Source organism: Pseudoalteromonas sp. J010 (genome assembly GCF_003934235.1).
Taxonomy (GTDB): domain Bacteria; phylum Pseudomonadota; class Gammaproteobacteria; order Enterobacterales; family Alteromonadaceae; genus Pseudoalteromonas; species Pseudoalteromonas peptidolytica.
Genome location: NZ_RDBW01000037.1, coordinates 1 through 57,671 on the forward strand (window position 1 = coordinate 1; position 57,671 = coordinate 57,671).

Genomic DNA, 57,671 nt, shown 5'->3' on the forward strand with positions numbered 1-57,671 from the left:
CGAAGCGGTTAGCGCTTCATGGACGAATCAATGTGCACGGCCTAAAATTGGAAAACGGATGAGTAGCCCCGACTTTGAAGGGGATTAAGACTATTGGATATGAGTTCCTTGATTTTACTTATCTTGTCTGAGTAGCCACGACTTTGAAGGGGATTGAGACTCTTATTCTACATATATTGCCGTGTTTTAAATGTGTCACACCCCGCACACATAGGGGATTGAGACATAAATGTTAGGGTGATTGCGCTCGATATAGTCAAGTCACACCCCGCACACATAGGGGATTGAGACTAAAATGTCGGTCATGATACCTGCTAGTGTCTTAGTCACACCCCGCACACATAGGGGATTGAGACGTATTGGTTATGCGCGGCGCTTTACCACCATTGTCACACCCCGCACACATAGGTTGAAACCCGTCTCGAGACAAGCGAGTGCTCGCAGCTTGGCTAGGGTTGAAACTGAGGCCTTGGATGGCCGAAGCGGTTAGCGCTTCATGGACGAATCAATGTGCACGGCCTAAAATTGGAAAACGGAGTAGCCACGACTTTGAAGCATGTTAGTTCTGAGCTGTAATACATCCCTGTAGCAGGATTCCATCAGGCATCCATGCCTTCATCTCCTCAAGCTGCGAAACTGCGTTTCGGTTTTTTGTCGCTCTGTGCTTGCGATAACCCGTTGCTTTAAGCTGCGTTTTTGTACCTTGAATGGTGTTTTTAGCTGAATTTAAGCTGAATACTTTAAAGTGTCAGTAGCTGAGACCGCAGAGTGATGAATTTATTATGATTTTTGATTAATTTGACATCAAAAATGTCAGTAAGTCAGTGGTTTTAGGAACAGGCTGGAGGAGACCGACATTTTTACCCCCTCTAGCCCTTGCGTGACGCGGCCTCGATCGGCTATAGTCTGAGTTGCCTCGACTTTGAAGATTGAAACACGTCTCGAGACAAGCGAGTGCTCACAGCTTGGCTAGTGTTGAAACTGAGGCCTTGGACGGCCGAAGCTGTTAGCGCTTCATGGACGAATCAATGTGTACGTCCTAAAACTGGAAAGCGGATATGTATGCCTCGACTTTGAAGCATGTTAGTTCTGAGCTGCAATACATCCCTGTAGCTTGGTTCCATCAGGCGTCCATGCCTTCATCTCCTTAAGCTGCGAAACTGCGTTTCGGTCTTTCGTCGTCCATCTCGAGACAAGCGAGTGCTCGCAGCTTGGCTAGGGTTGAAACTGAGGCCTTGGATGGCCGAAGCGGTTAGCGCTTCATGGACGAATCAATGTGCACGGCCTAAAATTGGAAAGCGGATGAGTAGCCCCGACCTCAAAGCATGTTAATCCTGAGCTGTAATACATCCCTGTAGCAGGGTTCCATCAGGCATCCATGCCTTCATCTCCTCAAGCTGCGAAACTGCGTTTCGGTCTTTCGTCGTCCATCTCGAGACAAGCGAGTGCTCGCAGCTTGGCTAGGGTTGAAACTGAGGCCTTGGACGGYCGAAGCGGTTAGCGCTTCATGGACGAATCAATGTGCACGGGCTAAAATTGGAAAGCGGATGAGTAGCCCCGACTTTGAAGAGGATTAAGACAATGCAGTTCGCAAACTCCTGTCGCATGTAAAGTCTGAGTTGCCTCGACTTTGAAGATTGAAACACGTCTCGAGACAAGCGAGTGCTCGCAGCTTGGCTAGTGTTGAAACTGAGGCCTTGGACGGCCGAAGCGGTTAGCGCTTCATGGACGAATCAATGTGCACGGCCTAAAACTGGAAAGCGGGTGAGTAGCCCCGACTTTGAAGGGGATTGAGACTATTTTAATCTTGGTGTTGCGTAGGTAGTCTGCGGTCACACCCCGCACACATAGGGGATTGAGACCTCGTACTGCGAGACTTTGAGCTAAATAAACCCAGTCACACCCCGCACACATAGGTTGAAACCCGTCTCGAGACAAGCGAGTGCTCGCAGCTTGGCTAGGGTTGAAACTGAGGCCTTGGATGGCCGAAGCGGTTAGCGCTTCATGGACGAATCAATGTGCACGGCCTAAAATTGGAAAGCGGATGAGTAGCCCCGACTTTGAAGGGGATTGAGACCTATAGCGAATTAAACTGCGTAAGCTTTCATATATCTAAGTCACACCCCGCACATATAGGGGATTGAGACCAAGTGCCTTTTGTTGTCTACGCTGCTTTGCTTTTGTCACACCCCGCACACATAGGGGATTGAGACAGTTTTGGCAATCCAAGGTTAAAACACATATTTACGTCACACCCCGCACACATAGGGGATTGAGACTGACTGGAATGTTACTAGACCAACATTGGGATAGGTCACACCCCGCACACATAGGAGATTGAGACTACTCAGATATTAAATCCATCGTAACCATGGGAACCTGAGCTGCAATACGTCCCTGTAGCTGGGTTCCATCAGGGATCCATGCCTTCACCTCCTCAAGCCGCGAAACTGCGTTTCGGTTTTTTGTCGCTCAGAGCTTGCGATAATTCATTGCTTTAAAAAATTCACTTTCTTTTTCCTAAAATCCAATTACCCTATATTGAAACAGCCTAATAGGCTACTCATTACTCATACTTAGTTATGAAATTGGCGTTTAACGCAAAAGTTTACCTAAAGGTTTTGCGTGTAAAGCCGATTAATGTAGGGAAAATAATAACTTGTATTTTTGATGCACAGAATGATTTACATTCATTTATATTTTGTAGCAATTCACACGATGTTAAGCTTAACAATCAAAAGAACTTGTGCTCAAATGAAGTCGCTGCATTAAAAACAACATATAACAATAAGTTTGTGCATACTTTTCAGGGTTGATGAATGTCATTATTTCGCTTTGATGAGGATGAGGGCTACGTTTATTTGCTTTCTCATCCCGTAGAATCTGGTTTTCCGGCAAGTTCGTCTCAGTTGGTTGAGATGATTGAAGGCTCGCCGTATGCGGATTTTGAAATCATCCATGCCAATATTGGTCAACTATTTACTGCCAGTGAAACGCCAGAGCAAGATTCTTTGGTGGTGGCACGTGCCATTGATGCGTCAATATCTGTTCATATTGAAGAAGGGAATATGCTTGCGGAGGCAAAAATTACCACGGCAAAAGGTGGTAAGTTGGTCTGTATGAACAAAGCCAAGCAAGCATTAATACAAGCCGGTATTAAAAAAGGGGTGAGTGGTAAAGCACTTGATAACCTGCTTGGTCAACAACTTGAGTTACCTGCGGGGCATACCTACAAAGGCATAGTCGCCCACGGTCAACGTGCAAAAGATGGCAGTGATGCAAAGTTTGTGCGCCTGTGCATGACAGCGCAAGACAGAGTGCTCAGCCCGCAGCAATCAAGTGGTGGTAAAGTGGATATGCGCAACCTAGGCGCAATCATCACCGTTAAACCTGGTAGTCCATTGATGAAAAAAGTGCCTCCAACGGAAGGTGAGCCGGGATATACGGTATTTGGCGATGTGATTGAGCCAAAACCGGGGAAAGACGCGCCGCTGGAAGTGTCTGAAGGTACTAAACTCGACCCAAACGATAGCAACTTATTGATTGCAGACTCTAAAGGCGTGCCTGTGGCTATTCCCAGAGGGATGCGTGTAGATGACGTGCTGTGTTACGACAATATTGATGTAACAACAGGACATGTTGAATTTGATGGTAGCATTATTGTAAGTGGCGACATCAAAGATGGGATGCGAGTAAAGGCCTCGGGTGATATTACCGTCATAGGTTTTGTTGAGTCTGCGGTACTAGAAAGCAGCAGTGCGGTGACGGTAATGCTTGGGGCGATTGGCCGTAAGCGAACCGAAGGGGAGGCATTCTCATGTTCTATTCAAGCCAAGCGCAGTATCTCTTTGGGTTATGCGCAGTATTGCCAAATAGAAAGTGAGCATGACATTTTAATAGAGCGTCAAGCGCTGCATTGTGATCTGACATCAAAGCGGTTGATCAAGGTCGGTAAAGGCGATACCCCAAGAGGTAAACTAATTGGTGGCAATGTGTTTGATGCCATGCGAATTGAAACCGGTGAGTTAGGCGCGCCTTCTGGCACAAGAACGCGAATTTCATTGGCGCAAGATTGGGACAGCCTACATGATAAGCACCGTGAGCTGGTAGAACTTGAAAAGGTACTTGCTGCTAAGGTAATTGAAATCAAGCTGGCGATGAAGCGAGCGAAGGCGTCTTCTCAATCACCAAAACGTGATGCTTACTTGGCCAAGTTGCAACACAGTGAAAAGCAAATCAATAAGCACTATGGCCTTAACCAGCGCAACATTCGTTTAGTACAACAAAAAATACATCGACTTACGCGCTTAAGCCGCGTCACGGTGAACGAATTGATGCACCCAGGCACTGAAGTCAAAATAGCCAAAGACACTAAATTGTTTTCAAGAATATACCCGCCAAATTTTGTTAAATTACATGAAGGTAAGCTGATGCAGCAGTTTACCACCGCAAAAACCGCAGAAATTGCCTAAAAATATGCCAGCAACCTAGCTGGCATTTGAGTTTTTATACCAATTATCTTAATTAAGTGGTCTATTTTGAGGCGAGAAAATCTTGTCGATAACTAGGCAAAAATTTTGCTATTTAGTTGTTCTAAATGAGAAATTTTTAACGCCGTTAGCGTCAGATTGACTCCTTCAAATTGAGCAAGTATTAAGTTTAATTGGTATTACTGTTCTGTTTGGCCTTCTTCTTCAGGCTCTGGTAGCGGCCAACCACCTAATGCCTGCCATTTATTCACGATATAACAAAATAGCTCAGCGGTGCGTTCAGTATCATATAAAGCGCTGTGAGCTTGGCTATTGTCAAACTCGATCCCTGCGGTACGGCAAGCTTTGGCAAGGACAGTTTGTCCAAGCGCCAGTCCAGCAAGCGAAGTTGTGTCAAAGCTTACGAAAGGGTGAAAGGGTGTGCGTTTTATATTATTGCGCTCAATTGCGGCATTTAAAAAGCCATGGTCAAAAGCGGCATTGTGAGCTACAACAACAGAGCGTTGGCAGCCTGCGGCTTTTTGGGCTTTGCGAACGGCTTTACAGATTTCTTTGATAACTTCATCTTCAGCAACTGCGCCCCTAAGCGGAGAGAATGGATCGATACCATTAAACTCTATTGCTGATTGTTCAATATTAGCCCCTTCAAAAGGTGCGACATGAAAATGTACCGTCTGATCTAAACTTAATATGCCGTTATCATCCATTTTTAGCATACTGACTGCGATTTCTAGTAGGGCGTCAGTATCTTTATTAAAGCCTGCGGTTTCCACGTCGATAACTACAGGAAAGAAGCCGCGAAAGCGTTTTGAAAATAGCGTTTGCTCGGTATCAGACATAATCTTCTTGGTTTGTGAAATTGAGCGGCCTATTATACTGATACCTCGGCAAGATGCGAGCGACTTGCAAGGGTTCAAAGTGGTATATTTATTGCTTTTGATTTGTAGATAATGGTTTAGTATTGCGGTTCACACAAAATTGGCACACCGTAATGGCATACTAATGAGTGAATGTAGTGAGGTATTAAGTGATTAAGTTTTATAAATCAGCGAGTTGGATAAGCTTATCCCTGTGCGCCGTGACGCTTAATGCTGATGCTGCGATGCGGCAATATGCTGCCGAGGCAGACGCATCCCATTGGCAAGTTGACCAAACCAACCGCTTGAGCTGTGCGTTAAACCATGAAGTTCCGTTTTATGGTGAAGCGATTTTTTCCAGCCATGCCAGTAAAAATAAAGACTTAACGTTTAATCTTGATATGGTAGTGCGCCCTGAAAGTTACGACTTTGCTGGTCTTGAGTCGGTGCCGCCGTTGTGGCGAGCCGGTAAGCCTGCAAGAAGCATTGGGCAGATGAAGTTACTGAAAAAGTTTGATGGTGAGCTGGACAATGATGTGGCGTGGGAGCTGCTAAGTGAGTTAACAAAATCTTCTCGACAACGTTTGGATATGATAGGTGAGTACTTAAAGAACGATCCTAAAATTGAGCAAATTTATATTTCTGCATACAGTGATAGCTACGGCGGTAGAGACACCAATTTGCGACTGTCAAAAAGACGAGCGGAGGCGATAAAGTCTTATATGGCAAGCCTTGGGGTGGCAGAGGATAAGATTATGACAGATGGTTTTGGTGAAAAGCGTCATGTGGACACCAATGATAATGCCATTGGTCGTGGTAAAAACCGTCGGGTGGTTATTCAAATATCAAGGCCTTGATGGTTTTGGGGGAAGAGATCGCGACGTAAAGTCGCTCCTACACGGGATTGTGTGCACAGTACATATGACTTCCCGCTTTATATTGTTTCTGTATGAGCGTGCAGTGTGGTCGAGAAGAGATCGCGACGTAAAGTCGCTCCCACAAGGGGTTGTGTGCACAGCAAATATGCTTTCAGCTGTAGATTGTGTTTGTATGAGCGGGCTGTGTGGTCGAGAAGAGATCGCGCCGTAAAGTCGCTCCTACACGGGGTTGTGTGTGCAGTACATATGCTTCCAATTTTAGATTGTGTTTGTATGAGCGGGCTTTGTGGTCGAGAAGAGATCGCGACGTAAAGTCGCTCCTACACGGGTTGTTTCTACAGCATATATGCTTTCAGCTGTAGATTGTGTTTGTATGAGCGGACTGTGTGGTGGGGAAGAGATCGCGACGTAAAGTCGCTCCTACACGGGGTTGCTCTTCTATTTTCTGTACGGCCGCTGCATTTTTATTAACCTAGACTCCGGCTGAGTTTATAGCACCTTGTTGCAGCTTGCTGTGAGTGCGAGTGGATGGCTAAGCTGGTTATTGTAGGTGATAGCGATAGGTTGTGCGGTATTTATCTCATAGGCGAGTGTTAAGTCCAGCTCTACGCTTTTGCTTTGTCCCGCAGTAAGTGTCAAAAACTCGTTTGCCTCTGGCGTGAGGCGTTTGGCCATTGGGCCTTGATAATTGAGCTTTTTACCATTTTGCTCTACTACTAAAAATTGACTCCACCATCCTTCAAACGGGGTATGCCAAATAAGGAACTTAGCATCTTCGTTCCCTAAGTTGGTAAAGGTGAATTTGACCGGATAGCTCATGGTTGCGTCGTTACCTTTTGCGACACTACATTGAATGTTGCGCTGTGAATTCATACTTGCCTGCGGATCAGTGGTTGAAGTGGTGTCATTACAAGCTGCTAATAGCAAAGTGGCAGAAAATATTAATATGGGTTTCAACATAATTATTCTGAGCCTGTTGCCACGCCCAATCCTTTTTGTTTTCAATGTAATTGCTTTGCACTATGCTGAGCAATACGGTCAAATAACGAATAATACATATAGATGACTAAAAACAATAACAAAGAGTTCAATTCTTTTGCATCATTTTATCCTTATTATCTCTCTGAGCATAAAAATAAAATCTGTCGCAGGCTCCATTTTGTCGGTTCAACTGTGGTGCTAGTGCTGCTGTTCTATATCATTTTTTCGGCGCAGTGGTCGTTGCTTTGGTTGTTGCCTGTTGCGGGGTATGGTTTTGCTTGGATTGGTCACTTCTTTTTTGAAAAGAATAAACCCGCGACGTTCCAATATCCGTTATATAGCTTGATGGGAGACTGGGTTATGTATAAAGATATGATCTGCGCGAAGGTACCTTGGTAGGGAATATGAAGTAAACCAAATGAATATAAAACAAATGCTTATAGCGATGGGGTGTGCTTTTTTACTCAGCAGCTGTGAAACCATATCGGCAACAAGTGTGCGCAGCTTAGCAATGTTTAGCCCAGAAAATAGTCAGTGTTATAACAGACAGCGCCAGTCTAATTATTTTGCCGTTGATAGCCACCATCATTTTCAGCCGTTTCGCGGCGACGCTGTCCCTTTTAATAAATTGGTCAACTGGGCGGAGCGTGCTGGGGTGTTGTTTGTCAATGTGTATGGTATTGGCCAAATCTATACACGCAAATCAGGATGTGTTGGTGAGCGAGGGTGCTACACACATATCATCGCACCAAGTATTGAAAATGATATTAAAAATGCCAATAACTATGTAAAACATGGGGYAGATAAAGTACATCTAACCCTATCAATGGCCTTTGCTGATCTCCATAAACCAGACACGATACTGACCAATATGGCGCTGCTTGAAGAAGAGTTTGGTGATCTATTTCGTTGGATGGGAGAGGTTAATATGGTGAAAGCTGCGCACTTTGATAACGGTCATCAAGCAGTAAGTCTGGATACTATCGCTAAGTGGCAGCCATTTATGCAAGTACTACAAGAGAAGAAGACTCCACTGGCACTGCATGCCGATTTGGGCGATAACGAGGCGCCGCTTCGCTACTTACCGTTACTTGAGGAAGTATTAACGCGCTACCCGAATAATGACATCATCTGGATGCACATGGGGATCTCAAAAGAGCTAAGCCGTATTGACCCCAGCTTACATATTCGCACCATGCAGAAGCTGTTTGCCCGCTATAAAAATCTTAAAGTGGATCTTTCTTGGCGAATTTTATACGACTATTATTTTAGCTTTCCAACCGTCAACAGCCAAYATGTTGAGTTTATCAACGCCCATGCTGAGCGTTTTTTACCGGGGAGTGACTTTGTTGCCAGCAAAAACAAACGTTTTGCTGACTACAAAGAGGAAGTGGACATTAACAGTCGTGTTTTGGTCAGCCTTGACGATAATGCGTTTCGTCGTATCGCGCTTGGTCAGAACTACTTTGATTTGTTGGAATTACCGTATCGAGCGCCAGAGATCTGTACTACAGCGTCTCCTTAAGCATCGAGAGGACATCGTTGACATCGAGCTTCATCACTTTATCCGTATTGGCTAGCAGTTGATCTGCTAGATCTTTTTTATGATGGTGCAGCTCAACAATTTGCTCTTCAATAGTCCCTTTAGCTATTAAGCGATATATCGTGACAGGGCGCGTTTGTCCCATGCGATGAACACGATCTGAAGCTTGCTCCTCAACCGCTGGATTCCACCAAGGATCCATGTGAATGACATAATCCGCTGCGGTAAGGTTCAGGCCAGAGCCGCCTGCTTTAAGACTAATTAGGAATACCTCGCCCTCACCTTTTTGAAAGGCGTTGACCGCTTGTTGTCGTGCCTTAGGAGGGGTACTGCCATCCAAATATTGAAAGCGAATACCACGTTTTTCAAGGTGACTTTTGATCAGCTGTAAATGACCAACAAACTGGCTAAAAATGAGCGCCTTGTGATTATTTTCTTGTAGCTCTGTTAGTAATTCGTCTAATGCCGCTAATTTGGCACTGGCGACTTGGCTTTCAGCCAATAAGAGTTTTGGATGACAACAGGCTTGGCGTAAACGAGTAAGCGCTGCCAACATTTTAAAGCGCTGCTCATTGGCGCTATCTTGTTGCGCGGATTGGGAGATTTCATCAATGGCGTTTTGCCTAAGCGCTTCATAAAAGGTTTGCTCTTCTTGGCTTAACTGAACCGCTACATTTATCTCCGTCCGTGGTGGTAGCTCAGTTAATACCTGGTGCTTCATGCGACGTAAAATAAACGGTTGGATAAGGTGTTTTAATCCTTTGCGAGCTCGGTGCGCTGCGACTTTGTCCTCATTTGCATTTTCAATTGGCGCAGAAAACTTTTCGCTAAAACGCTTCAGGTTGCCAAGTAGTCCCGGGTTTACAAACCGAAATAGTGACCACAGCTCGGTAAGGTTGTTTTCGATTGGTGTCCCTGTGGTAATAAGTTTAAATTTTCCTTTAAGTGCACATGCTGCCTGAGTGCGCTTTGCAAGCGGGTTCTTTAGCGCCTGGGCTTCATCAGCGACAATCGTTTCAAATGCAATGGGCTTTAATATATCAACTTCGCGCTGTAATAAGCCGTAGCTTAAAATGACACAGTCCAGTGGCTGCAGATCACTGAGCAATTGTGCTCTGGCCTCTGAATTTGTAGAGTCGGCAAATATTTTTACCGACAACGTTGGCGCAAACTTTTGAATTTCTTGCTGCCAATTAAAACAAACTGAGGTGGGAGCAATTATTAACGTAGGCCCTTTATGTGCACGAGCCAATATTACCGCTAGTGCTTGGATGGTTTTGCCAAGCCCCATGTCATCGGCAAGACACGCGCCAGCACCCCAATGGGCGAGTCGCATGGCCCAGTCAAATCCTGCTTGTTGATAGTCTCTAAGCTTGGCCTGTAATGTTGATGGTAGCTGCACAGTTAACGCCACGGCTTGGTGCATTTTATCATGTTGCTCTTCCCATGCAGGTAAGGTTTTCATGCGCATGCCGGTGGTGGCTTCAGCAATCAAAGGCGTAGCAAGTGGATGGAATTTACCGCCTTCGGTGGCATGATTGAGCTTATCAAGTTGAGACTTTAGTTCACTTGAAAGGGCAATCACCTGCTCACTGTCCAGTGCAATAAAACGGCCATTACTGGTAGCAACCATCTTGAGTAGTGTTTTTAGCTCAATCACTTGGTCATTATTTACTTGCAGCTCGCCGGTGATATCAAACCATTCGTTTTTCTTGGTCATAGCCAGTTGCAAATGTTGGCTTTCAAGCTTGTTACTGAGGCGGACTTTTTTACCTTTTGGCCACCTTAGCCTGAGTTGCATAGGGCAAGGATCTTGGTTGACTACCATTTCAAGCTCTTGCAATACCTCCAGTGCTTCATCCATTTGCGCCAAGCTGAGGCGGTTGTCAATCATCTCTAAAAACAACGGACAATGGGTGTCAAGCTCATCAAGCCCTTGTTGCTCAAGCAGGAGATCCCGGGTGGTAGACAAGCGTTTGCCGTCGATTTCTGCACTAACCGTGGCAGTACCATGACCAGGGTGGAAAACAGGGCCTTTTTCACCAAACGGCATCACCACACAATGAAAGTCTAAACCTTGATGGTAAGGTTGAATATTGATAACGAGGGTAGACTGCGCTGCAATGACATCAAGACCTGTGTCAATGTCGGCTAAATCCGACTGAACATTCAGATAAGGAGCAATGGCTTTAATACTCGACAGTACTTTTTGCTTTGCACTAACAGGTACGCTTAACCCTGATTCGCCAATGATTTCAGCGACTTGTATATGTGATTGATTAAATACAATAAACGTATACTGATGTTCGTCATGCTGGATAAATGAGTAGCTTTGCGGCTGGGTAAAATAACTCGGTAGATTTGGCACTGAAAGTAAAAGCTCATCACCGTGCTGACGAATGTGTAATTCAGGGGTCTGCTCGGATATGGTAATAGGCTGCGTTAAGTCGTCCTCATGATAGAGGTTTGTTGCGCCAACCGCAGCTCTTAAAGCTGGGATCCCTGCCAGTACATAATCAGACTTGCTGCTGTAGCCATAACAGGCTTGCAATGCGATGGCCTCAATGAGTTTTTTATCTGATTGGCTTATGTAACTGAAGCGTTCAGGATGCTGTTTAAGTTGCTTACAAGGTAAAGGCTTACCCTTGCCCCAGCCGGTTTTTCCCCGTTTTTGTTCTCTGGCTAAAAATTCAATATCAAAGCGACCTTGCCTAATTTGCCAGATCAGTCGGTATTGCGTATCGGCCGCCTGAGTGGCGTTACTGCTTGGGTTTAATGCGATAAGTTTATCAAGCGCCAAGTCCCACGGTGACTTTTTAGCCACAAGCGTACTGAGGTTAATGTTGAGAGCACTTGTCAGTGGCTGAAACTCTCCATGTTGAGCAAGTTGCAGTTGTTTTGCAAGCTGAGCAAAAAGCGACATCGACAGCTGTTCAAAAGCGTTCACGCAATCATCAAGGTGTTCAAGCGCCGTTGCATCTAAAGTCTTGTTACACCAAAAGTATGCAAAGCAGTCAAGTAAGCGGCCAATGTAATAGTCAAAATAGTGCGACTGCTTCAAAGCAGAGTACTTTAAATGTGCGCTACTGTATGGGTTATTTTGCGAGAGGCTTTCACTGCAATAGAGTAAGACGTTATTGGCAAAATAATTGCAAAAGGGAGCTTTGTTGTCTTGGTTTTCATACTCTAATTGTAGTGATAACTCTTCAAAAAGCGCAGCATCTTGGTTATTGGCTTGTTGTAGTAATGCCAGTTTATGAAATAACCCAAGGGTTCTGCCTAAGTACTGCTTTTTACGCTTGGTGATTTTATCCTTCGCTTTAAGGGCTGCTGTAAACTCTGAGACGGCATTTTCACTTTGCTGCAAAAAAGCAATCGCAGCTCGTATCTGTAACTCGTAGCTGCTGTGATGTTGAGTTACCATACTCTGTGCGGCATCTAACTGTAATGTGTACAGTTGGTATTCTGCCAATAGTGCCGTTAATGGTGGGTTTTGTGTTTTGGCCTCAACCTGTTCCAGCGTGTCTAGCGCAAAGGCAATACTTTGGCCACTTTGTATTAAGGTATACAGCAAGGTTGAAAATGCTTGGTACTGCAAATCTTCGGGGAGGGTGCTAAATCGCTCCAACGAAAACGGATAAAAATAAAGTGGCAGTAGTACTTGGTTGGTTTTATAGCACACGGCTTGTGGGTCTTTATTAAACCCTAGTTGCGCACGTGCTTTTGATAATTGATTTATAAATAAAAAATCGCGAATGAGGCGCTGTTCATCAGCAAATTGTCTTTCCCATTCATAAGCATTAAGAACCGGTATAAATTCTTCGGCAGTATTGAGTATGGGTAAAAACTGCCCCTCGGCCATGACTTTTTGACTTAAGCCGGTCGCGAGTTTTAGGTTGATTTGTACGCCATCTTCATTAAACGTGACTAAACCGTCAGCGCGCCATTTCATGATCTGGCTATGGCTTATTCCTTGTTCAAACTCAGTGCTAGGAATAATTTCTTTACTAACAAGAGCCTGTATTAGGCGTTTGAGTTTGATTGCTGAGACTGGCTTGTAAACGACGGCCAAAATGCAGAGCAAGGTTTGCTCTTGCGCTGGTAGCGCATCTACCTGATGTGTTAAGGCTACAATTTCTTCATTAGTGGATGGCACAAAGTCAAAGTTCATTGTTCAGTCGCAGTGTTCATTTTAAGACACTGAAAACTACCACAATTTGCGCTTAACTACCATTGAGGTGATGCGTTGGAGCGGGAGGCGATGCCTCCCAATATTACTAAAATTTTGGGTATGTCTGTGACTAGCCAAAGCTTAGGTTATATAGCAATGCCGAAACCGCCAATAAGCCCACAATTAATACGAAATAGGTGCCAATATGGCTTTTGTATTTTTGTAGCGCAGGGACTTTAAACACCGCTATAGTCGGCATAATAAACAAGATCATTGCAATGATAGGGCCTGAAATTGCGCCCATCATATCGAGAATACTTGGGTTAAGCACTGAGCAAATCCAGATAGCAACAAACATAAATGCGATACCCGCTTTGTCAGCTACTTTGTAACTCATGTTAGTTTGTTTGGTTGCCAGCCCATTGAAGCTCTCACGAGCACCTAAGAAATGACCTAAGAATGAAGAGGTGATGGCAATAAACGCAACCAGTGGCCCAAGCATAGCAATAAATGGATTGTTATAAACGTTGGCTAGGTAAGACAATACGGAAACGTTTGATTCTTTTGCAGCTTCCATTTGTTCTGGCGTTAATGAAAATACGCAAGAAAATACAAACAGCAAGACAAATACAATCAACATAATTGAGGTGATACGCAAGATGGCTTCAGACTTTTGCACCGCTTCACTCTTGTAATGGCGACGTTGCACATTAGCAAAGCTTGAGATCGCCGCTGCGTGACTAAAGGAGAACACCACGATCGGCACAGATAACCACAATAACTGCGTTAAACTGGCAACATCTGGTGTACTGACTACGGGCATCTGCCAGTTAGGTACTAAATACAGTGACAAAAACAGAAGTACACCAACAAGTGGGTAAACCAAAATAGCGAAAGCACGGAGCAATAGCTTTTCACCGCCTAGCATAATGGCAATCATGCCTGCGACCAATAAACCTGACAGCAAAATACGTGAAGGGGATCCAAACCCTAGCTGATTGACAATAAAGCTATCGACAGTGTTAGTCAGACCAACACCGTAAATAAGCAAAATAGGGAAAATAGAGAAAAAGTAGAGTAGGGAAATTAAGCGGCCAGCACCAGCGCCGAAGTGTTCTTCGACTACATCGGTAAAATCAGCATTTTTTTGCTTTGAAGAAAGTACAAAGCGAGCGAGCCCTCGGTGCGCTAAATAGGTCATTGGAAAAGCAAGGGCAGTCATAATGAGAAGTGGCCAAAAACCACCGATCCCAATATTGATTGGAAGGAACAAAATACCTGCTCCAACAGCGGTTCCAAATAAGCTCAATACCCAGTGGGTATCATGTTTTGTCCAGCGGCTATTACTGACGGAGTTCATCTCCATCGTTGCCTCAGAGGAATTACTCATAAACTTGTTGTCCTGGATTTAGAATTATAATCGGGCGGATCATATAAAAAATGGTTAAGAGTTGCATGTATAAACCGTCTACTCAGAGGAGTTATGCGGTGAAATACGTTTATTTGACTAAAAGCTGCACAATTACCTAGTTGTCGCTGTGTCGCTTTTGTAAACCTACGTCTGTAAATGTTTTTAATTGTTACCACCGACAATGATTTGCTAGCCGCGTTAAAAATTAATTTTTATTCTAAGACGCAAATAAATATGAAATAACTAAGTGGAAAAGTATGTTCAAGTTAAATACGCTATTGCTCGCCTCAGCGATGCTAGGAAGTGTTACTGCTAACGCGACAATTGTTGAGTTTCAGACCTCACACGGTAGTTTTCAAGTGAATCTATATGATCAAAGCACTCCTAAGACAGTTGAAAACTTTTTGCAGTATGTAAACAACGAACGATACTCTGATACTGTGATCCACCGAGTGATCCCCGAGTTTGTCGTGCAAGGAGGTGGCTTTACTTATGAAGGTAAAGTTCCGCTTGATGCGATTGAAACCTATAATGCGGTTGAAAATGAACCTAAGTGGTCAAATGTCAAAGGCACAATTGCAATGGCTAAGGTGGCTTATAAACCTGATAGTGCGACCAGCCAGTGGTTTATAAACTTAGAGGATAATAGTAGTAATTTAGACGTAGAAAATGGTGGCTACACCGTGTTTGGTCAAGTAATTGGTGACGGTATGGAAGTACTAGAAGCCATCGCTCAAATTCCACGTTGTGGTAATGTGCCGTTAGTTAACTTTACCGATGAGCAGTGTAAAGACACTGAAACAGACCCAGGTGCTGCTAATTTTGTAACACTCAATGCAATTACAGTGTTAGATGACGATCCTAACTCTGCTGCGGGATTAACACAAAAAGCGAATACCTTGATTGACCAAGTTACTGACAAACCGTCAACAGATCAAGATTCGGGCTCTTCTGGTGGGTCGATGTTTGCGGGTCTCTTACTACTTGCAGGTGCGCTGGGTTTTAGACGTAGAGTGAAATAGTTTTGAGTGCGATTGCACAACAGTCCCTAGTTAACCTGATCTCAGGTTAATAACTTGGAAGCGCACTTCGGTGCGCTTATTTTTTATAAAGCCTATTCGCTGACTGATACCAATTATCCTAATGAAGTGGTCTATTTTGAGCAAACATTAGTGCTAATTGGTATTATGCTTGAGTATTGAACAATTCAGCTGCTTTTATTTGATATATAAGAATTATATACCATGATAGGAAGGTATCGGGGCGTGTTCAGGGCCAGTAAGCGACCCTGAACAGGATAGATTTACAGTGCTTCGGCTGCTTTTTTCGCAAGGTATTCGTCATAAGTACCTTGGAAGTCAATAATCTGTCCGTCTTTGATTTCCCAAATACGCGTAGCAAGAGAAGATACAAACTGACGGTCATGCGAGACGAAGAATAGTGTGCCTTCGTACTGCTCTAATGCTAGGTTTAGAGACTCGATAGACTCCATATCCATGTGGTTAGTTGGCTCATCCATCAGCAGAATATTAGGCTTGTGCATCATGATTTTGCCAAATAGCATACGGCCTTGCTCACCACCTGAGATCACCTTAACGGACTTTTTGATGTCGTTTTGAGAAAACAGCATACGGCCAAGGAAGCCGCGTACGACTTGCTCATCATCGCCTGGCTGTTGCCACTGTTCCATCCATTGGAAAAGGTCGAGATCTTTTTCAAATTCGTCAGCGTGATCTTGCGCGTAGTAACCTATGTTGGCATTTTCTGACCATTTATACGCGCCTGACAGTGGCGCTTGACGGCCGGCAAGGGTGTTGAGGAGGGTGGTTTTACCCACGCCGTTTTCACCGATAATCGCAACCTTTTCACCAACTTCAACCAGTGCGTTTAAGTTTGAGAATAACGTCTCTTCGTAACCTTGTGATAAAGACTCAAGCTCAAGGGCATTACGAAATAGTGGCTTTTCTTGCTCAAAGCGAATAAATGGGTTTTGACGGCTTGACGCTTTAACTTCTTCCAACTGAATTTTGTCAATTTGCTTAGCTCGAGAGGTGGCTTGTTTTGCTTTTGATGCGTTTGCAGAGAAACGCGAAACAAACTGTTGTAGCTCGGCAATTTGCGCCTTTTTCTTCGCGTTATCTGAAAGCAGACGCTCGCGAGCTTGTGTTGCTGCAAACATGTACTCATCGTAATTACCAGAGTAGATACGCAGCTCACCGTAGTCGATATCCGCCATGTGTGTACACACTGAGTTTAGGAAGTGACGGTCGTGAGAGATGATGATCATAGTACAATCACGCTGATTCAATACGTCTTCCAGCCACTTGATGGTATAGATATCCAAGTTGTTGGTTGGTTCGTCTAGGAGCATGATATCTGGCTCTGCAAATAATACTTGTGCTAGTAGCACACGTAGTTTCCAGCCCGGAGCAACTTCAGACATGAGGCCATAATGTTGCTCAGTTGGAATACCCACACCGAGGAGTAATTCACCGGCTTTTGCTTCAGCGGAATAGCCATCCATTTCAGCAAATTGCGTTTCAAGATCGGCAACACGCATACCGTCTTCTTCGCTCATCTCAGGTAGTGAGTAAATGCGATCGCGCTCTTGTTTGATTTCCCACAGCTCTTTATGACCCATGATCACTGTGTCTACAACCGTATATTGCTCGTAGGCAAATTGATCCTGATTTAGCTTAGCGATACGCTCGTTTGGATCGTAGTTTACGTTACCTGCACTTGGCTCAAGCTCTTTGCTTAGGATTTTCATAAAGGTGGATTTACCGCAGCCGTTAGCGCCTATTAGGCCGTAGCGGTTGCCGTCACCAAACTTAACGGAAATATTCTCAAACAGTGGTTTTGCACCAAACTGCATAGTGATGTTGTTACACGAAAGCATAAATTTGACTCATTACTGACAATTGCGGCGATCCTAACATTTATAAGGGGTAAATGATGCAAAAAGTTTGGTAAATGCAAACATTCATTTAGTGTCTGGTAGGGCACTAAATTTGAATGAAAATAGTGGCTTTATTGGGCGTTGCTAAAATGAGAAAAAACTGGATTTAGCAACACCTGTTCAGAGAGCTTGTTTACATCGGTTTATTAAATTTTATCGAAATAAATTGCTATTTAGCATAATCTTAGGTCACATTACCGACCGTAATTAAAATAATATAACAATTTAGGATTGGAATATGCGTATCAAAGCTATCTCCGCGGCCATGGTGTTGGCCTTTTCTCAGTACGTTGCAGCCGATGAAGGCATGTGGCAACCACATCAACTACCTGAGCTAGAATCTATCTTGAAGTCTAAAGGACTTGAGATTGACCCTAAGTCGATTTCTAAATTAACTGAGTTTCCTATGAACGCGGTGATCAGCCTTGGCGGCTGTACGGCGTCATTTGTTTCCCCTAAGGGCTTAGTGGTTACTAACCACCACTGTGCGTATGGCTCTATTCAATATAACTCTACGACTGACAACAATATTTTAGAAAACGGCTTCTTGGCGAAAACACCAAGCGAAGAGCTACCTGCAGCGCCTGGTTCGCGTATTTATGTAACGAAAGAAGTCTCGAACGTCACAGACAAAGTCAATGAGGGTGTTGATTCCTTGACCGGTAAAGCACGCTTTGACGCCATCGATAGTAAACGTAAACAGCTTGTCTCTGAGTGTGAGCAAGACGAAAATTATCGTTGTAATGTTTATACCTTCCACGGTGGTCTTGAGTACTACTTGATTAAATCACTTGAGATTAAAGATGTACGCTTAGCCTACACGCCAGCGATGGGTGTTGGTAAATACGGCGGTGATATAGATAACTGGATGTGGCCTCGCCATACTGGTGATTTTGCATTCTATCGTGCTTATGTCGGAAAAGATGGCAAACCTGCTGAGTTATCTAAAGACAACGTACCATATAACCCTGAATCATTCTTAAGTGTGAGTGCCAAAGGTGTGCAAGAAGGCGACTTTGTTATGGTAACCGGTTACCCGGGCCGTACTAATCGTTATCGTATTGCCTCAGAAGTAGATTTTGTGTTTAACACTGTCTATCCAATGGTGCGCAAACACAACGCAAAGTATGTGGAGCTTATCAAAGAGAACGCGCCAGAAGGCTCTCAAGCATTAATCGCTTATGAAAGTACGATTGCTAGCTATAACAATTACATCAAAAACTTTGGCTCTATGATTGAGAGTTTTAAAAAGGGCAGTATGTATAGTGCTAAGCAACAATTTGAGCGTGACCTTATCGCGTGGATCAATGCCGATGCTGAGCGCAAAGCAAAATACGGCGATGTGTTGACTGAGCTGAGCCAATTGGTCGCGCAAGCACAAGAAAACTATGTGCGCGATATGATGGTGGGGTATATTCACCGCTCACAAATGATTGCAACGGCAAGGGAGTTATATCGTCTTGCAGTTGAAAAGCAAAAGCCTGATGCTGAGCGCGAACGTGGTTATCAAGAACGTGATATGCCAAAGATTAAAGCAGGTCTGGAGCGCATGACACGTCGCTACGACGAAACTGTAGACAAAGCTATTATGCTTTACTTTATGGAGCTGTATGCTGCGCTTCCTAAAGAAAAACGCATTGCAGAGGTAGACAAGCAACTACAACTGGAAGAGGGTTTTGATAAGGCAAATCATCAAGCACTGCTTGATCAAATGTATGCAAACTCTAAGTTGGCAGATGAGAAAGTTCGTCTATGGATGCTAGATTTAGATCTTGAACAACTCAATCAAAGCGCTGATCCATTTATGCAGTATGCTAAAGCGATTTTTACTGTGATGAAGCAAATTGAAGATGAAGGAAAAGAGCTAGCCGGTAAACAGCAAGCTGCACGTCCTGCGCTTATGGAAGCAATCATTGCTTACAACAAGTCTCAAAATAAGCCTGTCTATGCTGATGCTAATAGCACATTGAGAGTTACCTACGGCACAGTAGGCGGATACTCACCTCAAGATGGATTAGTTGCTACACCGTTTACCTCTCTAGAGGGGCTGCTAGCTAAAAACACCGATGTTGATCCTTTTAATGCACCTAAAAAACAGCAGCAGTTGATCCGCGATAAAGTGTATGGCCAATATACAGGTGGTATGAACACGGTACCGGTAAACTTCCTTTCTAATGTTGACACAACGGGTGGTAACTCTGGTTCGCCGACGTTAAATGGCAAAGCTGAACTGGTTGGTTTATTGTTTGACGGTGTTTATGAAAGCATTATTGGCGATTGGGATTATGATAAAAACCTGAACCGTTCGATTCACGTTGACTCGCGTTACATGCTTTGGGTAATGGATAAAGTCGACAATGCACAAAACCTATTAGATGAAATGAAAATAGTGAAGTAGTCTGCAGGTTTAATTTGTATTGATACACAAAAATGCCGACCGAGAGGTCGGCATTTTTTGTGTTATTGGGTGAAATTATACCAATTTGACTTAATACTCGTTCAATTTGAAGGAGTAAATCTGACGCTAAACGCGTTAAAAACTTCTTATTTAGAACAACTAAATAGCAAAGTTTTGCCTTGCCTACACGGATGTAGGTACCTTGGCGATAGCAGGACGCGGTAGCGGGGTTATCGACAAGATTTTCTCACCTCAAAATAGACCACTTAATTAAGAAAATTGGTGTTATTTTGTCATAAGTTGACGAATATACTTCACCGGGGCACTGCCAAAGCTTAAAAACTCTTCATGAAACGCCTTAAGGTCGAATGCTTCACCAAGCTCCTTTTTCTGTGCTTCACGGAAGTCGTAAATTTCACGATAGCCAGAGTAATAGCTGGTCAGCTGTACTTGACTTAATGTTGCGCGACGCCATTTACCTTCCGCTTCAGCGCGCTCTTGGAAAGCACCATTCATTAACAGGTCTAAGCCCGCTTCTTTGTCTATGCCATTGACTTGAATGTCATAATCTAAAATAGTGTTACAGATAACGCGCAGATTCCATTTGTAGTACATTAACCACATTTCAGGCTCGAAATTGCCATAGCCTTCTTCTAACATCATTCGCTCAGTATAAACTGCCCAGCCTTCGACCATGGCACCATTACCTAAAAGGCTCTTGATCAAAGAAGGGGATTCGTTAGCGTAAACTAACTGAGTATAGTGACCTGGTATTGCCTCATGAATATTGAGGATCTGTAGGATCCAATGGTTGTACTCACGCAAGTATGACTCAGCTTGTTCTTCACTCATTGAGTCAAGGGGAGTGACGTTATAATAGGTGTTTTCTTTTTTGTCATACGGCCCTGGTGCACTGATCGAAGCGCCAGCATAACCACGCATATATTCTGGTGTTTCACGCACAACCAATGGCTTTTCAGGATCGAGCGTGATTAAATCTTTTTCCTTCACGAACTGCTCAAGCTCTGGAATTTGTGCCTTAATTTCAGAGACAAAATCCTCACGTTTAACGTGTTTGACTGACAGATGTCTGATAAGGGTTGCAATGGCATCTCTGTCTGACTGTGGGCGAGGTGTATTGGCAAGGTATTTTGGCCACAACTGATCTGTGATCTGCACCATTTCCTCAGTAATGCGGGCTTTATCAGCAAGTGCTTTTTCATACATTTGTTTTGCTGTATACCCTGACTGTATATCAAATGCGAATTTTTCTTCGTATAACTTTTCACCAATTCTAAAGGAGCGCGCGTTGCCGCTTTCACTTAACTCTTTTTCAAGGTTAGTGAGGAAAGAAACATAGCCGTTTATCGCTGATTTGGCAGCTGCAAAGCGTTGTTTGAATAATGCTTTATCTTCTGCGCTAAGCAATGAAGTCGCTAATTTATCAAGTAGCTCATCATTTAATACGCTAAATGCCCCTTGGTTTTGTGAAATCGCAAGTTGGGTATATTCAAGGGTTGGATTATGAATATTACTCTGTGCAGCTTCATAATAGGCGGGAACATATTGAAGGCGCTTTAATACCAGCTTTAACTTTTCATCGTCACTCTTAAAGCGGCTGTTCAAAATAGTAGCAAAGCCATAGGAAACATTGTAAGAAGAAGGATTCCACTGCCAACTTTTAAACGTTTCGATGTGCCAAATATCACGCTGTAGGCGATTTTCAATCAAGTGATAGTCGATTTTTTGACTGTTGCTAAGCTGTGATAGGTCGAATTGCTGTAATTTTGCCAGCTGTGTTTTTGAAAACGCAACATTGGCGTCGCGGCTAGCTTGTGTAGGTATGGTAATTAAGTCGTCATATTTACCAAAACCTGCCCACAAGGAGGCTTCAGGATATTGTTGCCAAAGTTCGTCAATAAACTGCTCTGAAAACTGAGCAAATTGTTGGTTTTTCACCACAGTTTGTTCTTCCGTGAGTGCTACAGTCTTTGTTGAAGAAGACGGCGCGGTGCAGCCAGCTAGGCCCATTGCCATGGCAAGTGCCATACACAAGGCAGTTTTTTTCATTGTTGTGTCCTATTTATTAGTTTTCGTTATCATAACAAGATTTCGCTTTATTTGCTTTGTCTGGCTCATCCAACCACACGGCACCATTGGCCTGTGTCGCAACAATATCGCCCGGGTTATAGATGGGGCAGGACTTCATCGATAAACAGCCACAACCAATACAGCCGTCTACATAGCTACGTAAGCGCTGCATATAGGCGATTTTTTCATCTAGTTTCATTTGCCATGCTGTTGATAATTTTGCCCAGTCTTCTTTGGTTGGTGTTCTTGAATCGGGCAAGGTATCTAACGTATCTTTTATTTCACCAAGGGTGATCCCCATTTTCTGCCCAGCTTTAATAATGGCAATACGACGTAGCACATCTTTTTTGTAGCGACGTTGATTACCATTGTTACGCCAACTGCGGATCAATCCTTTGTTTTCGTAAAAATGTAATGCAGAAACGGCAACATCTGCTCTGGCTGCAACCTTACCAACACTCAAGTTTGGCTCATCTCTTAATAATTTTTCAGTTTTCATAAAATAGTACTTTACCTCAACTTAAGGTGAGGTTTTAAGGTAGCACCCAATTTATTAATAGTGCAACTGGAATTGAACATTATGAAAACAATCGTTATTTACTCAAGCTCAAACCCAAATGGAAATACTTACCAATCAGCAAAAGCGTTAGCAGAAGAAAAAAGTGCTGAGCTTATCTACCTAGACCGTTACAAAATAGGGGAGTATTGCTACAAACATTCTCACAGCGATGATGACTTTATAAACCTATTTAGATGGGTGCTCGGGTTTGATCATATTATTTTTGCATCACCTGTTTATTGGTATGCCGTAACGCCAAGGATGAAAGCATTTGTTGATAGGATCACGGACTTTATGGATATTGAAGCGCTTAAACCAGAATTAAGAGCCTTGCGCGAAAAACATTTTTCGATCTTATCAACTTCATGCCAAGCACAAGCGCCAGCACCATTTACTGAGATGCTGGTGGGCACATTTGAATATTTAGGTATGACATTACAAGAGCAGCGTCACGTGCATTACCCTTATGCAGATTAATTTTTGTAGATTTTGCTGGGCTAATAGTTTAATGACAGGCGTGTATATCAAGAAGTGTGAGGGTTTTTAAAGATCGCTGCGTAAAGCAGCTCCTACTGCGGGGCAATTCTGTCTTGTAGGAGGTGGTTTACCCGCCGAGTAGTTTAGTGACAGGTGTATATTCAAGAAGTGTGAGGGTTTTTACGGATCGCTGCGTAAAGCAGCTTCTACTTCAGGGCAACTCTGTCTTGTAGGAGGTGGTTTACCCGCCGAGTAGTTTAATGACAGTTGTGTATACCAAGAAGTGTGAGGGTTTTTAAAGATCGCTGCGTAAAGCGGCTCCTACTGCAGTGCAATTCTGTCTCGTAGGAGGTGGTTTACCCGCCGAGTAGTTTATTGACAGGTGTGTATATCAAGAAGTGTGAGGGTTTTTAAAGATCGCTGCGTAAAGCAGCTCCTACTGCGGGGTAATTCTGTCTGGTGCAGGGCAATTCTGTCTGGTAGGAGGTGGTTTACCCGCCGAGTAGTTTATTGACAGGTGTGTATATCAAGAAGTGTGAGGGTTTTTAAAGATCGCTGCGTAAAGCAGCTTCTACTTCAGGGCAATTCTGTCTGGTAGGAGGTGGTTTACCCGCCGAATAGTTTAATGACAGGTGTGTATCAAGAAGTGTKAGGGTTTTTAAAGATCGCTGCGTAAAGCAGCTCCTACTGCGGGGTAATTCTGTCTGGTRGTAGGTGGTTTACCCGCAGAGCTGTTTAGTGATAGGTGTGTATATCAAGAAGTGCGAGAGGTCTACGGATCGCTGCGTAAAGCGGCTCCTACTGCAGTGCAACTCTGTCTCGTAGGAGGTGGTTTACCAGCCGAGTAGTTTAATGACAGGTGTGTATCAAGAAGTGTTAGGGTTTTTAAAGATCGCTGCGTAAAGCAGCTCCTACTGCAGTGTAATTCTGTCTCGTAGGAGGTGGTTTACCCGCCGAGTAGTTTAGTGACAGGTGTGTATATCAAGAAGTGTGAGGGTTTTTAAAGATCGCTGCGTAAAGCAGCTCCTACCTCAGGTGTAAACCCGTTTGGTTGGAGGTGGTTTACCCGCCGAGTTGTTTAGTGATAGGTGTGTATATCAAGAAGTGTGAGGGTTTTAAAAGATCGCTGCATAAAGCAGCTCCTACTTCTGAGCAACGAGCTAAAGCAGGATAAATTGATGTAGATCATTGCATAAAGCGCTTGAATCACATTTCGACTTTGTTATACTTCGACGCGAATTTTCAGTTTAAACTGAAAGTTCAAAACTAACTAAGCCCAATTAAAGATCAGGACTATCCGTGCCCTCACACAGCTTTGCTACAGATAAACCAGTCGTTAGTGATACTGCCGTTTCAGGAAGTACCACGTCGCGTGTTTGGTTATTTGGGCGTGTTGCTGCGGTACTTAGTCTGTTAATGGTAGCCAACTTAGTATTATTATTCAGTGGTATGTTAGGTGATGTAGCTGAATTAGAAGCATTATTTGCAGATAATTCGTTACCAGACTCTCTTGTGGTGATGCTCGGAGCGTTTTTGGCTCAGCCTATTTTATCATTACACTTGCTGGTTGGTATTTATTGGTTAGTTTTCCATACTATTTTGCCTACACGCGCTGGCATCGTGCTACGCAAAATGGTATTCGCCTCTACAGAGGCTATACACCCTCAACCGGCGCCCAGCGCACATGGTTGTCGTGCTCCTCCTTTTAGATACCGCTGTCTGTTTGCGTAATCGCAATATTTATACCAATTAGACTTAATACTTGCTCAATTTGAAAGCATAAATCTGACGCCTACAGCGTAAAAATTTCTTATTTAGAACAACTAAATAGTAAAATTTTTGCCTTGCCTATATGGATGTAGGTACCTTAGCGACAGCAGGACGCGGTAGCTGAGTTATGGACAAGATTTTCTCGCTTAAAAATAGGCCACTTAATCAAGATAATTGGTATTAGATCCAATGTGCTTAATATCAATTTGTCTTGACGCTTGTTCAATTTGAATGAGGACTCCTGACGCTAATTGCGTTAAAAATTGTTTATTTAGAACAACTAATAGCAAATTTTTTGCGGTGTTATCGACAAGGTGCTCTCGTCTCTAAATCGATCACTTAATTAATCAAATTGGAACAATTTGCACTTTGCAGATCAGCAGTCAGCAATTCACTTTCAATTACATTAATCGGCTACTTATCGTCCTTTTAGAGCGAGTTGTAGGCTTGGTGATGTGATTGTCCGTTTACTGTATCAATCAATTATTTGGTAAATAGGTTAGTGACTGGTATCAACGAAGCGTTTCCCTTCACTAATGTATTTCCTTATAGATACAGTGCAATTCGAACTTGTGCAGCGTAGCTCGCACAAATAGATACTCAGCGTGCTTGATAAATAAGCCGCAGCTTATCGTTGAAGGGTAATCAATTGAATAAACGTAGTGTCGTGAATTATGCGCTCGCTTCATTGGGGCTAATGCTCACCGGTTGTAATGGTGGCATTTTGGATCCCAAGGGGCAAATTGGCATGGATGAGAAGTCCTTGATCATCATTGCCACTGTACTGATGTTGCTCGTTGTAGTACCAGTAATTATTCTTACCTTATATTTTGCGTGGAAGTACCGAGATGGTCGTGACCACGAGATCTATGCACCTAAATGGGCTCACTCTAACAAAATAGAAGCCGTGGTTTGGACCATTCCGATTGTGATTATTATTGTACTAGGGGTGATCACCTGGCGCTCTACACAATCGCTTGATCCATACAAGCCGTTGGAGGGCAAAGGAGAACATCTCACCGTTCAAGTGGTATCGCTAAACTGGAAGTGGTTATTTATCTATCCAGAGCAAGGCATTGCCAGCGTGAATGAACTGGTGTTTCCAGCGAATGTCCCAGTGGAGTACAAAATCACTTCCGAAAGCACCATGAACTCTTTCTTTATTCCGCAGCTCGGTAGTCAAATCTACTCGATGGCAGGGATGGAAACGCAGCTTCACCTGATTGCTAACGAGCCGGGAACGTTCAACGGTTTTTCTGCTAATTACAGTGGAGCAGGTTTTTCTGGAATGAAGTTCAAAGCCATTGCCACCAAAGACAAAGCAGATTTTGATAACTGGGTTGCCGATGTTAAAGCAAACGGCGACGCCTTAACCGCAGATCGTTACACGCAGTTGGCAGAGCCTTCAGAATATCACCCCGTTGAGTATTTTGGCTCGGTAGAGCAGGGCTTATTTCACACCATAGTTATGAAGTACATGCAGGGTCATGGCGAAATGAACTATTACGCCAAACCAGAGCATGCTGCGCATTCACATCACGGCAAGGCTGAGGAGTAATTATGTCGTTGTTTGGTAAATTATCCATCGAGGCAATCCCCTATCACGAACCCATCATTATGGTGACGTTAGCCGTGGTGGCGATTGTTGGTCTAATCGTGGCGGCAATGGTCACAAAATACAAAAAATGGGGCGTGCTGTGGCACGATTGGATCACTTCAATCGATCATAAACGCCTAGGTGTGATGTACATTATCTTGGCATTAATTATGTTAATGCGTGGTTTTGCCGACGCCATCATGATGCGTACACAGCTGGCCATGGCCACAAGCGGCGCAGCCGGTTATCTGCCTCCAGAGCATTATGACCAGATCTTTACCGCACATGGGGTGATCATGATCATCTTTATGGCGATGCCATTTATGATTGGTTTGATGAATATTATCCTGCCACTGCAAATTGGTGCTAGAGATGTTGCCTTTCCGTTTTTGAATAACCTTAGCTTTTGGTTGACAGCGGGTGGGGCTATTTTGATCAATTTATCATTGGCATTTGGTGAGTTTGCAAAAACCGGTTGGGTGGCATATCCGCCCTTGTCGGAGTTGTCGTTTAGTCCGGGTGTTGGGGTTGATTACTATATTTGGGCACTGCAAATATCCGGGCTTGGGACATTGCTCACCGCCGTGAACTTCTTGGTAACCGTATTTAAGATGCGTGCACCTGGCATGACGCTAATGAAAATGCCTATTTTTACTTGGACTTGTACTTGGGCAAATATTTTAGTTGCGGCGTCTTTCCCAATTCTTACCGCATTGCTTGCGATGCTAACGCTTGACCGTTATATGGACTTCCACTTCTTCACCAATGAAGCCGGTGGTAATGCAATGATGTATATCAACCTGTTCTGGGCATGGGGTCACCCTGAAGTGTATATCTTGATCTTGCCTGCGTTTGGGATTTTCTCAGAGGTTATTTCGACTTTTACAGGTAAACGCTTGTTTGGCTATAAGTCGATGGTGTATGCCAGCGGTGCGATTTCTATTTTGGGCTTTATTGTTTGGCTACATCACTTCTTTACTATGGGTTCAAGCGCCAATGTTAATGCTTTCTTTGGGGTCATGACTATGGTTATTGCGGTGCCAACGGGAGTAAAACTCTTTAACTGGCTATTTACCATGTATCGCGGTCGGTTACGGATCACGGTGCCTGTCCTTTGGACGTTAGGGTTTATGGTGACTTTTACCGTAGGTGGGATGACTGGTGTACTGCTTGCAATTCCAGGTGCCGACTACGTGCTGCACAACAGTCTTTTTCTGATTGCACATTTCCATAACACCATTATCGGTGGGGCTGTGTTTGGTTATCTAGCGGGTTTTGCTTATTGGTTCCCTAAAGTGATGGGTTACAAGCTTGATGAGCGTTGGGGTAAAGCCTCATTCTGGTGCTGGTTAGTTGGCTTTTTTGTGGCCTTTATGCCGCTTTATGTGCTCGGCTTCTTAGGTATGACACGTCGCCTTAATCATACCAACACGCCAGAGTGGAATATTTGGCTATACATCGCGTGTATTGGTGCCTTTATCATTATGTTTGGGATAGTTTTCCAAGTGGTACAGCTAGTGGTGAGCTACAAAAACCGCGAGCAATTGCAAGACACCACAGGCGATCCGTGGAACGGGCATACGCTTGAGTGGTCTACGGACTCTCCCCCGCAGTACTACAACTTCGCGACAACTCCTGTGGTTGACGATATTGACGCTTGGACAGAAATGAAAGAGCAGGGACAGGCATACCAAAAGCCTGCGCACTATCAGCCTATTCACATGCCAAAAAATACTCCCGCAGGAGTGCTTATCAGTGCGTCATTGACCGCGTTTTGCTTTGCCATGATCTGGCATATTTGGTGGTTAGCGGCGGTGGGGTTAGTCAGTGCTATCGCGGTATTTATTAAGCGTTGTTACACCCGCGACGTTGATTATTATGTTCAGGTTGACGAGATTGAGCAGATTGAGTCTGCCCACCTTTCTCGTGCATTACAGGAGGGTTAATTCATGAGTGCTATTACTCCCGATACGCTGCATGCGTTAGAAGATGCTCACGAGCATGCAGATCATGACACAGGTTCAAATACCATATTTGGTTTTTGGCTATATCTGATGACGGATTGTTTGTTGTTTGCCTCTTTCTTTGCCACTTATGCTGTGTTGTACATGAACACAGCAGGTGGCGTGTCTGGCAAAGATATCTTTGAGCTGGGTTTTGTTGCGGTTGAAACCGCAGCCTTACTGTTAAGTAGTATTACTTTTGGTTTTGCCATGATTGCGGCAAACAAACAGAAAAAGTCGCAAACCTTATCTTGGCTTGCGGTGACATTTGCCTTTGGTGCGGTGTTCATTGGCATGGAAGTGTATGAATTTCATCACTTAATAGTACACGGTCATGGACCGCAAAATAGTGCTTTTTTGACTTCTTTCTTCTCATTAGTGGGTCTGCACGGTATGCATGTGACGGCAGGCTTGATTTGGATGACTGTGATGATGATTGAAGTGACACGTCGTGGTCTTAAGCCACAAACGGTAACGCGTTTGAGCTGCTTAAGCTTGTTTTGGCACTTTTTAGATATCGTGTGGATCTGTGTATTTACCGTTGTTTATTTAATGGGGGCAATGTAATGAGCCATAGTGGATCTCAAGCGTCAGCACAGATGGATGTTCATGAGCATGAACACGACAGCCACGGTAGTGTGAAGTCGTATTTAATTGGCTTTGTGCTATCCGTTATTTTGACAGCCATTCCTTTTGCTGCCGTGATGAGTGGCAGCTTGTCATCTAGCACGACATTTTGGACGTTAGTGACAACGGCGTTAGTGCAAATTTGGGTGCACCTGAAGTACTTTTTACACCTGAACTTTGTTACGGAAGAAGGTAAGGCAAGCACGCTTTCCTTTATCTTTAGTGCGTTGATTATTGTGATGGTAGTGGGGCTGTCGGTCTGGATCATCTATGAATCGAACGCCATGATGATGTATTAACAGGAGAGTAGTCATGCTGCGTCGTTATTTTCAGGTGACAAAACCTGGGATCATTATGGGAAACTTGATTTCAGTCGCAGGAGGCTTTTTATTGGCCTCTCGAGGTGAAGTTGATTGGCTGCTATTTGCATTAACTCTGCTAGGGCTATCTTTAGTCGTTGCGTCAGGTTGTGTAGTTAACAATGTCATCGACAGGGACATCGATGCGGCAATGGCTCGCACTAAAACTCGCGTGACAGTAACTGGGGAAATTTCCTCAGTTGCTGCACTGTCACATAGTCTGGTACTCGGATTATCTGGCTTTGGGCTCTTAGCCTATTTCACCAATTGGATTGCGCTGGGTTTTGCCGCATTTGGTTTTTTTATTTATGTCGGTGTTTACAGCTTATACATGAAGCGAAACTCAGTGTATGGCACGGTGGTTGGTAGCCTGTCAGGGGCAGTGCCTCCTGTGGTTGGTTACTGCGCAGTAAGCGGGGTGTTTGACTCTGGTGCTGCCATTTTATTATTGATGTTTTGTCTTTGGCAAATGCCGCACTCTTACGCCATTGCGATTTTCCGTTTTGACGATTACCGAGCCGCGAATATTCCGGTGTTGCCAGTCGCGCAAGGTGTTGAAAAGGCCAAGCATCATATTGTTTTGTATATCGCCATTTATGCGCTGGTGGTGATGTTACTACCGCTTAGCGGCTACACCGGTGTAGCATTTATGGCGGTGGCCTGTACAACCAGTTTTTGGTGGTTATTGATGGCGCTAAAAGGGTACCAAAGAGACTCAGATTTACATGGTTGGGCGAGGCAAGTATTTGCATTCTCAATAGTCAATATCACAGTCCTAAGTATCGCGATGGCGATTGATAATCACAGCACAGTTTCTGCGATGCTGTACTGATCGCAGATTATCCCAAAGTAACTAAAACCCAAAGGCCCTCAGGGCCTTTTTTCGTTCTTATCTTAGTTTATACCAATTTGACTTAATACTTGCTCAATTTGAAGGAGTATATCTGACGCTAACAGCGTTAAAAATTCCTCATTTAGAACAACTAAATAGCAAAATTTTTGCCTTGCCTATATGGATGTAGGTACCTTAGCGAAAGCAGGACGCGGTAGCGGAGTTATCGACAAGATTTTCTCGCCTCAAAATAGACCACTTAATTAAGCAAGTTGGCATTATTTTACGTCGCTTGCTTTTTACCCATTTTATCTCCATATCAAGCTTATTGAATAGATGAGAAGATAATAATGGATTTAGGGATAGCAGAGGTATTGTTGTTATTTATGGCGATTTTTATCGCGTCCTTTTTACTTTTTAAGGTCGTGCTATGGGCCAAAAAAATGCCAAAAGGCGCCTATTTATTTTTGGCATTGATGCCGCTTATTTCTCTTTTTCCTATTCCACCACCTGTTTTTAAAAATGTCGCGAAAGCCAAACAAGAACAACGTAAAAAAGCCCCCAAATCAGGCGATAAACCTGAGCAATAAGCATAAAGTGGAACCTTCAAATAGCACGCTGTTTAGCTCGTGAATTCTGCTGCCCGCTTGGCCACGCTAGCATCGTGACAGGTATACGCCGTTGAAATAATCCCTTCGCTCAATAGAAACAGGCGCTCGACAGCGGCATCATCAGCGTTGTTAAGCGATTGTTTGAGTAACGCTTTTACCGCAAGTTTGTGCCGCTGGCATAGTTGATTAATTGGACTGGTAAGCTCACCAAATTCTGCCGCTGTGTTAATAAAGTAACAACCACGGAATTCGCCCAGTACCTCCACCTTATTATTAATCCACTGATCTAGCGCCAAGAACAGTTGCTTTTCGAGCATTTCACTGGTCTGGACATCTTCAAGGCAACCAGATAACCAAGATATAAATTGGTGATGTCGCTGCTCAAGTGTTGCAAGCACCAACGCATCTTTACTCTCAAAATGGTTATACAGAGTCTTTTTAGCGATACCAGATGACTTTAATACTTCGTTAATGCCAATGGCATGAATGCCATGTTGATAGAACAGTTCCATTGCGCAATCGATCAGTTGTTGTCTTTTTGTACTCATCAGTCAACCATGTTTATTACCGTGATTATAGGTTGACAGAAGTAGACCAACTTGTCTACTATTTGCGGGGTAGACAGGTTGGTCTACTTTTTTGAAAGGGAACGTATACAATGAGAGAAATACAACTTGCTTTAATTGCTGGAGTTGGGGCGTTTATCGCCATTGCAATATTGGCGTTTAGTCAAACGATAAGTGCTGAGTATATTTTTTTAATGGCACCTTTAGGCGCTACTGCAGTGCTGGTGTTCGGCGTGCCAAAAAGCCCACTAGCACAGCCTAAAAACGTTATTTTTGGACATATTATTACTGCAACAATTGGAATTATTTTTGCGCAATATATTGGTGTAAATGAACTCACCTTGGCAACTGCAACAGGCGTTGGAGTATTTGGTATGTTGGCAACAAAAACGACGCATCCGCCAGCTGGGGCAAATCCCATATTGATAATGCTAGCAATGGAAGGGTGGAGTTTTTTATTTACGCCAGTCATCACCGGTGCTGTGATCTTAGTATTGGTAGGCAAAGCGACTTTACTATTCACAAACAAGCTTAACGTAGCAGCTTGACATTAAACTCTGTAGCACTTTAATCGACGTGCGGGCTTATGATGGCCTGCTGTTTTTATAATAGCTCGTTTACTGCATACAATTGGTATAGACTACACCTAAGAAAACGTCTCAATAATTCAAGTAACTTTTAGTTATTTGATACCAAACGAACAGTTGATGTTTGTTGGTAATAATAACAATAATAAACCTTACATGGAGTAGATGTAGTTTGGAGCGAATTCAATTTGGTCAATTTCTGTTTGATACGGGGTCATATGAGTTAACGTGCGAGGGTGAAGTGATTGTACTTGATCCCAGAACGGTATCATTGTTGCTATTTCTGCTAGACAACCCCAAGCGGATAATCACACGCGATGAACTACAAACGGTGATTTGGCAGGGTGTAATTGTGACCGATAATGCCATCAATAAATTAGTCGCTAACTTACGCAAAACACTCAATGATGACCCTAAATCCCCACAGTATATTCAAACCGTACCCAAGCAAGGCTATCGTTTTATTGCTGAGGCGTCTGTACTTAAAGGTGTAAAATCCCACCTCGATACTGATCAAAAAAGCGTTAAGTCAAACTACGTAGTTAAGGGGCTTGCCAGCTTATTAATTTGTTTGTTGGCTGTTGTATTGGTGATGCTGAACAGCCGAGCATCTTCAGAGCTAAATTATAATGAAAATAATGTGTTAACTCGAGTAATGGGGGCTAAACGGAGTCTGGTCGTAGCACCTAGTGGGGAGTCAGTTAGTTTTCTCAATGACACTCGAGGTAAGGGGAATACACTTTGGGTCAAGCGCCTCAATGATCAGTATGATGATGTCGGTACACAGGTTGCAAGTGGCGCATACTATATTGATGCTTTAGTTGCACAGACTTCTACTCACCTGATTTTTACGGGATACCAAGAAGAGCAATGCGGTTGGTTCAAAGTCCCCTTTGCTGAGGGAACGCGAACTCTCGCCGCTGGCAAGGCACAACGGCTTGGTTGTAATAAATTAGTGTCTCATCAATTTACTTATGATACGCGGCAGGACGTGATCTGGCTGCTAGGGCACCCGAAGCAACACGAACATCAAAACACGTTATACAAGGTTGACTTCACGACAGGGTTAGAACCTATTAATGTAACATTGCCTAAAGGATGGCAGTTTATTTCTCTTGACCTTAAAGCTGACTGTTGTGAGCTACTACTCATAGCTCACAACAGTCAAGGAATAAGTCAGTTCTTTACGTTTGATACCACTTCTCACACATTAACCGCATTGGGGCGCACTCATCAGCAAATTGAGTTTGGTATATGGGGACATGAGAGTGACCAAGTGATTGTGGTTTCTGCATCAAAGCCAACTCAACTGCAATCTATTAATGTACAAAAAGGTTCTGAACGTACGCTCGCGAGTTTAACGGATCGAATTTGCTGTGAGTTAGCACGCCATCCAAATAATAAAGATTATGTGTACTCAACATACGACAAAAACATAGACCTTAATTGGCGACTTACCGGTTTTGAATTAGACAATAGTAACGGCAACGAGAGACTTCCTGCGTTCGCTAATAAGCAAATAGGGATCTACTTTACTTCGAACCGTGCCGGTGGCAACCATATTTATTTCCAAGCACCAGCACAACGTGCGGCGCAAGTGATTATGATGGATGAGCATATGCGTCTGCGAGAGTTGGCAGTATCTCCAGATGATAAGTTATTGCTGGTAAATCATAATAATCATCAGCTATGGATAGTGGATAGCGAACGAAAAAATGTGCTCCATCAGACCTCTTTAGATGGTTATGGTTTTGCTCAGTCTTGGATTAATAACACTTTATTTGCTGTTACGGTAAAACAGAAAACGTCCCGCAGTGTACGAGTATATAATCGGCAGTTACAGCTGGTGGCAGAGTTGCCACCATCGTGGATGCGTATTATGCCAGATAGAGCAAATAGAGAAGTTATATATGTCTATAATCAAGACAAAAACGTATACCGCTTTACATTGGCTGATTTACTCAATGGGCAAATGCAAAAAGGGGTTCAGCTTGGAGAAGTTGATCATTTTCATCAAGGTATAGTCGAAGATAGCGTGTTATATGCAAGCGACCACATAGAAGCAGAATTAACACTTTATAAACTCAATGACCGTCACCTACAATTTTTAAGTCAAAACCCATTTGATGGATATTATGGTTTCGATGTAAAGGACGGTCAGTTAATTTATGCGAGCACTCGGATGTTTAGTAGCGACTTATATACCACTCAAGCGCGTTAGCGAGTCTGCTCTTACCATCTATAGGTATATGCTAATTTGATTGCGGTTTCATCCGTATTTTCAGTACGTTCATGCCAGCCATCTTCTATGTTATAACCTCGGTTGATACTGGCTATATAAACTTCGTCTGGTGATGGTTCGAAGCGTATGCGACTGAAAATAGAGAAGTTATTGGTCTGATCATTGTGCTGTAATAATGTATTCCAAGACCATTCACTGTTAAAGGCTAGATTAACACTAAGTCTGGTATTAAAAAGTTGGTCATTGATGCCATCTTTTTGATAATAATACATATTGCGACTTACATTTAAAAATAGATGCTTATTTGGACGATAATTCAAATCTAGGCTAATGCGTTCAAACTCGGCATCATAAAAACTCCCTGTTAAAAATCGTGAAGTTACATACATGGGCCTGTTATTGGCACTTCTGATGTACAGTTCATTTTGAATATAATCATATTCTTGCGGCATAAAAGTGAGCTTATCCGTAAACCTGAATGGTTTTGTTAAGATCCTTTGATAGCGGTTATGACTGAAAAAGAAGTGATCATTATTTTTTAAATCAATTTGCAGTGGTCGTAAAAAAAGGCTTTGCCCTTGTCGGTTGCCTTGGGTGTCTTCCCAAAGATAATAAAATCCAGTAAATTGGTAGTAATTAATGTTATCTGCTAACCACCCCGACTGTGGCCTTATTCGATAGTGGCTTATCGCCTCGTAAAATTGAAGATCCTTTCTATTTACAAAGCCTAAAGCAGGGTTAAAATCTTTACCTATATATTGGTACCGACTACGAAGATAAAATGTGTCATTTGGCAGCTCTATTGATCCCCCGTAAGACTTGTTATCCTCATTGGTTATCTCCTCTGTTGAAACGGCTTCCGTTTCTTGATAGTAAGTGTGAGTGACGAAGGGGTATTGATCAAGCATATTGCCTTGGAAGCGATAGTCTGCGCCTACTAATCTTCTTTGGGCTTGGCCATCAGGGCTACCATTGGTTACAATAGCACCAATTTGATGCTGCTGTGCAATTTGCTGTGTCACACGGGCGACACTAAGCTGTGTTTCTTCGGATTGATTACCATCTTGTTCTTGATTTACGCTTAGAATACCTAAGCGAGTATTACCAATCTGCCCTGTTAATTTGGTGCCCCAATTGATATCTAGAATACCTGATTGTCGGCCCTGTCCGATACGTCGTGAGTAAAAAGGCATACCATTGGCGTGGCTATCTCCCATACCACCAAATCGAAAAATTTGACTGTCCTGTAGAAAGAAATCGCGTTTTTCGGTGAAGTACTGAGAGTATTGAGTCATATTGAGCGGTACTTGATCTACCTCTGTGCCTGAGAAGTCAGTATTGAGTGTCAGCATCGCAGAGAGATTTGGTGTCACTTTGTAGAGTATGTCCAACGCTGGTGTGAGTTTACTGTCATCGTCATTGCCTTTTAGTGCCAAGCTCGGTTTTACCTCTACTCCCAAGCCTTGCTTTAAGCCTTCAAGCCCTTCAATGGGGGCGAGCTGGTTAGTATGCCAAGCGAAGTTACTCGGGTTATTAAGGTTCCAATAAATTTGTGTATTAGGGTTGGCTACGCGGTGCCTGAGCTGCAAGCCCCATTGTTTAGCACCTTGCTCAAACGAAATTGATTGCATTGGAATAGCAATTTCTACAGACCATTTATCTTCTTCGATGTGTGTTTTAGCAAACCAAAGAGTTTTCCATTGGGCAATATAATTGGTACCGTCAACTAAACCATCTTCTTTAACACCTGAAGGAGTGACATGGAATAGATAAGCGTCTGCTCTGTCAAAATTAGTGTCTAGAATAAGTCCAAAATAATCCTCATCCCACATGTATTCGCCTTGCGTCAACACTCGGTCGGTTAACGAGGCTTTAGGTTGATAAATCGTCGCCGCAACGTAGAAGTAATCACTATCGTAGCTGATATAAGCCTCAATATTATGATCTGGGGTATTGCCGACATTGGGTCTAAACACAACGAAGTCATTGATGTGTTGTGCCTCCTGCCATTCATGTTCTGAAAGCTTACCGTCAATGGTGGGTTTTTTTGTAACCTTTGGGATAAAGGTTGGGGGTTGAGTAAATTGCTGCCAATTCGCTTGGACGTTAAACGAGCTAAAGACTGATAGCAGGGTGATTATGGCAACACATTGTTTAGCATTAACTAGATTTATCATTGTTATTTTCTCTGATCACAATATCTATTCATCATGCTGCAGCCTTTGTAAAAAGAAGTGATTAAGCAGCGAAATAAGATGACAAAGTAGTGATTTTTTATGATGAAAATATGCCTAGCGTATTGAAAATATTAAAAATAATTAAAGTCATGTAAAAGTAGAGAGCTACAGCTCGACGGGGTGATTAGGTGCTACTAATCTTGACCTTAAATTTGAATTTGCTGTAATTTCATTCCCTTACACGTGTAAAGCTCGGTACAAGCTTCTCTTTCTCTCGTCAGCGCGTTTGAGTGGGTACTATTTCGTATTTTTTTATTCATAGCTTAGCTAAGGGCTATAAATTACGCATCGCGGACTTATTGAGCGTTCGTTAATCAACCTAAAACGAATCGTGGGAGTTAAAATAAAAGCATATAAAACAGCAGATTAATATTTTACATGCTGTATATATGGCAACAGTAACGCAAATGATGAAATTTCATTGAAAGAGAATTTGAGTTTCGTGCTAGCATGTGAGTAAGGGAGTTAACTTGTCTGATTTATCAATTGATTGCACTACATATTTTTAGCCGGTTGTTCCACGGGATCCGTGGCGCTAAATATTCAAAAGAGGGGGTGTTCCTCAGCGCAAAATCTGCACATACATCGGTGTTATTTCGTGATATGTGTCAGCCTCCAACTCTTAGTCGCCGTTGGTTATATCAAGAACTCAAAATACAGACTGAAACAGCGACGTATTTGATATTGATAAAACATCATGGTGCGAATGAGTTGATACAGACATTACAGCAACACTGGATTAGGCATCATGGTCACCACTTACATGCCAAAGTGAAAAAAATAGAAACGCTACTCAGTAGTCGCTATCTTAGCCAAAGCATACAAAAAGTAGTGTTTGATGTGGCTGGATCATTATGGTGCAGTTGGAAAGAGGTTGATAAGGGAATATTACCCAAAGCGCTTGAGCCCATGGTGGCGACGATACGTGAAATTGCATCGTGGACTGAGAATGATATTGCAGAGTTTCAGTGTGCATTTGTCGCGTACTACTTGGGGCAAGATGTACTCTATTTTGACCAAGTTGAATCCAACCCTTTGACTCTCGCACAGCGTAAAGCCTGCATTATTCAAGATGACAGGCAACTATTATTGGCTGCTGCAGGCACTGGAAAAACCAGTGTTATCAAGGCAAAGTTGGGGTATTTACTGCATCGAAAGCTAGCCAATGCAGATCAAGTGTTACTACTTGCTTATGGCAATGATGCTGCAACTGAAATGCGAGAACGTTGTAATGACATAGCGAATACTCTGAATTGTTCAACGTTTCACTCATTGAGTATGCAGATCATCGAAGCCGTAACAGGAACAAAACCTGTGCTGTCAACGTTAGCAACCGATAAGGCGCAGTTTAAGCTATTTATCTCAGATGCTATCCAGTCTTTACGACAAGAAGCACACTTTGAACAAGCCTTTCATCAATTTTTGGATGGTCAAGGTATAAAGCAAACCCAACATGTCATTGAGCTACTCAGCCAAATGTTGCCGTTGATAAAGCAGGCGCAAATAATGGGAGAGGCAGAGTCATTAATTATGCGATTTAATCATCAAATGACGGTCCCGCTGGCAGTACTTGCTGAATATCAGTTATATCTAACCAATGAGGCCTGTATCGATTTTGATGATATGCTAGAACGTGCTATCCATTTTGTTGAAAATGACAAATTTAGAGTGCCTTGGCGTTATATTTTGGTTGATGAGTTTCAAGATATTTCTCGTGTCAGAGCAAAGCTAGTTCAAGCACTACTGAATAAAAAAACTGGTAGCCAATTATTTGCGGTAGGTGATGATTGGCAAGCAATATACCGCTTTAGTGGTGGTGATATACGGCTGACAACAGAATTTGCCAAACATTTTGGAAAGTCTACAACTACCTATTTAGATAAAACTTTTCGCTATCCACAAAGTATTCTGGATACAGCTTGCGAGTTTATATGTCGAAATCCTGAGCAAATAGCCAAAGATATCAGTTCAAACCAACTAGGTATCAAAGGGCAAGGAGTTATAAAAGTCCCCAGTGGTGACGAGATAATGGATGCTCAACAACTCCTTAATTTGATTGAGCAACGTAACGAAGGAGCGGTATCAGTTTTGTTACTTGCTCGAAACCATAAGGGTTTACCTGATAAAGCGCAAGTGGATAACTGGCGTCGATTATTTCCGCAGTTGGCGATCAGTACCAATACTTTTCATGGCGCTAAAGGGACAGAAGCCGACTTCACGATAGTGTTTGGCCTTAAAGCACGCCTATTCCCATCAAAAATAAAAGTACCAGAGATAATAGAGGCGTTACTTCCAGCAAAAGGAAGTTATGCAGATGCAGAAGAGAGGCGGTTATTTTATGTCGCGTTAACTCGAGCAAGAAAGCAGTGTTTTCTTTTGGAGCCAGATGAGTCACCGTCTTATTTTCTACAAGAAATTGCGTGATTAAGGTTTACCCACTCTTGATCTTTTATGACATTACACGCATACCATTATTATCGCACTAACAATGTTGAGGTAAGGATGAGCACAGATCTATTAAAAGACGCGTTAAAAAGAGTAAACACAATCGTAGAGAAAACAGGGATAGAGCAGTCAACGTATCAAGCGCTTGCTCAACCCCAAAGAACCTTGTCTAGTAATATCTCTATCCGCAGAGATAACGGTAAGTTGGACTACTTTGAGGCACATCGATGTCAATATAATGACCTCCTTGGGCCAACCAAAGGTGGGATCCGCTTTCACCAAGACACCAACGTCAGCGAAGTCCAAGCATTAGCACTGTGGATGACACTCAAGTGCGCGGCGGTCGGTGTTCCGTTTGGAGGTGCAAAAGGTGCTGTAACCGTTGATCCTAAAACCTTAAGTCCAATGGAGTTAGAGCGCCTAGCACGTGCCTATATTAGGGCTAATGCCGATTTCATTGGCCCGGAGCAAGATATTCCAGCACCTGATGTTTATACCAATGCAAGAATTATGGGCTGGATGATGGATGAATATGAGAAAATTGCAAGGCAGAAAAGCCCAGCGGTGATCACCGGAAAGCCCCTTATTTTTGGTGGAAGCGCGGGACGAGAATCAGCAACAGGTCGTGGCGCATTTTTAATCATTGAACAGTTAAGTAATAAAAATAACTGGGATAATTCGGACAAAACAGTGGCAATTCAAGGGTTTGGTAATGGTGGCTATCATTGTGCGCGACTGTTACAGCAATCTGGGTACAAAGTGGTTGCAGTGAGTGACTCTAAGGGAGGAATTTACTGTAAGGAAGGCTTGGATATCGAAAGTGTTTATCAAGAAAAGCAGCGCAGTAAATCACTCAAGGCGGTTTATTGTAAAGACTCTGTGTGTGAAAGTGTTGAACATGATGTCATTAGCAACGATGAATTGCTGAGCTTGAATGTTGACATTCTTGTTCCTGCAGCATTAGCAGGTGCCATAACAAAAGAAAATGCTGACTCCATTGCTGCAAATTATATTGTTGAAATTGCAAATGGTCCGGTAGAAGCAGATGCTGATCCCATTTTAAATGACCGCGGCATTATGGTGATCCCTGATATTTTAGCGAATGCTGGAGGGGTAATTGTGAGCTACTTTGAGTGGTGCCAAAATCGCCAAGGAGAAGCATGGGATGAGCAAGTAGTGAACGATAAACTAGCCAATTACATGCAGGATGCTTTTGACGGAGCGTGGGAGCTAAGCCGAGAGGAAGGGCTCGACATTCGAGACGCTGTGTATAAGCTTGCCTTACAGCGAATACAAAGCGCATTACAGGCACATGGGACACAGTCTTACTTCGAAAATCGAGAGTAGTTTTTCAGATTGTGTCGATAAATTTTTTTTGCTGTACTGTTTTTAGGTGAATCCACATAATCGCGCTTTTGTTTATAGGGCGATAGCACTTACGGCCAAGTAGTGTTTTTACATTATATTGTAGATGTCGTTCTGGTTATCTGTTTTTCAAGGGGTAATTTGTATGCGCGGTTGGATCATCTATAAAGACTCTGCCAATTTAGTGAAACCTGAAATCTACGAGATAGATAGATTGATGGCGGTAGCAAAAGAAGAAGGTATCGATCTTCAAGTGTATTCACCGGATCAGTTTGATCTTCTGGTTACTAGGGAAGACGAAGAAAGCATTCTTATCGATGGGCAACCAGTTGCATTGCCTGACTTTGTGCTACCCAGAATGGGTGCTGGCACCACATACTTTACCCTTGCTATTATTCGTCACCTTGAGCGTTTGGGTGTGCACTGCTTTAATTCGTCACAATCAATTGAAACCGTTAAAGATAAATTATATGCCCAACAGATATTAGCTGAACAGAATCTACCTACGCCAAAAACCATGTTGGTTAAGTTTCCAGTTAATATAGAGCTAGTCGAGAAACAAATCGGTTTCCCGGTGGTGATCAAAACATTATCCGGTTCTCAGGGCAGTGGGGTGTTTTTGTCCAAATCAAGAGGTGAATTTGACGATTTGATGCAGCTGATTGAGGCGACTAACCCTAAGGCGAATATCATTTTACAACGCTTCATCAAATCGAGCCATGGTAGAGACTTACGAGTATTAACTATTGGTGGCCGCGCTGTGGCATGTATGGAGAGAAATTCAGGTGGTAAAAATTTCAAAGCCAATGTGAGCCTCGGAGCCACTGGAAGCCCTCATCCTATTACTCCAGAAATAGAGTGGCTAGCGACGCAGACGGCTAATATCTTAAACTTAGACGTAGCGGGTATTGACTTATTGTTTGATGAAGAGCACTTCAAAATATGCGAGGCAAACTCAAGTCCAGGTTTTGAAGGGCTTGAGCAGGCTGTTGACATAGATGTTGCAAGAGAGATTTTGCACTTTATTCGTATTCGACTTGGCATCTTCAACCGCTCAGGCAAAGTATCGAAAAATAACAATGGCGTGAAAAAAGCCTCTGCAACTCACGCAGAAAGTGAACAATTAACTGTTTAGATGTGTTTCGAGAAACACGATGAAACCAATCACCGTGTTTCTTCTGTGCTCACAGCTTTAACTGTTGTTAATGCCGTTTTTAGCGCGTCAATTTGGATTGGTTTGGATAAAAAACTGTCCATGCCCGCATCTAGACATGCTCGCTTATCCGACTCTGATGTATTGGCTGTCAAAGCGATAATGTGCGGTATTGATTGTGTGTTACTATTGAGTTTACGTATTGCTCTAGTTGCGTCAAAGCCATCCATATTGGGCATAATGCAATCCATAAAAACAATATCAAAGTGATTTTTACGGCACGCCTCTACAGCTTTCACACCATCATATGCCATGTCAATTTGAGCCGCACCAAATTGTTGTAATAACTTTTCCATCACTAATACATTAATTTGATTGTCATCAACCAATAAGATCTTACATCCGGCTAAGGAAATATTAGGTGTCGATAAAGGGCAAGGCTCGGTATGAGCGTTCTCGTGCTGCTTTGCAAAATCGACGGGAAAAGTAACGGTGAACGTACTGCCTTTGTCGACTTCACTTGAGACTTGTATATCGCCGTCAAATAGATTGCAAAGCTCAAACACAATGGATAAACCAAGCCCTGTACCACCAAAGCGGCGACTAATACTGGGGTCACCTTGGCTAAAAGGCTGGAAAAGCAAACTTTGGTTCTCATCGGAAATCCCAATACCAGTATCGCAGACACGTAATTGAAGCAAGAATTGTTCGTTTTCTGTTAAGACATCGGCATAGATATCAACACATCCCACTTTGGTGAATTTTATTGCGTTACTGACCAAATTCGCGAGAATTTGTTTTATTCTGGTAGGATCAGAGTACAGCCAAAGGTTAGCCAGCTTGTTCATGTGTACATTGATGGCCAGCCCTTTTTCTTGGCTAGCTGGATGGTATAAGCCAACAACTTGGGTGACCAGTTGCGTTAAGTCAAACGGCGTATTATCCAGCGTTAAGTTATTGCTATTAAGCTTACTAAAGTCCAATACATCATTGATCAGGGTGATCAACATATCCGCGCTATTTCGGGCAATTGTTAAGTTACTTTGTATCGCATCAATATCATTTTCCTTGTGGCAAGCTTGAAGCATGCCTACAAGCCCATTCAACGGGGTACGCAATTCATGGCTTATCTTGGCAATAAAGTCACTACGAGTTTTAAGTAGTTGCTCAGCTTCTTTTCTTTGTTGATCTAAGGCTAAACGTAGTTTAACTTGCTCATCAATGTCTTGAATTGCACCAAAAACTCTAACGCATTCACCATTTTCATATTCCCCCTGCCCATGAGAGGCAACCCACTTTTCATTACCGTGTGCGTCTATGATAATTGACTCAATATCCCACTTTGTTCGAGAGGAGATTGCGTCATTAATCGCTTGCTTTATATCGTTTTGATGGGAACCTGGTTTATAAAAAGCAATGGCATTATCCAGCGTCGGTACAAACTCTTCTGATACGCCGTGAATAGCTCGGGTTTGTTGGCTCCAGTAGACTTTATTTTTTTTAAAATCTACTTCCCAAGAGCCAATATCTGCTAATCGACTCATTGCTGCAAGTGCTTCAGAGCGATGCTGTAGTTGTCTTAATGTTTTTTGACGTGAAATCTCAACGCCAATCCACTGTCCTAACAAGCTGACGTAATCTAAATGCTCCTGAGTGAAACTATCGGGTTTAGCATCAGGGGAAGAAAAGTTCACTGTGCCATATCGATTTCCATCAACAATGATGGGAGCGCCAATGTAACTTTCTAGGCCAAAGTGTATATAGCAGGGGTGTGTTGCGATCTTGCTGTTTCCTGCATGAGAGAAAGCCAGCGCACTACCTGCTTTAAAAGTGTGCCAACAATAGGTATCTGAAAAATCAAATGTGGTACCAACGGACAGACTATTATCCGGCGTAATAACATGTTTTACTGTGTAAATATTGGCGTTTATTTCACTTACGATAGCAATGTCGAGCTGGAATACATCAAGCCCAAGACTGAGAAGTGCGGTAACTTTTTCATCGAATGTGGTTTCTTGGCTTGTTGTGATCAGATGTAGCCTTTTTAAAATACTCACAAATTTCACATCGTTGGTGTAATTAAGATAATCTTTTAACTTTAACTGCTCTTTGCTAACTTGCCAACAATAAATCTTGCTACTTTGTCGAGATAACTTCCGTTTTTCAATAGATTATGAATAAAATAAGCGATGCGGGATTATCACTACTATTTAGGTGAATAGATGAAATTTATCAGTATAGCTTTTTTATTTATGGCGTCGTTTGCGAGTGCTCAAACGCTTCGGGTGGCAACTTTCAATGTCAGCATGGAAGCGACGAACTATCAACAGCAAGGTGAACCCCTTGATCCTGAGAAACTAAGCAAGTTACTTCAAGACGGTCAACATCAGCAAATAAAAAACATCGCAGAGATCATTCAACGTGCTCGTCCAGATGTCATTCTGCTTAATGAGTTTGACTACATTGCTGAACCAGGGAAGGGCGTGCTGGCATTTATGAACAACTACTTGGACAAAAGTCAGCATGGTCAGCAGCCGATATCATATCCGTACTTTTATATCGCACCGGTTAACACAGGCTTACCAACACGATTTGATTTAGACAACGATGGTAAAAAGTCGCGTTATGCTGGAGATGCGCAGGGCTTTGGCCTTTATGAAGGGCAATACGGTATGGTTGTGTTGTCTAAGTATCCTATAAAAAATAGCCAAGTGCGGACACTGCAAAATTTCCTTTGGAAGGATATGCCCAATCATAAAAAAACCATAGATCCAAAAAGCAACTCACCTTTTTATCATGCTGACGAGTGGCAAGTCTTACGATTAAGCTCGAAGTCACATTGGGATCTGCCAATTGATGTAAATGGAAAGGTATTTCATTTCCTTGCTATGCACCCAACCCCTCCAGTATTTGATGGTGAAGAAGACCGTAATGGCAACAGAAATCACGATGAAATTAGACTGATGGCCGACTATATAGACCCAAAACGGAGTGAATATATTTATGATGATAGTGGTGTAAAAGGTGGCCTAAAAGCGAAAACTCGATTTGTGATTGCGGGTGATTTAAATGCTGCAGATCAAGGCGATAAACATCGTCCTGGTGTAATCGAACAGCTATTAGAAAGTCACTATGTGTTCTCTGCTTTTGAGCCGGTGAGTAAAGGGGGCAAGCAGCATAGTGAAGCGCAATATAGTCGCAGTTACACTGCTCATTGGGGAGCTCGGGTCGACTATGTTTTACCTTCAAAGTATGGCGTTCGTGTTTTAGACAGCGGCGTGTTTTGGCCTAGTAGCACGGATCCACTATATCGATTAGTTGAAAGCCGCCATGCTAGCTCAGATCATCGCTTGGTGTGGCTTGACCTTGAATTAAAGTAACAATCACTTTTACAACCAGGTGTTTATCAAACTAAATAGAAAGCAAACGCCTCCTTGCTGAGCGGTTTGCTGGGCGAGTATTGGTATCGTTATGATGTGGATACTCGCTTTATGGCTTTCTTGTATCTTTGTTATGTGAAGATTGACTGTCCTTTTCAGGCGACGTTGGCTCAAATGGTTTTAGCTGATCATCGATCTTTTTTTTCATTTCAAACTTTGCCGAGTATTTGAGTAAAGCGATATTGCTCCAAATGACGCCCAGCACACCGACGATAATTAACACAACTTGCCAAGTCTCGAGCTGTTCACCCATGGTAAATCCTTAAAAATAGTAAATTTTCAAATTTGTTTTGAAATAGGTGGGCATTTTACCTCGACTGTTGATATTATTCACCACCTAGTCATTTCGCGATAATTATGCTGCATATATTTACATTCTGAGGATAATAGCGCATTCATGGAACAAGTGTTAATTTGGCCTGCCCAATACCCTATGTTACTGAAAGGGTTAATCGAACAAAACGGTGCTTACATTCTAGATGCCATAGAGGCATGGCCGAATTGCCAACAAATAAAAGACGAGCAGGGGGTAACCACTACGATACTTCCTCCGCTGTTTTATCTTGCCTGGCTCAGGCCGTTGGAACCTTTTGAAGCTTGCTACTTTCAACATATTGACGATTATGACGACAAGCAACGCCAATATGTTAATAGTGTAACGCGACATATCGAAGAAAACGGTGTTGAACAAGATGAATTAATCAAGACACTTATCCAGCGTTTAGGACAGTATTCAAATATCCAAATGCAGCTCCAAAACCAGAGCTTGTCTTTTATTGAATTGCTGTGCGAAAAGCAATTTGAAAAAACACTGATATGGTTGATAGAAGTGGGTATTCAGTTTGCACCAGAAGAAGTTGTATCTCTTTGGTGTAACAGTGAAGAAGCAATTCATGCTACTTTGCTTGATAATTTAGAAACCTGTGTACGTGACCGTGATGAGACAGCGAAGCTTGCGACAGATGGTTTATTGGATGGCCGTCAAACATTCGAGTTGCTATGCGCTATGTGCGACCAAGGTGAAGTGGCAAAGCAATTGGAGCAAGCACTGTTATTTCAGCTCACACAGCAGCAAGTTAAACAATCCGCTATTCTCACGCTGGTTAATCAAGGAGCAAAAGGGGTAGCAAAAGATAGTAAAGGGCGCTCAGCAATTATGCTGGCTATTGAAAATGGTTTTGTAAGTGCTGTTGAGCCGATGCTGACGTACCATAATGTCAACGAACTTGACGAGTGTGGACGAAACTTTATGCACTATGCCGCAGCATCTAACTCAGCGGCTATGATAGACATGATTTTTGATCATGGAGACGATCCTACATTAGCCGATATTTACGGTGATACCCCATATCGAGTTGCCATGAAACAACAGGCGCTAACGTCAAAGCAAACGTTTGAGCAACGTGGGATAATCGAACTATCCAATGATGCAAAGTATCAAAAAATCAAAACGGTTCACATGCTCTATGCCTTTGCCGCAATTTTATTACCGTTGCAATTATTTCTCTTTTTTACCGATGAGGTCGATGAAAAAACCATTGCGACTTTGGTCACTACGGCAGCATCGATTGGGATATTTGCAATAGCAAGACGAAAGCGCAGCAATCCTTTATATCCAAATAACTCGACGCCTTGGTCGTTACTTGGCGTAAACGCACTGGCTTGGGTGAGTATTGGAATACAAATTTTATTCTCTGTTTTGGTATTAATCGCAGTGCTGTCTTTGCGATAGTGGCATAGTCACAATTTTACCTTCTTATACCGACTTAATACTTGTCAGCATTGAGCAAGTATTAAGTCAGTCAGGGGCTGGGCTTAAGTGATGAGTTCAGCCTCAAAAAATATATCACTGATCTTGGCTATGTTCGTGCGCTGCTTTCTCATCTGCTAGATCTTCTTTTAACTTCCTAATCTTTAAGCCTAACTCTTGACCTCTGTGCCTTGCATAATAAGTACAACCGATAAACATCGACGTTGCTAGCGCTATTTCTAGTAATACTAAAAGCAACTCATCGGGAGAGATCCACAAGAGTGTGAATCCGTGGATGAAGTAAAACATAACGATAAAATTAGCCCATGCGTATGTGTATGGTTTGTCTTGGAGTATCCCCTTGAGCGGAAGTAACAGCGGTAAAACGTAAACCGCGAAGACAAAACCTAAGCTATAACCTTCTCTTGGTGCGAGTACAAAAAGCCACAATGGCATCAAAATTAATAGCCCAAAGTAACCTATTAGCGCCAAGAGCTGAAAGCGTTTTGTGATAGGCTTTTTTGCAATAGTGTTCATTTCAACTTTTCCGCTACACGCAGTAACCGACAGGCAGCTGCGCGACAAATTTTAATTTCTGTTTGAGTAAGCACGGTACTATTCTGGCTCCCAGAAATATGTGTTGCACCATAGGGAGTACCGCCACTTTCTGTTGCTAATAACTCGGGTACATCATAGGGTACTCCAAGTAACATCATGCCATGATGCAGTAAAGGAAGTGATAGGTTGAGTAAAGTAGCTTCGTTGCCGCCGTGCATGCTGCTTGATGACGAAAAGACGCATGCGGGTTTATCGATTAACGCGCCTTTCAGCCACAAATCACTGGTCGTTTCCCAAAATGCTTTTGCTTGAGATGCCATCATTCCAAATCGAGTGGGGGTACCAAAGGCTAACGCATCACAGCTGACTAAATCTTGCTTGGAAACTACGGCATCATGCTCTTGACGTTTTTCAAATACCCGCACCACAGCGTTGCCACCTTGGGCGACAATAGTGTCTGCAAACTCATGAGCCATGTTTGCCACAGAGCCATGGCTGGAGTGATATAAAACGAGAACGGTAGCCATTAGAGAATTTCAAGTACCGACTCGGGTGGTCTACCAATCGCCGCTTTATTGTCATTAACAACAATTGGGCGCTCAATGAGTTTAGGGTTTTCAAGCATCGCTTTACGAAGTTGTGCTTCATCTGTTTCTTTAGATAACCCTAGCTCTTTGTATAACGTCTCTTTGCTACGCACCAATTGATGAGCAGAGCTAAAACCAAGCTTTGTAAGTAGCGCCGAGAGCGTTTCTTCATCCAGAGGCGTTTTTAAGTATTCGATTACTGTGGGGCTAATGCCATTGGACTCTAGTAGCGCCAGAGTTTCACGTGATTTTGAACAACGTGGATTATGATATATTTCGATAGACATTATTTAAGCTCTATTTTAGTAATGTTGGACTCTGCCTGATCATAACGTAATGTCTAGTTGACGAAAAGCTAAGTAAAAGGAAATCGGCTTTAATTCTACAGTTTTAAAGCCGAGATGGTATGAAAGGCTGACAAGATTACAACTTGGCAATTTCTTTTTGCATATTTCTATATTGGCTCAGTAATGCCTTGAGTCGCGTCCGTTTAATGTCCTCATTATCTTGAACGTGGTTAAGCGCACGTTGTACTTCATCTGCTGCCTTACTAAATGCGCCATACTGTGAGTATACACTGGCTTTTGACTCATGATATGCCGCTTTGTTATCCAAAAACTCGTAGGCTTGTGTGAGAAGATCCCTTGCTAAAATATGATCCGGTTTCTCTAATAGGAAAATTTTTAGCAGCTGCTCTGCCAGTTCATACTGTTTTGCTTTAATTGCTGCGTTTGCATAGTTAAGCGTGATCACCTGATTGTTAGGCCGTAGTTGATGTTGAGCACTGAGCATTTCAACTGCTTTTTGCGGGGCATCGGTAGCGATAAGGTAATCGGTATATACATCTAAGTAAAACAAGTTGTTTGGCTCTTTTGCCAACAACTCATCTAGCAGCTTACCTGACTCTTGATATTGCTTTGTGTCTAACAGTGCGATGGCAAGACCATATTTGATAGCACGTTTATCTAACTTTTGGGACTGCTGAAGTTGATTTTGAAAAAATGCAACGGCTGTTTCGTCATCATAATAATAGCGGGCCAGTACTCGACTCTTTGCAAGGGCATAGGAAAGACTTGAAGAATAATGTTTCTTTTCAAACTGCTGAGCTCTCAAGCGCACATCCGACACTCGGCTGTCAGGCAGTGGGTGGGTGAGTAAAAAAGCTGGAGGCTTATTTTTAAAGCGTATTTGGTCAGATAGTTTGGTTAAAAACTCGCTGGCTGCGTTAGGGTCAAAACCCGCTTTGTAGAGTGTATTCATACCAAAGCGATCAGCTTCTTGCTCAGCTTTGCGGCTATGAGTTAGCTGGTTTAATGAGGACTGTGTCTGACTTGCCGATAAAATTGCAATACCCGCATCGGGAGCTACTACGGTTGCCAAGATACCGGTAATGAGTCCGGCGATTGTTAATGCGCTATTGTCTTGAGCATTTTGTACTCGTCGAGCTAAGTGGCGTTGAGTGACGTGTGCAATTTCGTGCCCAATGACTGAGGCCAGTTGGCTCTCGTTATCAGACTGTGCAATTAGCCCTGTGTGTACTCCTACGTGACCACCATAAAATGCAAAGGCGTTGATGTCTTTGTTGTTTATCCAAAAAAAGGTAAACGGGAAGCGGACATCGTTAGCATTGGCAACAAGGCGGTTGCCCAAGCTGGTCAAATACTCTTCCAGCACAGGATCGCCAACCACAGGAGAGCGAGAGCGAAGCTGCATCATCATCACTTCGCCTATTGCTTGTTCTTTTTCAATCGGCAACACTTGCAACGCGGAAGTGCCAAGATCGGGTAATTTTAATTCGGTTTGTGCAACACTCGAATGTGTCGTTACGAGTGCACATGTTAATAATATTGAGTTTAACAGGGGTCTAAACTGCATTCTAATCCCTTTTAAGGTCCTCTCCGAGCATTATTCTAGCGAGGTCAACTTCGTCATGGCATGCTCGAGCATCTTTTTCGCAAAGTTGGTAAAAGTCTTTTATTGAGACCCCATCAACTCCTGTGATGTTCAATTCTTTTTGCAAAAAGCTAATGGTCATATGCAATACTTTGTGAGCATGCAGGATAAGGGCTTTGTCGGCAATGTCACCGCGTTCAAAATAAAATGCAATGAACTTATGTAATTGATTGATACGAAGCAAGTTTTTCATGGTATGAGGATCCCATACACGAAACTCTAAAAATCGATTATCTTTTACATAAGCGTCAATTCTGGTACCTTTTGCTATTGGATATGCCCAAAGTTCAAAACCACGGTCAGTAAACACTTGATGTAAAGCTATTTTTGGTTTGTTTTCACATTGAATAATCCCACTATCATCTTCGTATCCCCCTAATAGCTCAAGATTCCAATTTCGTTTGTCTAATAATCGCTTCACTGCATTATCAAAGCCATGATGGAGCAGTCCCTCACATTCGCTGACCGCAGAGGCTACAAGATGATAAAATGGTGGAAGCTCGCCCCAATTTATTTGTTTTTTGTACCAATTTATTTCTTTTAATGTTGGATTGGCTGGCAATTGGGCCTTATTATTAACGCCTGGCATTAAGATTCCCAAAAAGTAGAATATGTTACTAARAATAAACCATCAACGCCTTGAGGGCTACCGTATTGACTGAATTGTGTAGCGGTCCAGAGCCAAAATCTGTTCATGATCTTAGAGGGTTAACTTGTCCAGCCCTGTTTGTACAATTTAAGTGGCGCCTGAAGCACCACAATTATACACTGGGCAGACTTAAATTATTGTTAAACCAAGCGCAAGATTTAACAGATATTACCCATTATTTAGACGGAGTTGCTGTGAAGTACCGAATAATTGAATTGGAAAACGGCGAGATGTATTTGGAGATCGCGGATGTTTGAGTTAGTAAAAGCATGGTATATCAAAAAGTTTTCTGATCCGCACTCGGTGACACTGTTGTTGCTTTTGGTTGCAACTGTGGCGCTACTGTACTTTTTTGGTAGCTATGTGATGCCAGTATTGGTCGCTATTGTGATCGCATACTTATTAGAATGGCCAGTTAATAAGCTTGCGCGGATCACTGGCAGCCGGTTGGTGTCTGTTATCTTAGTGATGGCAGCATTTGCCAGCATCGCTTTAGGGCTAGTATTTGGTATCGTTCCTGTGCTTTGGCAACAACTGAGTAATCTGTTGCAAGAAAGTCCAACAATGATTGAAGAGGGTAAGGACTTCCTTTTACACTTACCGGAATATTACCCGACGTTGATTTCTACGACTCAAGTACAAGCCATTGTGACATCAGTCGAGAATAAAATACTGGAATTAGGGGAGATCCTTGTTTCAGCCTCGCTTACTTCATTAAAGGATGTTGTGGCTTGGATGATATACCTAGTACTTGTGCCTTTGCTTGCCTTCTTTATGCTTAAAGACAAAAAAGAGCTGACGTCTGGAATTTCACAAGTTATTCCCAAAGATCGCAAACTTATCTCACAAGTTTGGCATGAGATGGATCAGCAAATAATGAATTACATTCGCGGGAAAGTGTTTGAAATTATCATTGTAGGATTAGTTAGTTATGCCACCTTTTCGTTTTTAGACTTGCGTTATGCAGCGCTCTTGGGGGCGTTAGTTGGGCTCTCTGTTCTAATTCCATTTATCGGGGCCGCGTTAGTGACGCTGCCAGTTGCTGCAGTGGCATTATTCCAATTTGGTCTTGCTCCTGAATTTTGGACTATCGTGATAGCTTATGGTGTTATTCAGGCATTGGATGGCAATGTTTTAGTACCACTGTTATTCTCTGAGGCGGTAGATTTAAACCCAGTGTACATCATTGTTGCTGTGCTGTTTTTTGGTGGCCTTTGGGGTTTTTGGGGGGTGTTTTTCGCCATTCCTTTAGCGTCGCTAGTAAAAGCACTCATCAATGCTTGGTCAAGCAATAACCAAGGGCTGATAGCAAAGCAAGATTAATGGTGCCAAGTGGCGTAGCGGGATCTTCGTCACCAACCGAAAGTTTAATACCGTTCAACATCTGGGCGTACGTTGACACTGAATGAGTCAAAAGCGCCTTATCATGGGATTTGTCTGGCGCCTAAAAATAGGCGCAAGACAAATCATATCGCATTTTAGCTATGCCAAGCTGTTACTGAACGACTCTGCCAGTACTTTCTCTGACTACCATATTTGGTGTAAACACGTGACAAATATCTTTGTCACTATTGCGGTGGCCTCTTGTTTTTGAAAACAGCAGTCGTGCAGCGTGCTCTGAAATGACATTATTTGCTTGGTGAGCTGTAGTGAGCTTGGGCCAAGTTTGGCGCGAGAACGGAGAGTCCTCGAAGCCACTGATCGAAAGTTGGCCTGGGATCTCTATATTCATCAGGCGTGCGGCAAAAAGTGCGCCAGCAGCAACCTCATCATTACCACCTAAAATTGCGGTGATGCTGTTTGGATTACCATCGGCAAGTAAAGATTTTGCACCTTGAACACCAGACTCAAACGAGTAAGTACCATGGTAGAGTAGGGAGTCATCCGGTTGTATCTTATGAGCTGCTAGGGCGTCCCTGTAGCCAGCTAAACGCTCGGCGGTTGATTTGTGTTCCTGATCGCCTAAAACAAAAGCTATTTTTTTGTGTCCTAAGCTAATCAAATGCTCTGTAATTTCATAAGCGGCCGCATAATCGTCCACAAAAATACAATTTTTGGCACTGCTTCGTGCTTCTTCAGCTCGACCAGAAAGCAATCGTACGTAATGAATGTCAAGCTCATCTAATAAGTCGATGATAGCTTGTTGCTCTGATAAAGGAGGCGTTAAGACAAGCCCTGCCAAGCGAGAACGTTTGATCATCGTCACCAGTTCATCAGCCATATCTTCCGAGCTAAAACTGCAAGGGTGTATTACCAGCTCATAGCCTTCATCTTTACAACGAGATAACACCCCATTCTGCATATCGATTACATAATATGCGTTGGGATTGTCGTACACTAACCCGATAGCAAATGAAGAAGTACCGGCTAAGTTTCTTGCAGCAATGTTAGGCTGATAGTTTAACTCTTTTACAGCCTGCATTACTTGGTCATAAGTCTTTTGTCTAACTGAAGGTTCTTTATTGATTACCCGCGATACTGTTTTCATTGATACGCCAGCTAATTTGGCGACATCGTTAATAGTGACTTTCATGTAGTTGTTCTTCTATTTACAGGAGTGTGTAGATCATTATTAAGCGCAGAGGAATAGTAGCGTTTTATGCAAGTTTAAGCTAGCGCACAGTATTCCATTGTAATTACTTATTTGCCATTACGTCTTAATAAAAGGATCATCTATTTTTCTTAGGCTATTTATTATATACAGAATTTAGCACTACATTTCGCAGAAATAAATGAATGATACCGGTGTCAAAAATTTAATTTTAGGTTATTATTCGCAATGTAAAATTGAAAAGAAGCAGTTTGACAGCGTTGTCATTTTGACATAATGTGCTTAATTAAAAGTGTTTCTTTGTTGTTACTTCCTGAAATATAAGGGAGTAACACGCATCTTAGGGGAGTGTGTAATGAGTGGTCGTGTAGAATTGGATAGTTGGCAAAAGCTTCGTCAGTCGGTGCCGCGAGTTGAACAGCAGCATTTAAAAACGATGTTTGACAATGATACCCAACGATTTGATAAGTTTTCTCGTCAAATTGCCGGTGTATTGTTCGACTTCTCCAAGCAACGTGTTGATGACCAAACATTTTCTGAACTGATGCAGCTAGCAGACGAATGTGATGTTGCCGGTTGGCGAGAAAAAATGTTTTCTGGCCAAAAGATCAACATCACTGAAAATCGAGCCGTATTACATACCGCTCTGAGAAATAGAGCCAATACACCTGTTTATGTTGATGGCGTAAACGTCACAGAACAAGTAAATGCGGAATTAGAAAAACTAAAAGCGTTTAGTCAACGAGTTCGATCTGGTGAATGGGTAGGTTACACCGGTAAAGCGGTAAAAAATGTGGTTGCGATAGGGGTTGGTGGCTCAAACCTTGGCCCGCAAATGGTAACGGATGCACTGGCAGCTTATGCTGATGATACTCTTAATGTGCATTATGTCTCTAATGTTGATGGTGTGCAGATAGCGTCGGTACTCAAAGGGCTAGATGCTGAAACAACGCTATTTGTGGTGTCTTCAAAAACCTTTACGACTTCTGAGACCATGACCAATGCAAAGACCGCTGTCGAATGGTTTTTAGAGTCAGCGAATGATAAATCAGCCATAGCAAAGCACTTTGTCGCCGTAAGCACGAATCTAGATAAAACACGTGCATTTGGTATCAGCGATGAAAATGTATTTACCATGTGGGATTGGGTTGGTGGACGCTTTTCGCTTTGGAGTGCAATAGGCTTACCGATTGCGTTATATTTAGGCTTTGATGTGTTTGTTGAAGTGCTTGAAGGTGCATTTGAAGTGGATGAGCATTTTAAAAGTGCCAGTAATCAGGACAACATTCCGTTGCTGATGGCCAGGTGAGCAGGTTGATTACACCACAGTACCTATTATATGGGGAATGACAGGGATTAATGGCCAACATGCGTTTTATCAGTGTCTACATCAAGGTAATGTGATAGTGCCAGCTGACTTCATCGCATCAATTGAGCCTCAACAGCAAGTCGGAAAACATCATGAAATTTTGCTGTCAAACTTCTTTGCGCAAACAGAAGCTATGATGGCAGGTGTAAATGCAGAGCAAGTGCGAACAGATTTAGCTGCTAAAGGTAAATCAGAGTCTGAAATTGATGATTTGATCCCGCACAAAATTCATAAAGGCAACCGTCCAACCTCTTCGTTTATCCTTGATAAAATTGATGCCAAAGCGGTCGGTCGTCTAATAGCACTATATGAGCACAAAATTTTCTGTCAGGGCATTATTTTGAATGTGTGTTCATTTGACCAGTGGGGTGTTGAGCTGGGTAAAGGGTTAGCTTCTAATATAGAAGCTGAGTTAACGCAAGAAGGCATCACTCACCCTCACGATAGCTCTACAGCTGGATTGATGGCTTACTATAAGCAAAAAAGAAAGAATTAACACTTTAAGTGGAACTTAAAGTAAACAGAATACCTTTGAACGGGTAGCGCTGGAGTGCTTAGAGCCTGTATTTTTGTGAGAGGAAATACAGGCTTCTAAGGCTCATTTATACCAAAGTGCATTAAATATCTATTTTGAGACGCGGAGCTAGGCGAATGCTTTACAGCTTAGTTATTTTAAACTGGGAACCTCTAATGCAATAAGCGTCGGGCCTCAGCCTCAAATTGAGTAGATATTAAGTAACACTGGTATTACAGTACGTTGCAATCGAAACATCACCCGTTAGCTAAGTAATTTGGTAGGCTTTGGAGTAGCGCCAAATCGAATAAACAATGCGTGTACAAAGCACGCGCCTAACCTATGAGAGTGAATTATGCTTAATCCTTTTGACATCGTAATTTTTGGTGGGGGGGGTGATTTAGCACTTCGTAAACTCCTACCAGCTTTGTATCGTGCATATCAAGAAGGTAACCTACCTGAGGGCACTCGCATTTTACCGACCGTTCGTGAGCAAAATAAACAACAAGAATTTATCGAAACGACTCATAGTGCGTTACAAACCCATCTCGGCAAAGGTGAATACAACAAAAAAGATTGGTCTGCATTTTCGCAATTTTTAGTTCCTGTTGTTGTGAATGTGACAGAAGGAGATGAATATTGGGATACACTAAAAAATATCTTGGCAGATGGTGAAGAAAAGTCTCGTGTATTCTATTTATCGCTGCCACCTGCGGTATATGGCCGTTGTTGTGAACTGTTGTCAGTTAAAGGGTTAATCACTGAGCACTCTCGTGTTGTTGTGGAAAAACCAATTGGCTATTGCGGCAAATCTGCTGAAGAGATTAACGCTAAAATTGGTGAGTTTTTTGCCGAAGAGCAAGTGTTTCGTATCGACCACTATTTAGGTAAAGAGACAGTACAAAACTTGATGGCGTTGAGGTTTTCAAATGCATTATTTGAAAACCTGTGGGATGCTAAAACGATTGATAATATTCAGATCAGTATTTCAGAAACTGTGGGCTTGGAGAGTCGAGCTGGCTTTTATGACAAAGCAGGTGCGCTTCGCGACATGGTACAAAACCATTTACTGCAATTACTATGTTTGGTTGCGATGGAGTCTCCTCATAAACTCAATGCCAATAGCATCCGTACTGAAAAGCTAAAAGTGTTAGAAGCACTACGACCTCTGGTAGGTGAGCAGGTCGATGATAATGTGGTACGAGGTCAATATGTGCCAGGCGATTTGGAAGGTAAGTTAGTCCCTGGTTATCTCGAAGAGTTAGGTGAAGGTTCAAGTAAAACCGAGACCTTTGTAGCTATCCGCGCACATATAGATAACTGGCGTTGGTCAGGCGTGCCTTTTTATCTAAGAACCGGTAAGCGCATGAAAAAACGCTGCGCTGAAATCGTGGTTGAGTATAAGCCGGTTTCTCACAATGTGTATGGTGACGCGGCAGGCCCTATTCAGCCAAACCGTTTGGTTATTCGACTGCAGCCGGAAGAAAGTATTCAGTTAACGTTAATGTCAAAACGTCTCGATAATCTTGAGATGCAACTTGAGCCTGTAACGCTCAATATTTCCTTAAGTGAAAAGTATAACAATGGTTACCACTCAGACGCCTATAAGCGTCTAATGTTAGACGCAGCAGCGAATAATCCAGCACTGTTTATCCATCGTGATGAGGTGCGCCAAGCATGGCAATGGATAGATCCGATTGTTGAACGTTGGCAAGGTAAAGGTGCACCATCTCTTTATCGCGCTGGTTCATGGGGACCTGAGGATGCAGATGAATTACTAGAAGAAAATAAACATGTCTGGTTTAATGCAGGAGAGCATGCGTAATGGCTAATATCACAGAAAGAGAGTTTGTTTCTAAAGACGAAATGACAGCAGCGCTTACTGAATTGCTGCAAACAGCTCTCTCGGAGGGGATCGCAACAGATGGTAAAGCGGTGTTATTGGTTTCGGGTGGCTCTTCACCTGCACCAGCGTATCGTCATCTGAGTGGTGTCGAGCTTGGCTGGGACAAAATCACGGTTGCTATGGTTGATGAACGTTGGGTAGACGCTGAGCATGAAAAGTCTAACGAAGCATTTATCAAATCGACATTGTTACAAGACAAGGCGTCGGGCGCTCGATTTGTAACAATGAAGAATCGAGCTGCATCGGCAGAAGAGGGCGTGCAAGTGTGTGAGTCTGACTATGCTGCATTGAAACGGCCTTTTGATGTAACGATTCTTGGGATGGGACCTGATGGTCATACTGCGAGCTTATTTCCTAATGCCGATGGGTTAGAACATGCACTAACAACTACCGATACGGTGTGTGCAATCAATGCGCATCAAAGTGAAGTCACAGGAGAGATAACAGAGCGTATGAGTCTATCACTAGCAGGAATAGCTCATTCTAAAACCGTTGTATTATTGATCTCTGGTGAGGAGAAAAAGGCAGTGTATGAAGCTGCAAAGCAACCAGGCTCAGAGTATTCGGTTCCACTACGTGCTGTATTAACTCATCCTGATATTAATTTGACTGTATTTTGGTGCCCTTAACTTCAAGCATACACAAATACATAGCTAAACTATAAGGTCGGCTTGAGAGCCGACCTTATAGTTTGATTTGTGGCTTGAATCTAAAAATTTAGTATCATTGGACATTTAGCAGATAAACGAAAACAATACTTCTTACTTCTTACTTCTTACTTCTTACTTCTTACTTCTTACTTCTTACTTCTTACTTCTTACGAATAACAGCAATAGTTTTTACTTATTTAAAATTAAGCATTGAGCTTATCAGCAAGTCCCATAATGGGGTATTCTAATTTGTGCAAAAGAGAGCAATGACTTACGTGTCAATCGCAGAGTTTATGGGCATTTGTCATAAAAAATTCTCTTAAAATTACTAGACAGGAGTAACCCTCAATACTATAATGACAGCGTTGTCATTGATATTTATTCTCATCTGTAGCTTCTGCCCAAGCCGAATGGGAAAATGAATACACATCCCCTTGTGTGTATTCACCATATTTTGACGTACCTATTTTGACGTACCTATTTTGACGTACCTATTTTGACGTACCTATTTTGACGTACCTATTTTGACGTACCT

The 57,671-nt window shown here is 42.8% G+C and carries 41 protein-coding genes, 1 pseudogene and 1 CRISPR repeat array; of the genes and pseudogenes, 25 read left to right on the top strand and 17 right to left on the bottom strand.

Annotated elements, in window-relative coordinates; translation table 11 throughout:
- Positions 1 to 60 precede the first annotated feature (60 nt).
- A CRISPR array of direct repeats spans positions 61 to 419; the repeat unit is 31 nt; unit sequence GTCACACCCCGCACACATAGGGGATTGAGAC.
- A gap of 2,400 nt (positions 420 to 2,819) precedes the next feature.
- The gene (locus tag EAG18_RS18305) at positions 2,820 to 4,472 is read left to right on the top strand and encodes a FapA family protein (RefSeq protein WP_125253807.1); all 1,653 of its coding nucleotides are present in this window, start codon (positions 2,820 to 2,822) and stop codon (positions 4,470 to 4,472) included.
- Between the two features lie 197 nt (positions 4,473 to 4,669).
- On the opposite strand, the gene rnt is transcribed toward EAG18_RS18305, so the two are convergent.
- Entirely contained in the window at positions 4,670 to 5,329 is a 660-nt protein-coding gene (gene rnt, locus EAG18_RS18310) for a ribonuclease T (protein ID WP_125253808.1), read from the bottom strand.
- A 191-nt stretch (positions 5,330 to 5,520) separates the two neighbouring features.
- On the opposite strand from rnt, the gene EAG18_RS18315 reads away from it, so the two are divergent.
- A complete protein-coding gene (locus tag EAG18_RS18315) occupies positions 5,521 to 6,204 on the top strand; it encodes an OmpA family protein (protein WP_125253846.1) in 684 nt (227 codons plus the stop codon).
- Between the two features lie 510 nt (positions 6,205 to 6,714).
- Here the strand turns inward: EAG18_RS18315 and EAG18_RS18320 are convergent.
- Positions 6,715 to 7,185: a protease gene (locus EAG18_RS18320; protein WP_125253809.1), complete on the bottom strand. Its 471-nt coding sequence runs from the start codon at positions 7,183 to 7,185 to the stop codon at positions 6,715 to 6,717.
- A gap of 102 nt (positions 7,186 to 7,287) precedes the next feature.
- On the opposite strand from EAG18_RS18320, the gene EAG18_RS18325 reads away from it, so the two are divergent.
- Together EAG18_RS18325 and EAG18_RS18330 are read left to right on the top strand one after the other, a co-directional pair.
- The gene (locus tag EAG18_RS18325) at positions 7,288 to 7,605 is read left to right on the top strand and encodes a DUF962 domain-containing protein (protein WP_125253810.1); all 318 of its coding nucleotides are present in this window, start codon (positions 7,288 to 7,290) and stop codon (positions 7,603 to 7,605) included.
- A gap of 19 nt (positions 7,606 to 7,624) precedes the next feature.
- A complete protein-coding gene (locus tag EAG18_RS18330; RefSeq protein WP_125253811.1) occupies positions 7,625 to 8,731 on the top strand; it encodes an amidohydrolase family protein in 1,107 nt (368 codons plus the stop codon).
- Here the strand turns inward: EAG18_RS18330 and EAG18_RS18335 are convergent.
- Entirely contained in the window at positions 8,715 to 12,920 is a 4,206-nt protein-coding gene (locus EAG18_RS18335) for a DEAD/DEAH box helicase (protein WP_125253812.1), read from the bottom strand. The two genes, EAG18_RS18330 and EAG18_RS18335, sit on opposite strands and share 17 nt — an antisense overlap.
- A gap of 130 nt (positions 12,921 to 13,050) precedes the next feature.
- Positions 13,051 to 14,310: an aromatic amino acid transport family protein gene (locus tag EAG18_RS18340; protein ID WP_125253813.1), complete on the bottom strand. Its 1,260-nt coding sequence runs from the start codon at positions 14,308 to 14,310 to the stop codon at positions 13,051 to 13,053.
- A 278-nt stretch (positions 14,311 to 14,588) separates the two neighbouring features.
- Between EAG18_RS18340 and EAG18_RS18345 the strand changes: the two genes are divergently transcribed.
- Complete coding sequence (locus EAG18_RS18345) at positions 14,589 to 15,353, top strand: peptidylprolyl isomerase (protein WP_125253814.1); 765 nt, start codon at positions 14,589 to 14,591, stop codon at positions 15,351 to 15,353.
- A 281-nt stretch (positions 15,354 to 15,634) separates the two neighbouring features.
- On the opposite strand, the gene EAG18_RS18350 is transcribed toward EAG18_RS18345, so the two are convergent.
- Positions 15,635 to 17,230, bottom strand: a complete 1,596-nt coding sequence (locus EAG18_RS18350) for an ABC-F family ATPase (RefSeq protein ID WP_125253815.1) — start codon at positions 17,228 to 17,230, stop codon at positions 15,635 to 15,637.
- Between the two features lie 298 nt (positions 17,231 to 17,528).
- Here EAG18_RS18350 and EAG18_RS18355 point away from each other — a divergent pair, with 298 nt between their 5' ends.
- Positions 17,529 to 19,688 carry a S46 family peptidase gene (locus EAG18_RS18355; protein WP_125253816.1) on the top strand — a complete coding sequence of 720 codons (2,160 nt, stop codon included), beginning with the start codon at positions 17,529 to 17,531 and terminating at the stop codon, positions 19,686 to 19,688.
- Positions 19,689 to 19,973: 285 nt separating this feature from the next.
- Here the strand turns inward: EAG18_RS18355 and EAG18_RS18360 are convergent, their stop codons facing one another.
- Positions 19,974 to 21,758 carry a DUF885 domain-containing protein gene (locus EAG18_RS18360; protein ID WP_125253817.1) on the bottom strand — a complete coding sequence of 595 codons (1,785 nt, stop codon included), beginning with the start codon at positions 21,756 to 21,758 and terminating at the stop codon, positions 19,974 to 19,976.
- A gap of 16 nt (positions 21,759 to 21,774) precedes the next feature.
- On the bottom strand, positions 21,775 to 22,278 hold the full coding sequence (soxR, locus tag EAG18_RS18365) for a redox-sensitive transcriptional activator SoxR (RefSeq protein ID WP_125253818.1): 504 nt from the start codon (positions 22,276 to 22,278) through the stop codon (positions 21,775 to 21,777).
- A gap of 81 nt (positions 22,279 to 22,359) precedes the next feature.
- On the opposite strand from soxR, the gene EAG18_RS18370 reads away from it, so the two are divergent.
- The 8 genes from EAG18_RS18370 (at position 22,360) to EAG18_RS18405 (ending at position 30,593) form a co-directional block, all read left to right on the top strand.
- Positions 22,360 to 22,815, top strand: coding sequence for a flavodoxin family protein (locus EAG18_RS18370; protein ID WP_125253819.1), 456 nt, complete (start codon positions 22,360 to 22,362; stop codon positions 22,813 to 22,815).
- 1,299 nt (positions 22,816 to 24,114) lie between these two features.
- The gene (locus tag EAG18_RS18375; RefSeq protein WP_275557337.1) at positions 24,115 to 24,546 is read left to right on the top strand and encodes a hypothetical protein; all 432 of its coding nucleotides are present in this window, start codon (positions 24,115 to 24,117) and stop codon (positions 24,544 to 24,546) included.
- A gap of 688 nt (positions 24,547 to 25,234) precedes the next feature.
- The gene (gene cyoA, locus EAG18_RS18380; RefSeq protein ID WP_125253820.1) at positions 25,235 to 26,143 is read left to right on the top strand and encodes a ubiquinol oxidase subunit II; all 909 of its coding nucleotides are present in this window, start codon (positions 25,235 to 25,237) and stop codon (positions 26,141 to 26,143) included.
- Between the two features lie 2 nt (positions 26,144 to 26,145).
- Complete coding sequence (gene cyoB, locus EAG18_RS18385; protein WP_125253821.1) at positions 26,146 to 28,128, top strand: cytochrome o ubiquinol oxidase subunit I; 1,983 nt, start codon at positions 26,146 to 26,148, stop codon at positions 28,126 to 28,128.
- Positions 28,129 to 28,131: 3 nt separating this feature from the next.
- Entirely contained in the window at positions 28,132 to 28,752 is a 621-nt protein-coding gene (gene cyoC / locus EAG18_RS18390; RefSeq protein ID WP_125253822.1) for a cytochrome o ubiquinol oxidase subunit III, read from the top strand.
- Entirely contained in the window at positions 28,752 to 29,111 is a 360-nt protein-coding gene (gene cyoD / locus EAG18_RS18395; protein ID WP_125253823.1) for a cytochrome o ubiquinol oxidase subunit IV, read from the top strand. The genes cyoC and cyoD overlap by 1 nt, the downstream gene beginning before the upstream one ends.
- Before the next feature lie 13 nt (positions 29,112 to 29,124).
- Positions 29,125 to 30,003: a heme o synthase gene (gene cyoE, locus EAG18_RS18400; protein ID WP_125253824.1), complete on the top strand. Its 879-nt coding sequence runs from the start codon at positions 29,125 to 29,127 to the stop codon at positions 30,001 to 30,003.
- Between the two features lie 350 nt (positions 30,004 to 30,353).
- On the top strand, positions 30,354 to 30,593 hold the full coding sequence (locus EAG18_RS18405) for a hypothetical protein (protein WP_125253825.1): 240 nt from the start codon (positions 30,354 to 30,356) through the stop codon (positions 30,591 to 30,593).
- A 32-nt stretch (positions 30,594 to 30,625) separates the two neighbouring features.
- Here EAG18_RS18405 and EAG18_RS18410 read toward each other — a convergent pair whose 3' ends face one another.
- Positions 30,626 to 31,162, bottom strand: coding sequence for a TetR/AcrR family transcriptional regulator (locus EAG18_RS18410; RefSeq protein ID WP_125253826.1), 537 nt, complete (start codon positions 31,160 to 31,162; stop codon positions 30,626 to 30,628).
- 110 nt (positions 31,163 to 31,272) lie between these two features.
- Here EAG18_RS18410 and EAG18_RS18415 point away from each other — a divergent pair, with 110 nt between their 5' ends.
- Positions 31,273 to 31,728: an HPP family protein gene (locus tag EAG18_RS18415; RefSeq protein WP_125253827.1), complete on the top strand. Its 456-nt coding sequence runs from the start codon at positions 31,273 to 31,275 to the stop codon at positions 31,726 to 31,728.
- Positions 31,729 to 31,939: 211 nt separating this feature from the next.
- Entirely contained in the window at positions 31,940 to 33,988 is a 2,049-nt protein-coding gene (locus tag EAG18_RS18420; RefSeq protein WP_185745624.1) for a winged helix-turn-helix domain-containing protein, read from the top strand.
- Between the two features lie 11 nt (positions 33,989 to 33,999).
- Here EAG18_RS18420 and EAG18_RS18425 read toward each other — a convergent pair whose 3' ends face one another.
- Positions 34,000 to 36,186: a carbohydrate binding family 9 domain-containing protein gene (locus EAG18_RS18425; protein WP_125253829.1), complete on the bottom strand. Its 2,187-nt coding sequence runs from the start codon at positions 36,184 to 36,186 to the stop codon at positions 34,000 to 34,002.
- A 546-nt stretch (positions 36,187 to 36,732) separates the two neighbouring features.
- Between EAG18_RS18425 and EAG18_RS18430 the strand changes: the two genes are divergently transcribed.
- The 3 genes from EAG18_RS18430 (at position 36,733) to EAG18_RS18440 (ending at position 41,191) form a co-directional block, all read left to right on the top strand.
- Positions 36,733 to 38,670: a UvrD-helicase domain-containing protein gene (locus tag EAG18_RS18430; protein ID WP_275557338.1), complete on the top strand. Its 1,938-nt coding sequence runs from the start codon at positions 36,733 to 36,735 to the stop codon at positions 38,668 to 38,670.
- Between the two features lie 78 nt (positions 38,671 to 38,748).
- Positions 38,749 to 40,038 carry a Glu/Leu/Phe/Val dehydrogenase gene (locus EAG18_RS18435; protein WP_125253830.1) on the top strand — a complete coding sequence of 430 codons (1,290 nt, stop codon included), beginning with the start codon at positions 38,749 to 38,751 and terminating at the stop codon, positions 40,036 to 40,038.
- A 163-nt stretch (positions 40,039 to 40,201) separates the two neighbouring features.
- Entirely contained in the window at positions 40,202 to 41,191 is a 990-nt protein-coding gene (locus EAG18_RS18440) for a RimK family alpha-L-glutamate ligase (RefSeq protein WP_125253831.1), read from the top strand.
- A gap of 29 nt (positions 41,192 to 41,220) precedes the next feature.
- Here the strand turns inward: EAG18_RS18440 and EAG18_RS18445 are convergent, their stop codons facing one another.
- Positions 41,221 to 43,266, bottom strand: coding sequence for an ATP-binding protein (locus tag EAG18_RS18445; protein WP_125253832.1), 2,046 nt, complete (start codon positions 43,264 to 43,266; stop codon positions 41,221 to 41,223).
- Between the two features lie 165 nt (positions 43,267 to 43,431).
- Here EAG18_RS18445 and EAG18_RS18450 point away from each other — a divergent pair, with 165 nt between their 5' ends.
- A complete protein-coding gene (locus EAG18_RS18450; RefSeq protein WP_125253833.1) occupies positions 43,432 to 44,589 on the top strand; it encodes an endonuclease/exonuclease/phosphatase family protein in 1,158 nt (385 codons plus the stop codon).
- A 109-nt stretch (positions 44,590 to 44,698) separates the two neighbouring features.
- Here EAG18_RS18450 and EAG18_RS18455 read toward each other — a convergent pair whose 3' ends face one another.
- Entirely contained in the window at positions 44,699 to 44,902 is a 204-nt protein-coding gene (locus EAG18_RS18455) for a DUF2897 family protein (protein ID WP_125253834.1), read from the bottom strand.
- 144 nt (positions 44,903 to 45,046) lie between these two features.
- On the opposite strand from EAG18_RS18455, the gene EAG18_RS18460 reads away from it, so the two are divergent.
- Positions 45,047 to 46,381 carry an ankyrin repeat domain-containing protein gene (locus EAG18_RS18460; protein WP_125253835.1) on the top strand — a complete coding sequence of 445 codons (1,335 nt, stop codon included), beginning with the start codon at positions 45,047 to 45,049 and terminating at the stop codon, positions 46,379 to 46,381.
- Between the two features lie 114 nt (positions 46,382 to 46,495).
- Here EAG18_RS18460 and EAG18_RS18465 read toward each other — a convergent pair whose 3' ends face one another.
- The 5 genes from EAG18_RS18465 to EAG18_RS18485 form a co-directional block, all read right to left on the bottom strand.
- On the bottom strand, positions 46,496 to 46,936 hold the full coding sequence (locus tag EAG18_RS18465; RefSeq protein WP_125253836.1) for a DUF2069 domain-containing protein: 441 nt from the start codon (positions 46,934 to 46,936) through the stop codon (positions 46,496 to 46,498).
- Positions 46,933 to 47,484 carry an NAD(P)H:quinone oxidoreductase gene (gene wrbA, locus EAG18_RS18470; RefSeq protein WP_125253837.1) on the bottom strand — a complete coding sequence of 184 codons (552 nt, stop codon included), beginning with the start codon at positions 47,482 to 47,484 and terminating at the stop codon, positions 46,933 to 46,935. Before wrbA ends, EAG18_RS18465 begins: the two co-directional genes overlap by 4 nt.
- Entirely contained in the window at positions 47,484 to 47,831 is a 348-nt protein-coding gene (arsC, locus tag EAG18_RS18475; RefSeq protein WP_125253838.1) for an arsenate reductase (glutaredoxin), read from the bottom strand. Before arsC ends, wrbA begins: the two co-directional genes overlap by 1 nt.
- A 136-nt stretch (positions 47,832 to 47,967) precedes the next feature.
- The gene (locus tag EAG18_RS18480; RefSeq protein WP_125253839.1) at positions 47,968 to 49,419 is read right to left on the bottom strand and encodes a M48 family metalloprotease; all 1,452 of its coding nucleotides are present in this window, start codon (positions 49,417 to 49,419) and stop codon (positions 47,968 to 47,970) included.
- Between the two features lies 1 nt (position 49,420).
- Positions 49,421 to 50,086 (bottom strand): hypothetical protein, encoded by a 666-nt coding sequence (locus tag EAG18_RS18485; protein WP_125253840.1) that lies wholly within the window; start codon positions 50,084 to 50,086, stop codon positions 49,421 to 49,423.
- Between the two features lie 309 nt (positions 50,087 to 50,395).
- Here EAG18_RS18485 and EAG18_RS18495 point away from each other — a divergent pair, with 309 nt between their 5' ends.
- Positions 50,396 to 51,469 (top strand): AI-2E family transporter, encoded by a 1,074-nt coding sequence (locus tag EAG18_RS18495; protein ID WP_125253842.1) that lies wholly within the window; start codon positions 50,396 to 50,398, stop codon positions 51,467 to 51,469.
- Positions 51,470 to 51,641: 172 nt separating this feature from the next.
- Here the strand turns inward: EAG18_RS18495 and EAG18_RS18500 are convergent, their stop codons facing one another.
- The gene (locus EAG18_RS18500) at positions 51,642 to 52,679 is read right to left on the bottom strand and encodes a LacI family DNA-binding transcriptional regulator (RefSeq protein ID WP_125253843.1); all 1,038 of its coding nucleotides are present in this window, start codon (positions 52,677 to 52,679) and stop codon (positions 51,642 to 51,644) included.
- Between the two features lie 373 nt (positions 52,680 to 53,052).
- Between EAG18_RS18500 and EAG18_RS18505 the strand changes: the two are divergent.
- The 3 genes and pseudogenes from EAG18_RS18505 to pgl all read left to right on the top strand — a co-directional run bounded on the left by EAG18_RS18505 (position 53,053) and on the right by pgl (position 57,115).
- A pseudogene (locus tag EAG18_RS18505) lies at positions 53,053 to 54,562 on the top strand (glucose-6-phosphate isomerase).
- 373 nt (positions 54,563 to 54,935) lie between these two features.
- On the top strand, positions 54,936 to 56,405 hold the full coding sequence (gene zwf, locus EAG18_RS18510) for a glucose-6-phosphate dehydrogenase (protein ID WP_125253844.1): 1,470 nt from the start codon (positions 54,936 to 54,938) through the stop codon (positions 56,403 to 56,405).
- Positions 56,405 to 57,115, top strand: coding sequence for a 6-phosphogluconolactonase (pgl, locus tag EAG18_RS18515; protein WP_125253845.1), 711 nt, complete (start codon positions 56,405 to 56,407; stop codon positions 57,113 to 57,115). Before zwf ends, pgl begins: the two co-directional genes overlap by 1 nt.
- Positions 57,116 to 57,671 lie beyond the last annotated feature (556 nt).

What these genes read in the sequence shown, in the direction of transcription:
- EAG18_RS18305 (WP_125253807.1), top strand. Translation starts at nt 2,820, where the DNA reads ATGTCATTATTTCGCTTTGATGAGGATGAGGGCTACGTTTATTTGCTT.
- rnt (WP_125253808.1), bottom strand. Translation starts at nt 5,329, where the DNA reads ATGTCTGATACCGAGCAAACGCTATTTTCAAAACGCTTTCGCGGCTTC.
- EAG18_RS18320 (WP_125253809.1), bottom strand. Translation starts at nt 7,185, where the DNA reads ATGTTGAAACCCATATTAATATTTTCTGCCACTTTGCTATTAGCAGCT.
- EAG18_RS18325 (WP_125253810.1), top strand. Translation starts at nt 7,288, where the DNA reads ATGACTAAAAACAATAACAAAGAGTTCAATTCTTTTGCATCATTTTAT.
- EAG18_RS18335 (WP_125253812.1), bottom strand. Translation starts at nt 12,920, where the DNA reads ATGAACTTTGACTTTGTGCCATCCACTAATGAAGAAATTGTAGCCTTA.
- EAG18_RS18340 (WP_125253813.1), bottom strand. Translation starts at nt 14,310, where the DNA reads ATGAGTAATTCCTCTGAGGCAACGATGGAGATGAACTCCGTCAGTAAT.
- EAG18_RS18345 (WP_125253814.1), top strand. Translation starts at nt 14,589, where the DNA reads ATGTTCAAGTTAAATACGCTATTGCTCGCCTCAGCGATGCTAGGAAGT.
- EAG18_RS18350 (WP_125253815.1), bottom strand. Translation starts at nt 17,230, where the DNA reads ATGCTTTCGTGTAACAACATCACTATGCAGTTTGGTGCAAAACCACTG.
- EAG18_RS18355 (WP_125253816.1), top strand. Translation starts at nt 17,529, where the DNA reads ATGCGTATCAAAGCTATCTCCGCGGCCATGGTGTTGGCCTTTTCTCAG.
- EAG18_RS18360 (WP_125253817.1), bottom strand. Translation starts at nt 21,758, where the DNA reads ATGAAAAAAACTGCCTTGTGTATGGCACTTGCCATGGCAATGGGCCTA.
- soxR (WP_125253818.1), bottom strand. Translation starts at nt 22,278, where the DNA reads ATGAAAACTGAAAAATTATTAAGAGATGAGCCAAACTTGAGTGTTGGT.
- EAG18_RS18370 (WP_125253819.1), top strand. Translation starts at nt 22,360, where the DNA reads ATGAAAACAATCGTTATTTACTCAAGCTCAAACCCAAATGGAAATACT.
- cyoB (WP_125253821.1), top strand. Translation starts at nt 26,146, where the DNA reads ATGTCGTTGTTTGGTAAATTATCCATCGAGGCAATCCCCTATCACGAA.
- cyoC (WP_125253822.1), top strand. Translation starts at nt 28,132, where the DNA reads ATGAGTGCTATTACTCCCGATACGCTGCATGCGTTAGAAGATGCTCAC.
- cyoD (WP_125253823.1), top strand. Translation starts at nt 28,752, where the DNA reads ATGAGCCATAGTGGATCTCAAGCGTCAGCACAGATGGATGTTCATGAG.
- cyoE (WP_125253824.1), top strand. Translation starts at nt 29,125, where the DNA reads ATGCTGCGTCGTTATTTTCAGGTGACAAAACCTGGGATCATTATGGGA.
- EAG18_RS18405 (WP_125253825.1), top strand. Translation starts at nt 30,354, where the DNA reads ATGGATTTAGGGATAGCAGAGGTATTGTTGTTATTTATGGCGATTTTT.
- EAG18_RS18410 (WP_125253826.1), bottom strand. Translation starts at nt 31,162, where the DNA reads ATGAGTACAAAAAGACAACAACTGATCGATTGCGCAATGGAACTGTTC.
- EAG18_RS18415 (WP_125253827.1), top strand. Translation starts at nt 31,273, where the DNA reads ATGAGAGAAATACAACTTGCTTTAATTGCTGGAGTTGGGGCGTTTATC.
- EAG18_RS18425 (WP_125253829.1), bottom strand. Translation starts at nt 36,186, where the DNA reads ATGATAAATCTAGTTAATGCTAAACAATGTGTTGCCATAATCACCCTG.
- EAG18_RS18435 (WP_125253830.1), top strand. Translation starts at nt 38,749, where the DNA reads ATGAGCACAGATCTATTAAAAGACGCGTTAAAAAGAGTAAACACAATC.
- EAG18_RS18440 (WP_125253831.1), top strand. Translation starts at nt 40,202, where the DNA reads ATGCGCGGTTGGATCATCTATAAAGACTCTGCCAATTTAGTGAAACCT.
- EAG18_RS18450 (WP_125253833.1), top strand. Translation starts at nt 43,432, where the DNA reads ATGAAATTTATCAGTATAGCTTTTTTATTTATGGCGTCGTTTGCGAGT.
- EAG18_RS18455 (WP_125253834.1), bottom strand. Translation starts at nt 44,902, where the DNA reads ATGGGTGAACAGCTCGAGACTTGGCAAGTTGTGTTAATTATCGTCGGT.
- EAG18_RS18460 (WP_125253835.1), top strand. Translation starts at nt 45,047, where the DNA reads ATGGAACAAGTGTTAATTTGGCCTGCCCAATACCCTATGTTACTGAAA.
- EAG18_RS18465 (WP_125253836.1), bottom strand. Translation starts at nt 46,936, where the DNA reads ATGAACACTATTGCAAAAAAGCCTATCACAAAACGCTTTCAGCTCTTG.
- wrbA (WP_125253837.1), bottom strand. Translation starts at nt 47,484, where the DNA reads ATGGCTACCGTTCTCGTTTTATATCACTCCAGCCATGGCTCTGTGGCA.
- arsC (WP_125253838.1), bottom strand. Translation starts at nt 47,831, where the DNA reads ATGTCTATCGAAATATATCATAATCCACGTTGTTCAAAATCACGTGAA.
- EAG18_RS18480 (WP_125253839.1), bottom strand. Translation starts at nt 49,419, where the DNA reads ATGCAGTTTAGACCCCTGTTAAACTCAATATTATTAACATGTGCACTC.
- EAG18_RS18485 (WP_125253840.1), bottom strand. Translation starts at nt 50,086, where the DNA reads ATGCCAGGCGTTAATAATAAGGCCCAATTGCCAGCCAATCCAACATTA.
- EAG18_RS18495 (WP_125253842.1), top strand. Translation starts at nt 50,396, where the DNA reads ATGTTTGAGTTAGTAAAAGCATGGTATATCAAAAAGTTTTCTGATCCG.
- EAG18_RS18500 (WP_125253843.1), bottom strand. Translation starts at nt 52,679, where the DNA reads ATGAAAGTCACTATTAACGATGTCGCCAAATTAGCTGGCGTATCAATG.
- zwf (WP_125253844.1), top strand. Translation starts at nt 54,936, where the DNA reads ATGCTTAATCCTTTTGACATCGTAATTTTTGGTGGGGGGGGTGATTTA.
- pgl (WP_125253845.1), top strand. Translation starts at nt 56,405, where the DNA reads ATGGCTAATATCACAGAAAGAGAGTTTGTTTCTAAAGACGAAATGACA.